44 protein-coding genes and 2 pseudogenes (1 of these 46 running past the window's edge) are annotated in these 57671 nt (G+C 72.1%); 28 read left to right on the plus strand and 18 right to left on the minus strand.

Translation table 11 applies throughout. The features are described 5' to 3' along the window. Positions 1–135: 135 nt before the first annotated feature. Positions 136–1164: a DUF916 domain-containing protein gene (locus tag AB0O21_RS15800; RefSeq protein WP_365171374.1), complete on the plus strand. Its 1029-nt coding sequence runs from the start codon at positions 136–138 to the stop codon at positions 1162–1164. Positions 1165–1226: 62 nt separating this feature from the next. Continuing rightward, a complete protein-coding gene (locus tag AB0O21_RS15805; RefSeq protein ID WP_365171376.1) occupies positions 1227–2483 on the plus strand; it encodes a hypothetical protein in 1257 nt (418 codons plus the stop codon). 79 nt (positions 2484–2562) lie between these two features. On the opposite strand, the gene AB0O21_RS15810 is transcribed toward AB0O21_RS15805, so the two are convergent. The 4 genes from AB0O21_RS15810 to iolC all read right to left on the minus strand — a co-directional run bounded on the left by AB0O21_RS15810 (position 2563) and on the right by iolC (position 7977). Continuing rightward, entirely contained in the window at positions 2563–4062 is a 1500-nt protein-coding gene (locus AB0O21_RS15810) for a CoA-acylating methylmalonate-semialdehyde dehydrogenase (RefSeq protein WP_365171378.1), read from the minus strand. 12 nt (positions 4063–4074) lie between these two features. Next, positions 4075–5949 (minus strand): 3D-(3,5/4)-trihydroxycyclohexane-1,2-dione acylhydrolase (decyclizing), encoded by a 1875-nt coding sequence (gene iolD, locus AB0O21_RS15815; protein WP_365171380.1) that lies wholly within the window; start codon positions 5947–5949, stop codon positions 4075–4077. After that, entirely contained in the window at positions 5946–6779 is an 834-nt protein-coding gene (gene iolB, locus AB0O21_RS15820; protein WP_365171681.1) for a 5-deoxy-glucuronate isomerase, read from the minus strand. Before iolB ends, iolD begins: the two co-directional genes overlap by 4 nt. A gap of 253 nt (positions 6780–7032) precedes the next feature. Next, positions 7033–7977: a 5-dehydro-2-deoxygluconokinase gene (gene iolC / locus AB0O21_RS15825; protein ID WP_365171683.1), complete on the minus strand. Its 945-nt coding sequence runs from the start codon at positions 7975–7977 to the stop codon at positions 7033–7035. Positions 7978–8038: 61 nt separating this feature from the next. Here iolC and AB0O21_RS15830 point away from each other — a divergent pair, with 61 nt between their 5' ends. Both AB0O21_RS15830 and AB0O21_RS15835 read left to right on the plus strand, forming a co-directional pair. Next, positions 8039–8953 carry a sugar phosphate isomerase/epimerase gene (locus tag AB0O21_RS15830; protein WP_365171382.1) on the plus strand — a complete coding sequence of 305 codons (915 nt, stop codon included), beginning with the start codon at positions 8039–8041 and terminating at the stop codon, positions 8951–8953. Positions 8954–8972: 19 nt separating this feature from the next. Next, positions 8973–9983, plus strand: coding sequence for a Gfo/Idh/MocA family oxidoreductase (locus AB0O21_RS15835; RefSeq protein ID WP_365171384.1), 1011 nt, complete (start codon positions 8973–8975; stop codon positions 9981–9983). A gap of 272 nt (positions 9984–10255) precedes the next feature. Here the strand turns inward: AB0O21_RS15835 and AB0O21_RS15840 are convergent. Continuing rightward, positions 10256–11101 (minus strand): annotated as a pseudogene (locus AB0O21_RS15840) (helix-turn-helix domain-containing protein). Positions 11102–11253: 152 nt separating this feature from the next. On the opposite strand from AB0O21_RS15840, the gene AB0O21_RS15845 reads away from it, so the two are divergent. Beyond that, positions 11254–11454 (plus strand): MerR family transcriptional regulator, encoded by a 201-nt coding sequence (locus tag AB0O21_RS15845; protein WP_365171386.1) that lies wholly within the window; start codon positions 11254–11256, stop codon positions 11452–11454. A 30-nt stretch (positions 11455–11484) separates the two neighbouring features. Here the strand turns inward: AB0O21_RS15845 and AB0O21_RS15850 are convergent, their stop codons facing one another. Beyond that, positions 11485–13734, minus strand: coding sequence for an MMPL family transporter (locus AB0O21_RS15850; protein WP_365171388.1), 2250 nt, complete (start codon positions 13732–13734; stop codon positions 11485–11487). A 131-nt stretch (positions 13735–13865) separates the two neighbouring features. Here AB0O21_RS15850 and AB0O21_RS15855 point away from each other — a divergent pair, with 131 nt between their 5' ends. Next, complete coding sequence (locus AB0O21_RS15855; RefSeq protein ID WP_365171390.1) at positions 13866–14540, plus strand: TetR/AcrR family transcriptional regulator; 675 nt, start codon at positions 13866–13868, stop codon at positions 14538–14540. Positions 14541–14594: 54 nt separating this feature from the next. Here AB0O21_RS15855 and AB0O21_RS15860 read toward each other — a convergent pair whose 3' ends face one another. Beyond that, the gene (locus AB0O21_RS15860; RefSeq protein WP_365171392.1) at positions 14595–15806 is read right to left on the minus strand and encodes a cation:proton antiporter; all 1212 of its coding nucleotides are present in this window, start codon (positions 15804–15806) and stop codon (positions 14595–14597) included. A 159-nt stretch (positions 15807–15965) separates the two neighbouring features. Here AB0O21_RS15860 and AB0O21_RS15865 point away from each other — a divergent pair, with 159 nt between their 5' ends. Together AB0O21_RS15865 and AB0O21_RS15870 are read left to right on the plus strand one after the other, a co-directional pair. After that, positions 15966–16199: a cation transporter gene (locus tag AB0O21_RS15865; RefSeq protein WP_365171394.1), complete on the plus strand. Its 234-nt coding sequence runs from the start codon at positions 15966–15968 to the stop codon at positions 16197–16199. 122 nt (positions 16200–16321) lie between these two features. Beyond that, positions 16322–18577, plus strand: coding sequence for a heavy metal translocating P-type ATPase (locus tag AB0O21_RS15870; protein ID WP_365171396.1), 2256 nt, complete (start codon positions 16322–16324; stop codon positions 18575–18577). Between the two features lie 311 nt (positions 18578–18888). Here the strand turns inward: AB0O21_RS15870 and AB0O21_RS15875 are convergent, their stop codons facing one another. After that, a complete protein-coding gene (locus AB0O21_RS15875) occupies positions 18889–20178 on the minus strand; it encodes a citrate synthase (protein WP_360902915.1) in 1290 nt (429 codons plus the stop codon). 182 nt (positions 20179–20360) lie between these two features. After that, positions 20361–22607, minus strand: coding sequence for an ATP-dependent RecD-like DNA helicase (locus AB0O21_RS15880; protein ID WP_365171399.1), 2247 nt, complete (start codon positions 22605–22607; stop codon positions 20361–20363). A 276-nt stretch (positions 22608–22883) separates the two neighbouring features. Between AB0O21_RS15880 and AB0O21_RS15885 the strand changes: the two genes are divergently transcribed. Both AB0O21_RS15885 and AB0O21_RS15890 read left to right on the plus strand, forming a co-directional pair. Continuing rightward, positions 22884–23393 carry a DUF937 domain-containing protein gene (locus AB0O21_RS15885; RefSeq protein ID WP_365171401.1) on the plus strand — a complete coding sequence of 170 codons (510 nt, stop codon included), beginning with the start codon at positions 22884–22886 and terminating at the stop codon, positions 23391–23393. A 56-nt stretch (positions 23394–23449) separates the two neighbouring features. Further along, positions 23450–23950 (plus strand): annotated as a pseudogene (locus AB0O21_RS15890) (GNAT family N-acetyltransferase); the annotation flags it as partial. Here AB0O21_RS15890 and AB0O21_RS15895 read toward each other — a convergent pair. Next, positions 23862–24806 (minus strand): EamA family transporter, encoded by a 945-nt coding sequence (locus AB0O21_RS15895; protein WP_365171403.1) that lies wholly within the window; start codon positions 24804–24806, stop codon positions 23862–23864. The pseudogene AB0O21_RS15890 and the gene AB0O21_RS15895 overlap by 89 nt on opposite strands. Positions 24807–24888: 82 nt before the next feature. Here AB0O21_RS15895 and AB0O21_RS15900 point away from each other — a divergent pair, with 82 nt between their 5' ends. Next, positions 24889–25788, plus strand: coding sequence for a LysR family transcriptional regulator (locus AB0O21_RS15900; RefSeq protein WP_365171405.1), 900 nt, complete (start codon positions 24889–24891; stop codon positions 25786–25788). 188 nt (positions 25789–25976) lie between these two features. Continuing rightward, positions 25977–27785 (plus strand): glycoside hydrolase family 3 N-terminal domain-containing protein, encoded by a 1809-nt coding sequence (locus tag AB0O21_RS15905; RefSeq protein ID WP_365171407.1) that lies wholly within the window; start codon positions 25977–25979, stop codon positions 27783–27785. Positions 27786–27812: 27 nt separating this feature from the next. On the opposite strand, the gene AB0O21_RS15910 is transcribed toward AB0O21_RS15905, so the two are convergent. Both AB0O21_RS15910 and AB0O21_RS15915 read right to left on the minus strand, forming a co-directional pair. Next, positions 27813–29252, minus strand: a complete 1440-nt coding sequence (locus tag AB0O21_RS15910; protein WP_365171409.1) for an aminopeptidase — start codon at positions 29250–29252, stop codon at positions 27813–27815. Between the two features lie 84 nt (positions 29253–29336). Beyond that, on the minus strand, positions 29337–29750 hold the full coding sequence (locus AB0O21_RS15915) for a hypothetical protein (RefSeq protein WP_365171411.1): 414 nt from the start codon (positions 29748–29750) through the stop codon (positions 29337–29339). A 198-nt stretch (positions 29751–29948) separates the two neighbouring features. Between AB0O21_RS15915 and AB0O21_RS15920 the strand changes: the two genes are divergently transcribed. Next, entirely contained in the window at positions 29949–30503 is a 555-nt protein-coding gene (locus tag AB0O21_RS15920; RefSeq protein ID WP_365171413.1) for an EF-hand domain-containing protein, read from the plus strand. Between the two features lie 13 nt (positions 30504–30516). Here AB0O21_RS15920 and AB0O21_RS15925 read toward each other — a convergent pair whose 3' ends face one another. After that, positions 30517–34371, minus strand: a complete 3855-nt coding sequence (locus tag AB0O21_RS15925) for an ABC transporter ATP-binding protein (RefSeq protein WP_365171415.1) — start codon at positions 34369–34371, stop codon at positions 30517–30519. Positions 34372–34431: 60 nt separating this feature from the next. On the opposite strand from AB0O21_RS15925, the gene AB0O21_RS15930 reads away from it, so the two are divergent. Continuing rightward, on the plus strand, positions 34432–34755 hold the full coding sequence (locus AB0O21_RS15930) for a DUF1801 domain-containing protein (RefSeq protein ID WP_365171685.1): 324 nt from the start codon (positions 34432–34434) through the stop codon (positions 34753–34755). 26 nt (positions 34756–34781) lie between these two features. Here AB0O21_RS15930 and AB0O21_RS15935 read toward each other — a convergent pair whose 3' ends face one another. Continuing rightward, complete coding sequence (locus AB0O21_RS15935; RefSeq protein ID WP_365171417.1) at positions 34782–36464, minus strand: thiamine pyrophosphate-binding protein; 1683 nt, start codon at positions 36462–36464, stop codon at positions 34782–34784. Between the two features lie 27 nt (positions 36465–36491). Further along, positions 36492–37454 (minus strand): agmatinase, encoded by a 963-nt coding sequence (speB, locus tag AB0O21_RS15940; RefSeq protein ID WP_365171419.1) that lies wholly within the window; start codon positions 37452–37454, stop codon positions 36492–36494. A gap of 116 nt (positions 37455–37570) precedes the next feature. Between speB and AB0O21_RS15945 the strand changes: the two genes are divergently transcribed. The 5 genes from AB0O21_RS15945 to AB0O21_RS15965 all read left to right on the plus strand — a co-directional run bounded on the left by AB0O21_RS15945 (position 37571) and on the right by AB0O21_RS15965 (position 43231). Next, entirely contained in the window at positions 37571–39349 is a 1779-nt protein-coding gene (locus AB0O21_RS15945; RefSeq protein ID WP_365171421.1) for a helix-turn-helix domain-containing protein, read from the plus strand. A 125-nt stretch (positions 39350–39474) separates the two neighbouring features. Beyond that, a complete protein-coding gene (locus AB0O21_RS15950) occupies positions 39475–40275 on the plus strand; it encodes an alpha/beta hydrolase (RefSeq protein ID WP_365171423.1) in 801 nt (266 codons plus the stop codon). 153 nt (positions 40276–40428) lie between these two features. Beyond that, on the plus strand, positions 40429–41586 hold the full coding sequence (locus AB0O21_RS15955; RefSeq protein ID WP_365171425.1) for an acyl-CoA dehydrogenase family protein: 1158 nt from the start codon (positions 40429–40431) through the stop codon (positions 41584–41586). A 36-nt stretch (positions 41587–41622) separates the two neighbouring features. Then, positions 41623–42498, plus strand: a complete 876-nt coding sequence (locus tag AB0O21_RS15960; RefSeq protein ID WP_365171427.1) for an acyl-CoA thioesterase II — start codon at positions 41623–41625, stop codon at positions 42496–42498. A gap of 22 nt (positions 42499–42520) precedes the next feature. Then, positions 42521–43231 (plus strand): cation transporter, encoded by a 711-nt coding sequence (locus AB0O21_RS15965; RefSeq protein ID WP_365171429.1) that lies wholly within the window; start codon positions 42521–42523, stop codon positions 43229–43231. Positions 43232–43238: 7 nt separating this feature from the next. Here AB0O21_RS15965 and AB0O21_RS15970 read toward each other — a convergent pair whose 3' ends face one another. The 3 genes from AB0O21_RS15970 to AB0O21_RS15980 all read right to left on the minus strand — a co-directional run bounded on the left by AB0O21_RS15970 (position 43239) and on the right by AB0O21_RS15980 (position 45593). Then, the gene (locus AB0O21_RS15970; RefSeq protein ID WP_365171431.1) at positions 43239–44054 is read right to left on the minus strand and encodes a DUF4253 domain-containing protein; all 816 of its coding nucleotides are present in this window, start codon (positions 44052–44054) and stop codon (positions 43239–43241) included. A gap of 113 nt (positions 44055–44167) precedes the next feature. After that, positions 44168–44980, minus strand: coding sequence for a phosphatase (locus tag AB0O21_RS15975; RefSeq protein ID WP_365171433.1), 813 nt, complete (start codon positions 44978–44980; stop codon positions 44168–44170). Between the two features lie 34 nt (positions 44981–45014). Further along, positions 45015–45593, minus strand: a complete 579-nt coding sequence (locus AB0O21_RS15980; RefSeq protein WP_365171435.1) for a TetR/AcrR family transcriptional regulator — start codon at positions 45591–45593, stop codon at positions 45015–45017. Between the two features lie 108 nt (positions 45594–45701). Between AB0O21_RS15980 and AB0O21_RS15985 the strand changes: the two genes are divergently transcribed. The 9 genes from AB0O21_RS15985 to AB0O21_RS16025 form a co-directional block, all read left to right on the plus strand. After that, positions 45702–47318: a carboxyl transferase domain-containing protein gene (locus tag AB0O21_RS15985; protein ID WP_365171437.1), complete on the plus strand. Its 1617-nt coding sequence runs from the start codon at positions 45702–45704 to the stop codon at positions 47316–47318. A 5-nt stretch (positions 47319–47323) separates the two neighbouring features. Further along, complete coding sequence (locus AB0O21_RS15990) at positions 47324–49483, plus strand: acetyl-CoA carboxylase biotin carboxylase subunit (protein ID WP_365171439.1); 2160 nt, start codon at positions 47324–47326, stop codon at positions 49481–49483. After that, the gene (locus AB0O21_RS15995) at positions 49480–50424 is read left to right on the plus strand and encodes a hydroxymethylglutaryl-CoA lyase (RefSeq protein WP_365171441.1); all 945 of its coding nucleotides are present in this window, start codon (positions 49480–49482) and stop codon (positions 50422–50424) included. The genes AB0O21_RS15990 and AB0O21_RS15995 overlap by 4 nt, the downstream gene beginning before the upstream one ends. A gap of 7 nt (positions 50425–50431) precedes the next feature. Then, positions 50432–51592 (plus strand): acyl-CoA dehydrogenase family protein, encoded by a 1161-nt coding sequence (locus AB0O21_RS16000; protein ID WP_365171443.1) that lies wholly within the window; start codon positions 50432–50434, stop codon positions 51590–51592. 222 nt (positions 51593–51814) lie between these two features. Beyond that, positions 51815–53767 (plus strand): hypothetical protein, encoded by a 1953-nt coding sequence (locus AB0O21_RS16005; RefSeq protein WP_365171445.1) that lies wholly within the window; start codon positions 51815–51817, stop codon positions 53765–53767. Between the two features lie 190 nt (positions 53768–53957). Then, a complete protein-coding gene (locus AB0O21_RS16010) occupies positions 53958–54995 on the plus strand; it encodes an ABC transporter substrate-binding protein (protein ID WP_365171447.1) in 1038 nt (345 codons plus the stop codon). 68 nt (positions 54996–55063) lie between these two features. Further along, the gene (locus AB0O21_RS16015) at positions 55064–55954 is read left to right on the plus strand and encodes a siderophore-interacting protein (RefSeq protein WP_365171449.1); all 891 of its coding nucleotides are present in this window, start codon (positions 55064–55066) and stop codon (positions 55952–55954) included. A gap of 143 nt (positions 55955–56097) precedes the next feature. Then, positions 56098–57588 (plus strand): aspartate aminotransferase family protein, encoded by a 1491-nt coding sequence (locus AB0O21_RS16020; RefSeq protein ID WP_365171451.1) that lies wholly within the window; start codon positions 56098–56100, stop codon positions 57586–57588. Next, positions 57572–57671: the 5' portion of a SidA/IucD/PvdA family monooxygenase gene (locus AB0O21_RS16025; protein WP_365171453.1), read on the plus strand. 1202 nt of this gene lie beyond the right edge of the window; the window shows 100 of its 1302 coding nt (coding positions 1–100); its start codon is at positions 57572–57574; its stop codon lies beyond the right edge, outside the window. Before AB0O21_RS16020 ends, AB0O21_RS16025 begins: the two co-directional genes overlap by 17 nt.

Consider the following 57671-nt stretch of genomic DNA (forward strand, 5'->3'; position numbering starts at 1 on the left):
AACTTACCCGACAAGGAATTTCGCTACCTTAGGATGGTTATAGTTACCACCGCCGTTTACTGGCGCTTAAGTTCTCAGCTTCGCAACCCCGAAAGCCACCCCTTCCCCGTCTCCGCGCCGACTGGAGAACCTCCCATGCGCACCCGCACCTCCCTCTACGGTCTGCTCGTCGGCCTGCTGCTGGGGGTGGGCCTGCTCCCCGCCACCGCCGCGACCGCGGCGGACAACGGCACCTGGGGGGTCTTCCCCACGCCCGCGCCCGGTGCGGCGATGACCGACCGCGCCTACTTCTTCCACCAGGGCCCGGCCGGGACCTCCATCGGCGACAGCGTCACGATCCTGAACTCCTCCGACAAGGAGCTGACGTTCCAGGTCTTCGCGACCGATGCCGTGAACACCCCCTCGGGCGGCGCCTTCGCGCTGCTGCCCGTGGAGACGAAGCCCAAGGACATCGGCACGTGGATCGCCCTGCCGCCCGAGACCGCGTCCACCGTCACCGTGCCCGCCAAGGGCCGCAAGGACATCCCGTTCACCGTGAAGATCCCGGCGGACGCGACGCCCGGCGACCACGTCGGCGGGATCGTCGCCCTCAACACCGCCGTGGAGGGCATCCAGCAGGAGGGCAAGGTCCAGGTCGGGGTGAAGCGTTCGGTGGGCACCCGGCTGTACTTCCGGGTGCCGGGGCCGCTGACGCCCGGACTGAGCGTGGAGGACGTGAAGGTCGACCGGTCGGCGCCGCTGCTGCCCTGGGTCAAGGACGCCCGCGCCACCATCACCTACACGCTGGTCAACCGGGGCAACGTGGTCGTCGACCCCAAGGTGACGGTCTCCGCCGAGGGCCTGTTCGGGCGCGAGGTGCTGGACCGGCCGGCCCGGGAGCTGAAGCTGGCGCTGCTTCCCGGCCAGCGGATCGAGCTGACCGAACCGTGGCCCGACGCCCCCCAGTCGGACTGGGTCACCGTGAAGATCACCGCCGGCGCGGCGGCCCACCCCGATCTGCTCTCCGAGTCCGAGACGGACTTCATCGCCGTCCCGTGGCCCGCCCTGGGGCTGTTCCTGGTGCTCATCGGCGCCCTGACGGCCGTCCTGGTCCTGCGGCGCCGCCGCCGGCAGGCCGACACGGAACAGCCGGAATCCGAACGGGACTTGGCTCAGGCGCATTGACCGGCAAGGGTGTCCCCAGGTGACGGTATCCGGCCATCACCGACCAGGGGGAGGCACGACCGATGGACCAAGACCACAGCGACACCCGCCCCGGCCCCGGCCGGCGGGCCGTCCTCGCCGGCGGGCTGGCCGGCGCCGCGGCCCTGACCCTCGGCGCTGCGGGTCCCGCCACCGCCGCCAAGGGCACCGGGCTGCTGAGCCGCATCGAGCGGGCACTGGGCACCGGCACCGCCGCCTACCTGCCCGGCGACGGCTGGATACGCCTCACCCTCCCGCTGGACGACGGCGGCCCGGCCCCCGTCACGGTGGACGTGCTCGCCGACACGGCCCGGCCCCCGCACGGGATCGCGTACCTCCTGCCCGGCGGTGGCCTGAACTTCGCGGCGGACTTCTTCACCCCCGGCGGCCCCGGGGACCCGGGCCTCGCCCACGAGCTGCGCCGCCAGGGCCTGCTCGTCGTCGGCGTCACCCCCCGCGAGGACGCCGCCGCACCCGGGGACATCACCGCCGAGTGGGGGCTCGCGGCGCACCGCCGGGACCTGGCCCGAGTGGTGGGCGCGCTGGACTCCGTACTGCGCCTGCCGTACCAGTACGTCGGCCACTCCGCCGGGGCCGCCCTCGCGCTGGACGCGGCCTCGCACGACGACTCGCCGCGGCTGCGCCGGGTGGTCGTCCTGGACACCACCGGGCCCTACACGGGCGAGCTCGCGGTGCGGGCGGCCGCGACCCGGGACGCGTACGCCGCCCAGCTCGCGCAGGGCACGTACGCGGTCGATCCGGGGCTCGCGGGCCTCGTAGCCCGCGCGGTGACGGACCCGGCGGGCGCCTCCCCGGCCCCCTGGCCGCCGCACCCCTCGCTCCGCTTCACTCACGCGGGCCTCGCCCACTTCGCGCTGATCCACACCGCCCTCCTCCCCGGCGCGGCCAACTGGATCTACCGGCAGGGCCACAGCGCCGGCAGCTACGCCTTCGGCGCCACCCCGGCCGAGGACCGGTTCACGCTGACGCACACCCCCCTGGCCACCTGGCACGCGGCGACCTCCGCCCTCGGCAGCGGACTGCTGCCGACCGCGCTGATGCGGGACCTCGCCGCGGTCTGGGCGGGCGACGAGGCCACGTACCGGATCGGCTGGGACCGCATCCGCGCCGAGGTGGTCTGGGTCAACACCGCGCTGGGCCGCGGCGACCACCCGCGCGGCGCGGAGCTGATCCGCGCCGCGGGCAACGACCGGGTGTCGTTCACGGTCGTCCCCGGCTACGGGCACGGCGACGCGGTGTGGAGCACGACGGCCGCGCAGGACGTCTGGTCGCTCCTCTGAAGGGAAGGAAACGGACTCGCCCCCCGCGGTGAGGGTTGCGGGGGGCGAGCGGTCCTACGGGGCCCGGGGGGCCGGTCGGTCAGTGGTTGCGGGGGAAGCCCAGGTCCACGCCGGCCGGGGCGTCGGCCGGGTCCGGCCAGCGGGTCGTGACGACCTTGCCGCGGGTGTAGAAGTGGATGCCGTCGTTGCCGTAGATGTGGTGGTCGCCGAAGAGGGAGTCCTTCCAGCCGCCGAAGGAGTGGTAGCCCACCGGCACCGGGATCGGCACGTTGACGCCGACCATGCCCGCCTCGATCTCCAGCTGGAAGCGGCGGGCGGCGCCGCCGTCGCGGGTGAAGATCGCGGTGCCGTTGCCGAACGGCGAGGCGTTGATGAGGGCCACGCCCTCCTCGTAGGTCTCCGTGCGCAGCACGCACAGCACCGGGCCGAAGATCTCGTCGCGGTAGGCGTCGGAGTCGGTCTTGACGTTGTCGAGCAGCGAGAGGCCGATCCAGTGGCCGTTCTCGTTGCCCTCCACCGTGTAGCCGGTGCCGTCCAGGACCACGTCGGCGCCCTGGGCGGCCGCGCCCTTCACGTACGAGGCGACCTTGTCGCGGTGGGCGGCCGTGATCAGCGGGCCCATCTCCGAGGTCGGGTCGTTGCCGGGACCGATCTTGATCTTCTCGGCGCGCTCGCGGATCTTCTCGACAAGCTCGTCGGCGATGGAGCCGACGGCCACGACGGCGGAGATCGCCATGCAGCGCTCACCGGCCGAGCCGTAGGCCGCGGAGACCGCCGCGTCGGCGGCCGCGTCCAGGTCGGCGTCCGGCAGCACCAGCATGTGGTTCTTGGCGCCGCCCAGCGCCTGGACGCGCTTGCCGTTGGCGGAGGCGGTGGTGTGGATGTGGCGGGCGATCGGGGTCGAGCCCACGAAGGAGACGGCCGCGATGCCGGGGTGCGCGAGCAGCGCGTCGACGGCGACCTTGTCACCGTGGACGACGTTCAGCACGCCGGCCGGCAGCCCGGCCTCCGTCGCCAGCTCGGCCAGCTTGTTGGCGGCCGACGGGTCCTTCTCGCTCGGCTTGAGGATGAAGGTGTTTCCGCAGGCCACGGCCAGCGGGAACATCCACATCGGGACCATCGCCGGGAAGTTGAACGGGGTGATGCCCGCGACGACGCCCAGCGGCTGGCGGATCGCGGAGACGTCCACCCGGTTGGACACGGACGTCGACAGCTCGCCCTTGAGCTGCGTGGTGATCCCGCAGGCCAGCTCGACGATCTCCAGACCGCGGGCGACCTCGCCCAGCGCGTCCGAGTGCACCTTGCCGTGCTCGGCGACGATCAGCTCGGCGATCGCGTCGCGGTTGGCGTCCAGCAGGGCGCGGTAGGCGAAGAGCACCTTGGTGCGGGCGGCCAGCGAGGACTGCCCCCAGCTCAGGAACGCCTCCTTGGCGACCTTCACCGCCGCGTCGACCTCTTCGGCCGAGGCGAGCGCGACCTGCGTGGTGACCTCGCCGGTGGCCGGGTCGGTGACCGGGCCGTAGTTGCCCGACGCGCCCTCGACGGTCTTGCCACCGATCCAGTGGTTGACGGTCTTCATTGCCTTGCTCCTTCACAGATGGCGACGTCGCTGCGCGGCTTGCCGGTCGTACTCTTCACGGGCCTGGGCCGCCGCTGTGCGGTTCGCGGTCTCGGCCACAGGAACATCCCACCACGCCTGTGCGGGGGGCGGGCCCGACACAGTGTCGGGCGTTCGGGTCTGTACGTAGACACATGTGGGACATGTTGCCGAGCGTGCCTGGGCCAGTGCTTCCCGCAGGTCACGCACGGTACGGGCGCGTATCACGGCCATCCCGAGGGAGCCCGCGTTCGCCGCGAGGTCCACCGGAAGGGGGTCGCCGGTGTACGAGCCGTCGGGCGCCCGGAAGCGGTACCCGGTGGCGAACCCCTCGCCGCCCACGGCCCCCGACAGCCCGCCGATCGACGCGTACCCGTGGTTGTCGAGGACGACCACCTTGATCGGAATCCGCTCCTGCACGGCCGTGACGATCTCGGTCGGGTTCATCAGGTACGTGCCGTCGCCGACCAGCGCCCACACCGGGCGGCCGGGCGCGGCCAGGGCCACCCCGATCGCGGCCGGGATCTCGTAGCCCATGCAGGAGTACCCGTACTCCAGGTGGTACTGGTCGACGGACCGGGCCCGCCACAGCTTGTGCAGGTCCCCGGGGAGCGAGCCGGCAGCATTGACGAGCACGTCACTGGCATCGACGAGCCCGTCGAGCAGCCCGAGCACCTGCGCCTGCGTCGGCGGCAGCTCCTCGTCCCCCTCACCTGCGCTCCAGGCGGCATCGACCCGCCGCTCCCAGTCCCGCTTCCCCTCCGCGTACGAGGCCGCGTACGCGGGATCCACCCGGTACCCGGCGACCGCCCCGCCCAGTTCCCCGAGCCCCTCGCGGGCGTCGGCGACCAGCGGGAGGGCGGCGAGCTTGTGGGCGTCGTACGGGTCGAGGTTGAGGCCGAGGAACCGGACGGCCGGGTTCTGGAAGAGGGTCGCGGAGGCGGTGGTGAAGTCCGTCAGCCGGGTCCCGGCGGCGATCACCAGGTCGGCCTCCCGGGCGAGCCCGTTGGCGGTGGCCGTGCCCGTGTGCCCGATCCCGCCGACCTCGGCCGGGTGGTCGTACGGGAGCACGCCCTTGCCCGCCTGCGTCGTGGCCACCGGGATCCCGGTGGCCTCGGCGAACTCCGCCAGCGCGGCCCCCGCCCCGCTGTGCCGGATCCCGCCGCCCGCAACGATCAGGGGCCGCGCGGAGCCCCGTACGGCGGCTGCGGCGGCGGCGAGCTCGGCACGGTCGGGCCGGGGACGGCGTACGCCCCACACCCGCTCGGCGAAGAACTCCTCGGGCCAGTCGTACGCCTCGGCCTGCACGTCCTGCGGCAGCGCGAGGGTGACGGCGCCGGTCCGGACGGGGTCGGTGAGCACCCGCATGGCCTGCAGGGCGGCCGGGACCAGCGCCTCGGGGCGGGTGATCCGGTCGAAGTAGCGGGAGACCGGCCGCAGGGTGTCGTTGACGGACACGTCCCCCGCCTCCTGGACCTCCAACTGCTGCAGCACGGGATCGGCGGGCCGGGTCGCGAAGGTGTCCCCCGGCAGCAGGAGCACCGGAATCCGGTTGATGGTCGCGCCGGCCGCCCCGGTCACCAGGTTCGTGGCGCCGGGCCCGATCGAGGTGGTCACGGCATGGGCGGACAGCCGCCCGCTCTGCCGCGCGTACCCGACGGCGGCGTGCACCATGGCCTGCTCGTTGCGCCCCTGGAAGAAGGGCATGGCGTCCGGCCCCGCCTCCAGCAGCGCCTGCCCGATCCCCGCGACGTTCCCGTGCCCGAAGATCCCCCAGGTGGCGGCGACCAGCCGGTGCCGGCGCCCGTCGCGCTCGGCGTACTGCACGCTCAGGAACCGTACGAGCGCCTGCGCCACGGTCAGCCTCATCGCTCCGCCTCCTCTGCTCCGGGGAACGGCAGCCGGGGGTCGATCTCCTGCCCGTCCCAGCTGCCGCGGATCCAGGCGTGCTCGGGGTGGTCCCTGATCAGCCACTCCCGCGGCTCGCCCGGGGGCCCGGCCATCACGTTCAGGTAGTACATGTCGTGGCCCGGCGCGGCGATGGACGGCCCGTGCCAGCCGTCGGGAATCAGCACGGCGTCCCCGCTCCTGACCTCCGCCAGGATGTCGGTCTTCCCCGCGGGAGACGGCGTGACGCGCTGGTAGCCGACCCCGGGGGTGTCCCCGTGCGGGGCGATCTCGAAGTAGTAGATCTCCTCCAGGCGGGACTCCTCGCCGGGGGTGCGCGTGTCGTGCTTGTGGGGCGGGTACGAGGACCAGTTCCCCCCGGGGGTGAGCACCTCGACGGCGATGAGCCGGTCCGCGGGGAACACGTGGGCCGCGCCGAAGTTGTTGACCTGCCGCGAGCACGCGCCGGCGCCGCGCAGCTCGACGGGCACGCCGCCTGCGGGCCCGTACCGCGCGGGCAGCCGCGTCCCGCACCGCGCCCCGGCGAGCGCGAACCGCCCGCCGGCGGCCGACTCGATCTCCGCGTGCGCGTCCCTTGGCAGGTAGGCGAAGTCGGTCGTCCCCGCGAACACCCCTGACCGCCCGTGCAGTTGGAACGTGACCGGTGGGGTTTCGGGCCCTGCGGGGCTTCCCCCACCCCGCCCCTTCCCGAAACTGTGGGCTCCGCCCCCAGACCCCCGCGCCTCAAACGCCGGCGAGGCTGATTTCGGCCACGGCGCGGCGGAATCCGGTCCCGCCGGCGGAACATCCAGCCCCGCCGGCGTTTGAGGCGCGGGGTCCGGGGCGGAGCCCCGATCCTTGAGCCCCGCCGGCGTTTGAGGCGCGGGGTCCGGGGCGGAGCCCCGGGGAACGGGGGAAGGGCGAGTAGGGGACGGCTCCGCGCAGCGGACCTCGCACCCACCCGACAACGGCAGCACGATCCACTCGCACTCCCCCGCCTCGAACCGGTACACCTCCCCCGGCTCCAGCGCCAGCACCCGCAGCCGCGTCCATTCCATCCCCCACTCAGACACCACCGGCACGCCCCAGCACCCCCTCCACCTCGTACGCGAACGGCATCGCGCTCGAACACGCCAGCCGCGAAGCGACAATGGCCCCGGCCGCGTTCGCGTACCGCAGTACCTCCGCCAGCGGCCACCCCGCCAGCAGCCCGTGGACCAGCGCGCCCCCGAACGCGTCCCCCGCGCCCAGCCCGTTCACCACCTCCACCGGCACCGGCGGCACCTCCGCCACCGTCCCGTCGCGGTGGACCGCCAGCACGCCCTCCGGCCCCCGCTTGACCACCGCCAGCTCCACGCCGGAGGCGATCAGCGCCCGCGCCGCCTCCCACGGCTCCGACCGCCCGGTGGCGATCTCGCACTCCTCCAGGTTCCCTACGGCCACCGTCGCCCCGGAGAGGGCCCGTTCGTAGTACGGTCCCGGTTTCTCCCGCCACAGCGTCGGCCGCCAGTCCAGGTCGAACACCGTGGTCCCCACCCGGCCGCGCGCGGCCAGCGCCGCCAGCGTCGCCGCCCGTGAGGGCTCCTCGCTCAGCCCCGTCCCCGTCATCCAGAACACCCGTGCGGCCCGTACCGCCGCCAGGTCCACCTCCTCCGCCCCGATCTCCAGGTCGGGGGCCTTCGGCTGCCGGTAGAAGTAGAGCGGAAAGGAATCCGGCGGGTAGATCTCGCAGAAGGTGATCGGCGTGGGGAGCCCGGCGACCTCCCCCACCCACCGGTCGTCCACCCCGAACCCCCGCAGCTCCGCCCGCAGATACCCGCCGAAGGGGTCGGCTCCGGTGCGGCTGATCACCGCCGTGCGCCGCCCCAGCCGGGCCGCCGCGACGGCGACGTTGGCCGGGGAGCCGCCCAGGAACTTGCCGAAGGTCTCCGCCTCGGCCAGTGATACGCCGGTCGTCAACGGGTAGAGATCCACCCCGATCCGCCCCATCGTGATCAGGTCGAACTCCATCGGATCCCCGGTCCCGGTCACTGTCAGCCCTCTCACTCGTCCTCCACCCAAGGTGGCAGCTATGACGTCCTCCCCGCCCGCGTTGACCCGTATCCGTGTCGGTTCGGCTCCGGACTCCTGGGGTGTCTGGTTTCCCGACGACCCCGTACAGACCCCCTGGGAGCGCTTCCTCGACGAGGTCGCGGACGCCGGCTACGAGTGGATCGAGCTCGGCCCGTACGGCTATCTGCCCACCGATCCCGCCCGCCTCGCCGAGGAGACCGCCAAGCGCGGGCTGCGGGTCTCGGCCGGCACCGTCTTCACCGGACTCCATCACGGGCCCGCCGTGTGGGAGGACACCTGGGCGCACGTGTCGCGGATCGCGGCGCTCACGCAGGCGATGGGCGCGGCGCACCTCGTGGTCATCCCTTCCTTCTGGCGGGACGACAAGACCGGCGAGGTGTTGGAGGACCGCACCCTGACCCCGGACCAATGGCGCGAACTGGCCTCCCAGACCGAGCGCCTGGGCCGGGAGGTCCGGGAGCGGTACGGGCTGCGGATCGTCGTCCATCCGCACGCGGACACCCACATCGACACCCCTTCGAGCGTGGCCCGCTTCCTGGACGCCACCGACCCGGACCTCGTCTCGCTCTGCCTGGACACCGGGCACTACGCGTACTGCGGCGGCGACAGCGTCCAGGCGATCGAGACCTTCGCGGAGCGGATCGGCTACCTCCACCTCAAGCAGGTGGACCCGCGGATCCTCGCCGAAGTCGTGGCCGAGGAGCTGCCGTTCGGGCCCGCCGTGGGCCGCGGGGTGATGTGCGAACCGCCCTCGGGGGTGCCCGCGCTGGAACCGGTCCTCGCCGCCGCCCAGCGGCTCGGCGTGGACCTGTTCGCCATCGTCGAGCAGGACATGTACCCCTGCCAGCCCGACCGGCCGCTGCCCATCGCCCGCCGTACCCGCGACTACCTTCGCTCCTGTGGCGCCCGCTGACCCTTCGGAGGAGAGAAACATGAGCACGCTCGGCATCGCCGTCATCGGTACGGGCAGGATGGGCGCCGACCACGTCCGCCGGATCGGGCGGACCGTGGGCGGGGCCCGGGTGGTGGCCGTGGCAGATCCGGACGGGGACCGGGTCAAGGAGGTCGCGGGCGCCCTGGACGGGGCGAGCGCGCACACCGACCCGGCGGCCGCCATAGCAGCGCCCGGGGTCCAGGCCGTGTTGATCGCCTCCCCCGGACCCGCCCACGAGGAAGCGATCCTGCACGCCCTGGAGCGGGAGCTGCCGGTGCTGTGCGAGAAGCCGCTGACCCCGGACCCGGCGGGCGCGCTGCGCGTGATGGAGGCCGAGCAGCGGCTGGGGCGGCGGCTGGTGCAGGTGGGTTTCATGCGGCGGTTCGACGCCGAGTACGAGCGGCTGAAGGAGCTGCTGGACGCGGGCGGGATCGGGCGGCCGCTGTTCCTGCACTGCCGGCACCGCAACGCCGCCTCGCCGTCCTTCTTCACCAGCGACATGCTGATCAGCGACTCCGTGGTGCACGAGGTGGACGCGGCCCGCTGGCTGCTGGGGCAGGAGGTCACGGCCGTCACCGTGCTCTCCCCGAGGCCGACGGCGGCCGCCCCGGAGGGGCTGCGCGATCCCCGGCTGGTGCTGCTGGAGACCTCCGGCGGGGCCGTGGTCGACGTGGAGATCTTCGTGAACTGCGGTTTCGGCTACCAGGTGCAGTGCGAGGCGGTGGGCGAGTCGGGCAGCGCCCGGATCGGGGACGGCCACGCGATGGTGGTGCAGTCGGCGGGCCGCTGGGGCGGGGAGATCGACCAGGACTTCACGGTGCGCTTCGCCGACGCCTACGACCGCCAGCTGCGCCGCTGGGTGGCCGCGGCCGCGCGCGGCCGGATCGCGGGTCCCGACGCCTGGGACGGGTACGCGGCGGCGGCGGTCTCGCAGGCGGGTCTCGCGGCTGCCCGAACCGGCGTACGGACCCCGGTGGAGCTGGCGGAACGGCCGCCCCTGTACCGCTGAGCCCTCTGCACCGCTGAGCCCCTTGCGCACCCCTGTGCCGTATCTGTCACAGGGGTCCCCTGCGTGTCACGCATATCCGCATTACGCGGGTCTTCCGTCACAGGCGTTCCACAGCCCCTCTCCTGGCCTCACCTCGCGTCGTTCCCCGGGCACAACACGAGTGATCGTCAGTGTCCACGCGCCGGCTCCCCCGACGGCCTCCCGGCCGGCCCCGCGGTGTGGACAAGGAGGTGTCTGGCTTGGCTTCTCCCCCTCCTGAAGAAGGGCGATTCTCACGACTCGCGCCGCGAGGGTTTCTGCTTCGTCGCCGACCGCCTGCCCGGAGTTCTCCGTTGAGGTCTTACACCGGCTCCACAGACTGTCACCGCCAGCCCGGCGGCCTTCAGGTTGCGTGCCGCGTTCACGTCCCGGTCGTGGGTCGTGCCGCAGTTGGAACACAGCTTGGAGGAAGGGAACCAGCACACTTGTACTCCAGCATGGTGCGCATGTCGCGCCACCCGGCGTCCGAGATGCCCCGGGCCAGGGTGTGGTTTTTGACCATGTTACGCACGGTCAGGTCCTCGATCACGAGCGTTTGGTTTTCACGCACGAGTCGAGTCGTCAGCTTGTGCAGGTGGTCCAGGCCGGCGTCGATCCCGATTGCCGTGTCTATGACGGGGAGGGGCTTTACGGCCGGGTCCTCGCACAGCAGGGAGACGAACCACCGGCCCGCACTGTCCTGGGACACGGTCACCGTGGACGGCCGCGCACCCTCAGGCAGGGGCCTCGACCACACGATTTCCAACGGCTCGGACATCTTCGCCAGTGTGAGCTTCCCGTCCCGGAACCGGAACCCGGAGGTGGTGTACTCGGCGGACTTACGCGACTTCTTCCTCGACTTGAAACGCGGGCACTTCGCCCGCTTTCCGAAGCTCCTCGGTCTTCTTCCACACCGTCAGCATTGCCGAAGTGGCGTTGTAGTTGACCCGCTCCTTCCGGGTCCACGCCTCGGTACGGGCCGCAAGCGCCAGGTTGTGGACCTTCCGCACGCACCCGAACGTGCGCGACAGCTCGGCTGCCTGCGCATCAGTCGGATACCAGCGGTATTTGAACGCCCGCTTCACATAGATCCCGGTCACGCTCACAAACCAGCAATGTAACTGGTGAGCATCAAACCTGCGGGCCAGAGCATTGCGATCCATCCAAAGGGCGAATCCGAGCCCGTTGCCCTGCGCCGCAGGAGTCCGTTTCCTCCCCACCTAAGGGTGGGGGAATCCACGGAGGAATCCATATGAGCGACCGACAGCTGTGGTCGTACAAGGAGATCGCCGCCCACATCCGGGTCCAGCCGGACACGGTGCGCTCCTACCGCAAGCACGGCCTCCTCCCGCCGCCCGACCACGTGGAGGGCGGCAAGCCGTACTGGTACGCCGACACCGTCCGCGCCTGGGTGGCCCGGCGCCCCGGCAACCGGGGCCGCGGCGGGGACTGACCCGTACGCGGCCTCCGGGCCTACCCGGGATCAGGCCGTCCCGACGGGCACCTTCTCCTCTTCCGGCCGGGCCTGCGGCTGCACGGCCTCGGCAGCCTCCCCTTCGCTCAGTCCGAACCTGTCGTGCAGCCTCCGCAGCGGGCCCGGGGCCCACCAGGTGGCCTTCCCGGTCAGCTTCATGACCGCCGGGACCAGGAGGCTGCGCACGACCATGGCGTCCATCAGCACCGCCAGCGCGATCCCCAGGCCCAGCATCTTGGTGTTGGTCACCCGCGAGGTGCCGATGGCCACCATCACCACCGCCAGGATCAGGGCCGCTGCGGTGATCAGCCCGCCGGTGCGGGCCAGGCCGGTGCGCACGGCCCCCTCGTGGTCGCCGGTCCGGTCGTACTCCTCCTTGATCCGGGATATGAGGAACACCCCGTAGTCCATGGACAGTCCGAAGGCGATGCAGAACATCAGGACCGGCAGCGAGGTCTCGATGTCCCCGGTGGAGGTGAAGGACAGCAGTCCGGAGAGGTGGCCCTCCTGGAAGACCCACACCACCGCTCCGAACATCGCGGTCAGGCTGAGGGCATTGAGCAGTACCGCTTGGAGCGGTATCAGCAGGCTTCCGGTGAGCAGGAAGACCAGCAGCAGGGTGGCCAGCACCACCAGGGCCAGTGCGGTGGGCAGTTCGTCGGTGATGGCCTTCTGGGAGTCGACCAGCACCGCCGCCTGGCCCGTCACGGAGGCGGGGAAGCCGGCCGCCACCTTCCGCACCTCGCCGACCAGGTCCTGGGCCTGCTGCCCCACGGCCTCGCCCTCGGAGACCACGGAGAGGTAGGTGTACGCGCCCCCGCCGCCCTGGCCGACCGGGCCGTCGACCCGGACCACCCCCGGGAGCCGGGCCAGCCGGTCCCGGTACGCGCTCAGGTCCGCCGGGGTGGCCCCGCCCTCGGTGAGGACGGTCAGCCCGCCGTCGGGGCTGCCCGGGAAGCCGTCCCGGATCTGCTGCTGGACCACATGCGACTCGGCGGTCTTCGGCAGCTGCCGGTCGTCCACGGTGCCGAACTTCACTCCGAGGAAGGGCAGTCCGAGGAGCAGCAGCCCGGCGGTGGTGGCCACGGCGAACAGCGGGGCCCTGCGCATCACCAGGGCGGCGGCCCGCCCCCAGCCCCGCCCGGGCTCACCCGGGCTCCCGCCTGCCTCGGCCGGGCGCCGCCGCTGCCATATGCGCCGCAGGTCCAGGGAGTTGACCCGGTCGCCGAGCAGTATCAGGGCCGCCGGCAGCAGGATCAGCGCGGCCGCAGCCGCGATCAGGACGACCGCGACGCCTGCGTAGGCGAAGGAACGCAGGAAGTACATGGGGAAGAAGAGCATCGCCGAGAGGGCGACCGCGACGGTCAGTGCCGAGAAGAGGACCGTGCGCCCCGCGGTGCGCAGGGTGGCCCCCACGGCCGCGGCCGGATCCCGCCCGGCGGCGAGCTCCTCGCGGAACCTGCGGACGATGAACAGGGCGTAGTCGATGGCGAGTCCGAGACCGAGCGCGGTGGTCAGGTTCTGGGCGAACACGGAGACGTCGGTGAACTCGGTGAGGCCGCGCAGCACCGCATTGGTGCCGACGATGGCCACGATGCCGACGCCCAGCGGCAGCAGGGCCGCGATGGCGCTGCCGAAGACGAGGACGAGCAGGACCAGGGTCACGGGCAGGGCGATCAGTTCGGCGCGGAGCAGGTCCTCCTGGATGGTCCTGTTCACCTCCCGCTGGACCGCGGCGGGTCCGCCGAGGGAGACGCGCGCCGGGCCGTGCTCGCCCCGGTAGCGCGGGGCGATCCGCTCCAGCACCTCGGTGGCGGTCTTCTCGTCGCCGAGGACCCGGGCGGTGATGAGGGCCTGCCGGCCGTCCTCGGAGCGCAGCGCGGGCAGTCCTGTGCGCCAGTACGAGCCGACGCCGACGACCCCCCGTTCCGCGGCGAGCTGCGCGGTCAGCCGCTCCGCCTCGGCCGCGACGGCGGGATCGTCCACCCCGGCCGCCCCCGGCGCGGCGTCGACCAGCAGCAGCAGATTGGGCTGGGAGTCCGGGAACTCCCGCTCCAGCGCCCTGGCGGCGAGCGTGGACTGGGCGCCCGGGTCCTCGAAGCCGCCGCTGCCCATCCGGTCGGCGACGCCGCCGCCGGCGAACACGGCCAGCGCCGTGACCACCAGGACGAGCAGGAGCGTGAGCCGCGGCCGGGCCGTGACGAACCTCGTCCACCTGCCGCTCTCCCCGGACGACGGCGGTTTTTTGACTTCGGTCATGGCTCGGTGTCCCCTTCACCGTGATTGCCAGGCCGAATAGACTGGCAAACACGAGCAGTCGCTCGCGTTTCTCCAGAATGCGAGCGATCTCTCGCGTTTGTCAATCGCCCGTGAGGAGCAAGGGATTGGACATGCCGGGAACCGCCAGGGACAAATCCGTCGCAACCGGTGAAGACGGTGACCTCGCCGCGGCCGCCCCGCGCCGCCGCCAGGCGCGCGGCGAGCGCCGGATCAGCCAGCTCCTGGCCGCCGCCGCCGGGGTGTTCTGCCGCACCGGCTACGCCGCCGCCAGCACGAACGCCATCGCGCGCGAGGCCGGCGTGTCGCCGGGCACGCTCTACCAGTACTTCCCGAACAAGGAGGCCATCGCGATCCAGCTCGGCAGCCAGCTGCTCCAGCACGCCCGGGAGACGCACGGCCAGGCCTTCCTCCCGGAGAACGTGCACCTGCCGCTGCCCGAGGCGCTGGACGCCATCCTGGACCCGCTGATCGCCTTCAACTGCGAGAACCCGGCCTTCTGGGCGCTGATGCACGGATCCGGCATCCCCGGCGCCATGGACACGGAGCACGAAGAGCTCCACACGAGCATGACCGCACAGGTCCAGGGCGCCCTGCGGACCCTCACCACCGACTTCACGCCGGCCGAGCTCGACCACGTCTCACACATGATCCTGGGCATCTTCAAGGCGTCCCTCGACCTGATCCTGGCCCACGAGGGAGCCGAACGCGACGCGTACGTCGCGGAGCTGAAGACCGTCCTCCTGCGCTACCTGGAGCCGATGGTCACCACGCCCCGGCCCCGCTGACCCGCCACCGGCCGGCCGCCGACGCCCGCGCCCCGCCCCCGGCCCCGGCCCCGCTCACCAGGACTCGTCGCCGCCGATCCGGCCCCCCTCCCGGGCCCGTACGCGGTCCCGCAGCCGCAGTCCCACCAGCGGGAACACCAGCACCGACAGCATTCCGGCCCCCACGAGCGCGGCGGCCTCCCCCGGGTCCACCTTCCCGTCCTCCACCCCGAGCGTGGTGATCGCCACCACCAGCGGCAGCGCCGTGGAGCCGAACAGCACCAGCGCGGACCGGTCCCGCCGGCCCAGGTCCCTGGGGGCCAGCAGCCAGATCGGCAGCCCGCGCACCACCAGGAACAGCAGCAGGAACAGCGGCAGCAGCAGGAGCTCCCGCCCGCCCGAGAGCAGCGCCTCCAGGTCGAACTCGACGCCGGTGACCACGAAGAACAGCGGCACCAGGAAGCCGAAGCCCATGGCCTCCACCTTCGACAGCACGGTCTCACTGGCCTCCGGCGCGGCCCCGTGCAGCACGAGCCGGGTGATGAGCCCGGCGGCGAAGGCCCCGAGCAGGATGTCCAGCCCGAGCACCTGGGCCAGCGCCAGCATCGACACCAGCAGCAGGACCACCAGCCGCACCGCGAACTGCCCGCTGCTGTGCAGGGTCTTGGCGATGACGTTGGAGAACCACGGCGGCTTGGGGCGCAGCGCCCACAGCACCGCCACCGCCGTCAGCACCGCGAAGGCGGCCAGCAGCGCCGCCGACTGCCCCGGGGCCCGCCCGCTGAGCAGCAGGGCCATGGCGATGATCGGCCCGAACTCGCCGAGCGCGCCCATCGCCATCACCACCGAGCCGAACCTGCTCCCCAGGTCTCCGGCGTCCCTGAGCACGGGCAGGATCGCCCCGAGCGCGGTACTGGTGAGCGCGGTGCCGACGTAGACGCCCTTTTCGAAACCGCCGCCGTGGGCGAGCAGGGTCCCGATGCCGAGGCCCAGCGCGAGGGCGATCAGCCAGGCCCACACCGACCTCTTGAGGGTGTCCCCCCTGACCCGGTCGAATTCGAGCTCGTAGCCGGCCAGGAAGATCAGCATCGCGAGGCCGAGGTTGCTCAGTACGTCGACGACCTCGGCGGTGTGCACCCAGCCGAGGACGTCGGGGCCGAGCAGGATCCCCAGCAGGATCTCGAAGATCACCAGCGGCACGGCCAGCCAGCGGGAGATCCCGTACGCGAGCAGGGGCGCGAGCACAGCGGCGGCCATGATCAGGACGAGACTTCCCGAGTGATCCATAACGGCTATTTACTTACAGTTCCGACATACCGGCCAGTTTTGGCAACACAAGCTCGCTTTCATACCCCCCAGGGGTATAGTCTGTGAGTGTCGGGGGGACGGTGGAGGAATCCATCGCCCCCGGCGACCGGACAGGTACGCCCCGAAGAGGAGAACGACATGACCGCCGAGACGGACACCCAGACCACCACCGTCTACCGCGTGACCGGCATGAGCTGCGGGCACTGCGAGGGCTCGGTGACCAAGGAGCTCAGCGCCCTGGCCGGCGTCAGCTCGGTCAAGGCCGTCGCCGCGACCGGCGAGGTCACCGTGGTCTCCGCCGCCCCGCTCGCCGAAGCGGACGTCCGCGCCGCCGTCGACGAGGCCGGCTACGAGCTCGCGGGCCAGGCCTGAGACCTCGCGCGGCACCCGGCAGCACCGGCGGCACCCCGCACCACCCAGCAGCATCCCGCCGGGCCGTACCGGCCAGCTCATACTGGTTCCGTACGGCCCGGCCATTCCCCTGGAGCCGGAAGATGAGCAGCACAGTGCACGACGGGCCCATAGCGGCGGTGGAACTCTCGATCGGCGGGATGACGTGCGCCTCCTGCGCGGCCCGCATCGAGAAGAAGCTCAACCGGATGGACGGGGTCGAGGCCACGGTGAACTTCGCCACCGAGAAGGCGAAGGTCTCCTACAGCGGTGACGTCCAGGTCGCCGACCTGATCGCGACCGTCGTGAAGACCGGGTACACCGCCGAGGAGCCCCCGCCGCCGCAGCCCGAGCCCACCGCGGAACCGGAAGGCGCCGAAGCCCCCCGCGACCCCGAACTCGCCGCGCTGCGCCACCGGCTGATCGTGTCGGCCGCCCTCGCGCTGCCCGTCGTCCTGCTCGCGATGGTCCCGTCCCTCCAGTTCGACAACTGGCAGTGGCTCTCGCTGACCCTCGCCGCCCCCGTCGTGGTCTGGGGTGCCTACCCCTTCCACAAGGCCGCCTGGACCAACGCCCGGCACGGCGCCGCCACCATGGACACCCTGGTCTCGGTCGGCACCCTGGCCGCCTTCGCCTGGTCGCTGTGGGCCCTGTTCTTCGGCCACGCGGGCATGCCCGGCATGCGGCACGGCTTCGACCTGACCATTTCCCGTACGGACGGCTCCTCGGCCATCTACCTGGAGGTCGCGGCCGGGGTCGTCTCCTTCATCCTGCTCGGCCGCTACCTGGAGGCCCGCTCCAAGCGGAAGGCCGGCGCGGCCCTCAAGGCACTGCTCGAACTCGGCGCCAAGGACGTGGCCGTGCTGCGCGGCGGCACCGAGGTACGGATCCCCGTGGCGCAGCTCGCGGTCGGCGACCGCTTCGTCGTCCGGCCCGGCGAGAAGATCGCCACCGACGGCACGGTCGTCGAGGGCAGCTCCGCCGTGGACGCCTCCATGCTGACCGGCGAGTCGGTGCCCGTGGAAGTCGCCGTCGGGGACGCGGTCACCGGCGCCACCGTCAACGCCTCCGGGCGCCTGGTCGTCGAGGCCACCCGGATCGGCGCCGACACCCAGCTCGCCCGGATGGCCAGGCTCGTCGAGGACGCGCAGAACGGCAAGGCCGAGGTGCAGCGCCTCGCCGACCGGATCTCCGGGATCTTCGTGCCGATCGTGCTCGTCCTGGCGCTGGGCACCTGGGCCACCTGGCTCCTGATCACCGGCGACGCCACCGCCGCCTTCACCGCCGCCGTGGCCGTCCTGATCATCGCCTGCCCCTGCGCCCTGGGCCTGGCCACCCCGACCGCGCTCATGGTCGGCACCGGCCGCGGCGCACAGCTCGGCATCCTGATCAAGGGACCCGAGGTCCTGGAGTCCACCCGCAAGGTCGACACCGTCGTCCTGGACAAGACCGGCACCGTCACCACCGGCCGGATGACCCTGGCCGGCGTGCACACCGCCGAGGGCGTGGACGAGAAGGAACTGCTGCGCCTCGCCGGCTCCCTGGAGCACGCCTCCGAGCACCCGATCGCCCGGGCCATCGCGACCGGCGCCGTCGAGCGGGCGGGCACCCTGCCGGTCCCCGAGGGCTTCGAGAACCTCGCCGGCCTCGGCGTCCAGGGCGTGGTCGACGGGCACGCGGTCCTGGTGGGCCGCGAGCGGCTCCTCGCCGACTGGGCGATCACCCTCCCGGAGGGGCTCGCCGGGGCCAAGGCGGCCGCCGAGGCGGCGGGCAGCACCGCCGTGCTGGTGGCCTGGGACGGGGCGGCGCGCGGGGTCCTGACCGTGGCCGACGCCGTCAAGGAGAGCAGCGCGGAGGCGGTCTCCCGGCTGCGGGCGCTGGGCCTGACCCCGGTCCTGCTGACCGGCGACAACAAGGCCGTCGCCGAAACGGTGGCCCGCGAGGTGGGCATCGACGAGGTGATCGCCGAGGTGCTCCCGCAGGACAAGGTGGACGTCGTACGCCGCCTCCAGGCCGAGGGCCGTACGGTCGCCATGGTCGGGGACGGGGTCAACGACGCGGCCGCCCTGGCCCAGGCGGACCTGGGGCTGGCCATGGGCACCGGCACGGACGCGGCGATCGAGGCCGGCGACCTGACCCTCGTACGGGGGGACCTGCGGGTGGCGGCGGACGCGATCCGGCTGTCCCGCAAGACCCTGGGCACCATCAAGGGCAACCTGTTCTGGGCCTTCGGCTACAACGTGGCGGCCCTGCCGCTGGCGGCCGCCGGACTGCTCAACCCGATGATCGCGGGGGCCGCGATGGCCTTCTCCTCGGTCTTCGTGGTGACCAACAGCCTGCGGCTGCGTTCCTTCCGGTAGTGGCCCCCCCTCCCCACGGCCCACACAGTTCCTTCACGGGAGACGCAGATCACAGTGACGGCAACGTAACCATCCGGGGTCGTCGCGGGTCTAATGGGGCGATGCCAGGAACGTCTTGGGGGACGTCCGGGGGTATCGGCCGGCCGGGATTCGTGCGCGGGAAGCCTTGAGCGGCCGTCCCGACCCGAAACGGGTCCCGGCACCACCGACGCCCCGGCTCGGGTCCCGTGGGGGGAATCCGTACCGGGGAAAAGGAAAGCGCCCCGACCGTCGACCCGTGGGGGGATCGACGGCGGGGCGCTTTTCGTACGTCAGCGGGCCTCTACGGGGACGAAGTCGCGCAGGACCTCGCCGGTGTAGATCTGGCGCGGGCGGCCGATGCGGGAACCCGGCTCCTTGATCATCTCGTGCCACTGGGCGATCCAGCCGGGAAGCCGGCCGAGCGCGAAGAGCACGGTGAACATCTCGGTCGGGAAGCCCATGGCCCGGTAGATCAGGCCGGTGTAGAAGTCCACGTTCGGGTAGAGGTTGCGCGAGACGAAGTACTCGTCGGCCAGCGCGTGCTCTTCCAGCTTCAGCGCGATGTCGAGCAGCTCGTCGCTCTTGCCGAGCGAGGAGAGGACGTCGTGCGCCGCCGCCTTGATGATCTTCGCCCGGGGGTCGAAGCTCTTGTAGACGCGGTGTCCGAAGCCCATGAGGCGGACGCCGTCTTCCTTGTTCTTCACCTTGCGGATGAAGGCGTCGACGTCGCCGCCGTCGTTCTTGATGCCTTCCAGCATCTCCAGCACCGACTGGTTGGCGCCGCCGTGCAGCGGGCCCCACAGCGCGGAGATGCCGGCCGAGATCGAGGCGAACATGTTCGCCTGCGAGGAGCCGACGAGGCGCACGGTGGAGGTCGAGCAGTTCTGCTCGTGGTCCGCGTGCAGGATCAGCAGCTTGTCGAGGGCGGCGACCACGACCGGGTCCAGGTCGTACTCCTGGGCCGGCACGGAGAAGGTCATGCGCAGGAAGTTCTCGACGTAGCCGAGGTCGTTGCGCGGGTAGACCACCGGGTGGCCGACCGACTTCTTGTACGCGTACGCGGCGATCGTCGGGAGCTTGGCCAGCAGCCGGATCGTCGAGAGGTTGCGCTGCGTCTCGTCGAACGGGTTGTGGCTGTCCTGGTAGAAGGTGGACAGCGCGCTGACGACGGAGGACAGCATCGCCATCGGGTGCGCGTCGCGCGGGAAGCCGTCGTAGAAGCGCTTGACGTCCTCGTGCAGCAGCGTGTGCTGGGTGATCTCGTTGCGGAACGACGCGAGCTGGTCGACGGTCGGCAGCTCACCGTTGATCAGCAGGTAGGCGACCTCGATGAAGGTCGAGCGCTCCGCCAGCTGCTCGATCGGGTAGCCGCGGTAGCGCAGGATGCCCTGCTCACCGTCGAGGTAGGTGATCGCGGACTTGTAGGCCGCGGTGTTGCCGTAGCCGCTGTCCAGCGTGACGAGCCCGGTCTGGGCCCGCAGCTTCGAGATGTCGAAGCCCTGGTCGCCGACGGTGCTCTCGACCACCGGGTAGGTGTATTCACCGTCCGCGTACCGGAGTACTACAGAGTTGTCGCTCACGTCATCCCTCACCGACGTAGTGCCTCTTCTTCGAGGTGCCCTGACTGCCTCTACCTTCCCCCATTTGGCGCAGGAGAGTGCACTCGGGGTCGGCCTTTGGTGCTTCCGACGGCACTCAGTGCCGTCAAGCTGCTCATCCTGCCCCCTCCGCACCAGCGGCGGAACCCCAAATGATCGATCATCTAGGTGATGTTTCCCACCGGTATGCGGCCGGACAGCCTCGGCGCCACGGCTGTGTACCTCCTGCCTGCGGAAACGGTACGCACCGCCTGGGCGAGGGCCTTGCGGGACCCGACGAGGACGACCAGTTTCTTCGCCCTGGTGACCGCCGTGTAGAGCAGATTTCGCTGGAGCATCATCCAGGCCCCGGTGGTGACCGGGATCACCACCGCCGGATATTCACTCCCCTGGGAACGGTGGATGGTGACGGCGTACGCGTGGGCCAGCTCGTCGAGCTCGGCGAACTCGTACGCGATCTCCTCGTCCTCCTCCGTCCGCACCGTCAGGCGCTGTTCGTCGAGGTCCAGGCCGGTGACGACGCCGACCGTGCCGTTGAAGACCCCGTTCGCGCCCTTGTCGTAGTTGTTTCGGATCTGGGTCACCTTGTCCCCCACCCGGAACACCCGTCCGCCGAACCGCTTCTCGGGCAGGTTCGGCCGGGCCGGCGTCATGGCCTGCTGGAGCAGGCCGTTGAGGTTTCCGGCGCCGGCCGGGCCGCGGTGCATGGGGGCGAGGACCTGGACGTCCCGGCGCGGGTCGAGCCCGAATCTGGCCGGAACCCTTCGGGCCGCCACGTCGACGGCGAGCACGCCCGCCGCCTCGGTGTCCTCCTCGGGGAAGAGGAAGAAGTCCGGCAGCCCGTCGGTGATCGGCGGCAGACCGGTGTTGATCCGGTGGGCGTTGGTGACCACCCCCGACTGCTGGGCCTGCCGGAAGATCCGGGTGAGCCGGACCGCGGGCACCGGGCCGCCCTCGGCCAGCAGGTCCCGCAGCACCTCCCCGGCGCCCACGGACGGCAATTGGTCCACGTCCCCGACCAGCAGCAGGTGCGCACCCGGCGCCACGGCCTTGACCAGCTTGTTGGCGAGCAGCAGGTCCAGCATCGAGGCCTCGTCCACCACGACCAGGTCCGCGTCCAGCGGCCGGTCCCGGTCGTAGGCCGCGTCCCCGCCCGGTTTGAGCTCCAGCAGCCGGTGCACCGTGGAGGCCTCCGCCCCGGTGAGCTCGGCCAGCCGCTTCGCCGCCCGGCCGGTGGGCGCGGCCAGCACCACCTTCGCCTTCTTGGCCCGGGCCAGCTCGACGATCGAGCGCACGGTGAAGGACTTCCCGCAGCCCGGCCCGCCCGTGAGGACGGCGACCCGCCGGGTCAGCGCCAGCTTGACGGCGTCCCGCTGCTCGGGCGCCAGGTCCGCCCCCGTCCGCCCCGCGAGCCAGCGCAGCGCCCTGTCCCAGTCCACGTCCCGGAAGGCCGGCATCCGGTCCTCCTCGGCGTGCAGCAGCCGGCGCACCTGCCCGGCCAGCGACAGCTCGGCCCGGTGGAAGGGCACCAGGTACACGGCGGTCAGCGGATCGGGCCCGCCCTGCGGATCGGGCACGGACTCCCGTACGACACCTTCCGGATCGGCCGCGAGCTCGGCCAGGCACTCGATCACCAGCCCCGTGTCCACCTGGAGCAGCTTGACCCCGTCGGCGATCAGCCTCTCCTGCGGCAGGAAGCAGTGCCCCTGGTCGGCCGACTGGGACAGGGCGTACTGCAGCCCGGCCTTGACCCGCTCGGGGCTGTCGTGCGGGATGCCGACGGCCTGGGCGATGCGGTCGGCGGTCAGGAAGCCGATGCCCCACACGTCGGCCGCGAGCCGGTAGGGCTGGTTCTTCACCACGGAGATGGAGCCGTCCCCGTACTTCTTGTAGATGCGCACGGCGATGGAGGTGGAGACGCCGACCCCCTGGAGGAAGACCATGACCTCCTTGATCGCCTTCTGCTCTTCCCAGGCCGCCCCGATCAGCTTCGTCCGCTTGGGGCCGAGCCCGGGCACCTCGATCAGCCGCTTCGGCTCCTCCTCGATCACATCGAGGGTGTCGGTGCCGAAGTGCTCCACGATCCGGTCGGCGATCTTCGGCCCGATGCCCTTGATCAGGCCCGATCCCAGATACCGGCGGATGCCCTGGATGGTCGCGGGCAGCACGGTCCGGTAGTTCTCCACGGTGAACTGCTTGCCGTACTGCGGATGGGAGCCCCAGCGCCCCTCCATGTGCAGCGATTCGCCCGGCTGCGCGCCCAGCAGCGAGCCGACGACGGTGAGCAGGTCCCCGCTGCCGCGGCCGGTGTCGACCCGGGCGACCGTGTACCCGCTCTCCTCGTTGGCGTAGGTGATGCGCTCGAGCACCCCCTCGACCACCGCCAGTTGCACCGCTCCGTTCGCTGCCATACCCCGAAGCTACCGCCCGGCGCCGACAGCGCGTCAGGCCTGTGGACAACGCGGAGACAGCGCGAAGGGGGTCCCGCCTGCCGGCCGGACCCCCTCACGGTTACCCCTCCCTCGTCGGACTTCCCGATCCCCCCAGATCCCTCCCCGGAAGTCCCGACGCAACATACGACCCACGGTGCGCCCGCACGGTTGCATCCGGAATCACAGCTTTATGAATCCGTTACTCGCCGCTCACCCGACATGCCGCCAAACCCTCACAGAAGTAGCGTTCCCAGCATGAGCGAATCTTCATTCCAGGACGACGTACTGGGCGAACTCGGCGACGACCGGCTGAACGAGATCGCCGGACTGCTCGGTACGGACGCCACCGGCGCGCGCGAGACCATCGCCACCACGGTCGGCGCGATGACGGGCGACCTCCAGCAGAAGGCCGACGCCGACGACGACGAGGTCCGCCAGGCCTTCGCCGAGGTGGCCGAACCCCCGCTGCAGGGCGTGTCCACGCTCGGCGGCGGCCTCGGCGGCATGCTCAGCGGCGGGATGATGGCCGGGGTCCTGGCCAAGGTGAGCAAGCCCGTGGCCAACGCCGTCTCGAAGAAGACGGGCATCCCCGCCCCCACCATCAGCCGGGTCATCGAGCTGCTGATCCCGGTCCTGCTGGCGGTCTTCGCCAAGCGCGCCGCCTCCGGCAAGGCGGGCGCCCCGGCGCCGGCCGGCGCGGCCCCCGCGGCGGGCGGCGGCCTCGGCGACCTCCTGGGCCAGATCCTGGGCGGCGGCAAGAAGTAGGAACTCACCCGTTCGGGCGTCCGCGGCCATAAAGTTGGGCCATGGCTGACAACGGCAACGTGCGGCTGCGGAACCCGGAACCGGGAGAACTGGGCTGGATCGTGCAGCGCCACGGCGCGCTGTACGCCGCCGAGTACGGCTGGAACGCCGACTTCGAGGGCATGGTGGCCCGGGTCGTCGCGGACTTCGCCCAGGACCACGACCCGTACCTGGAGCAGATCTGGATCGCGGAACTGGACGGCCGCCCGGTCGGCTCGGTGATGTGCGTACGGGACGACTCCGCGCCCGGCACCGCCCGGCTGCGCCTGCTCCTCGTCGACCCGGAGAACCGCGGCCGCGGAATCGGCACCCGACTGGTCGACGCGGTCGTGGACTTCGCCCGCTCGGTCGGCTACCGCGAGCTGACCCTCTGGACCAATGACGTACTGGCGGACGCCCGCGAGCTCTACCTTCGGGCCGGCTTCACCCTCACCGCCGAGCGAGCGCACCGCTCGTACGGCGTGAGCCTGACGGGGCAGGACTGGCGGCTACCGCTCCAGGAGACCCGCCCCCACTGACCCGCGCGGGCACGAGCGAGGTGAGCGCGACCCCGCCCACCAGCAGCACCGCCGCCACCCACCGCAGCCCCGACACGGACTCCCCCAGCACCAGAGCCGCCGAGGACATCCCGAAGACCGGCACCAGCAGCGAGAACGGCGCCACGGCGGAAGCCGGATACCGCCGCAGCAGATAGCTCCAGGCCCCGAACCCGAAAACGGTGGACACCCACGCCACGAACGCGATGACGCCGGCTCCGGACCAGTCCAGCCCCCGCAACGCCGCCAAGTCCCGCTCGCCGCCCTCGAACACCAGCGACAACAGGAACAAGGGCAACACCGGCACCACGCACACCCACACCATGAAGTTCAGCGCGTCAGGTGGCGAGGCCTTCCGGGTCAGCACATTGGACACCCCCCAGGCCGCGGCGGCCGCCACGACCAGCACGAACCCCAGCAACGGCCCACTGGAACCCTGGTCCACGGCGGCAACGGCAATCCCCCCGAACGCCACCCCCATCCCGACGACCCGAACCCGCCCCGGCCGCTCCCGCAGTACGACAGCGGCCAGCGCAACGGTGAAGACGGCCTGGATCTGGAGCACGAGCGAGGACAGCCCGGCCGGCATCCCGGCGTCCATCCCGACGAACAGCAGGCCGAACTTGGCGCCCCCCAGTGCCAACCCCACCCCGATGATCCACTTCCAGGCCACCTTGGGCGCCCCCACGAAGAACACCGCAGGCAAAGCGGCGACGAGGAACCTCAAGGCGGACAACAACAGCGGCGGAAAGTGATCCAGCCCGATCTCGATCACAACGAAGTTGAAGCCCCAAATAGCAGCGACGAGCACGGCGAGTGCGGTGTGTAGAGGACGCATGCCTCAAGCCTCAACGCCCCGACCCTGAAGCACCAGCGCGAATCTCTACCCCGACCGATGAAGCAATGCTTACGATTGCCCCATGCTCGACCTCGCCCGGCTCCGCGCCCTGCACGCCATCTCCGTCCACGGCTCGGTCGCCGGCGCGGCGGCCGCCCTCGGGTACACCCCGTCCGCCGTCTCCCAGCAGATCGCCAAGCTGGAACGAGAGACCCGCACCACCCTCCTGGAGCGCCGCGGCCGTGGTGTCGCGCTCACCGAAGAGGCGCACCATCTCGCCTCGACCGCCCGGGAGTTGCTGGCGATCGTGGAGCGCGCCGAAACCACCCTGGAGGAGCGCCGCGGCCACCCGAGCGGACTCCTCACGGTGGCCGCCTTCCCCTCGGCGGCCCGCGGCCTGCTCCCGGCCGTACTGGCCGAACTGACAACCCGGCACCCATCACTCGACGTCCGCCTCACGGAGGTCGACCCCCACCTCTCGGTGGACCTGGTGGCCCGGGGCGTCACCGATCTCGCAGTCGCCCACGACTGGGACATCGCCCCGCTCCCGGCCCCCGAAGGCGTCGAACAGGCGGTCATCGGCGACGACCCCTGCGACCTCATCGTGCCCTCCACCCACCCGTTCACCACCCGCCCCACGATCCACCGCAGCGACCTGAACGGCCAGCGCTGGATCTGCCAGCCGCCGGGCCGGGTCTGCCACGACTGGCTGGTCCGCACCATGCGCACGGCCGGCTTCGAGCCCGACATCGCGCACGTGGCCGAGGAGAACCACACCATCGTCGCCCTGGTCGCGGCCGGCCTGGGCGTGGCCGTGGTCCCCCGCCTGGGCACCGGCGCCCTCCCCCCGGGCGCCGTGGCCGTCCCCCTCGAACCGGGCCCCGTACGCCACCTCTACGCCCTCTGGCGCACCGGCGCGGCCCGCCGCCCCGCCATCACCGAAGCCGTCCGCACCCTCCAGCGCCACTGGCCGCCCGCCTAGGCTGCGCCGCCGGGGCCGGGTGTGCGGTGGGGTGCCCCCGCAGGGCGTCGAACGTTCCCCCACCCCGCCCCTTCCCGAAACCGGGGCTCCGCCCCAGACCCCGGTCCTCAAACGCCGGACGGGCTGAAAGGTGCGGCCCGGCCCGACACGCCCCCCGACACGCCCGGCCCGTCCCGCGCGGCGGCGGTATGGTCCGGCGCGTGCCGTACCTCGCCTCCCGCCGGAACCTGCTCGCCGCGGCCGCCATGGTCGCCGTCACGGCCGCCGGCGCCGGCTCCGCCGCCATCGGCGCCCACCGCTCCCCGGACGACCCGCGCCCCGGCGCGGCCCGCCCCGACCGGGCGCGGCTGCGCCGCATGCTGGACGGCATGAGCCTCGCCGAGAAGGTCGGCCAGCTCTTCGTCTCCCGCGCGTACGGCCACTCGGCCACCGACCCCGACCCCGCCGACGCCGACCAGAACCAGGCCCTCTTCGGCGTCCGCACGGCCGCCGAGCTGGTTTCCCGCTACCACCTCGGCGGGGTCGTCTACTTCGCCTGGGCCCACAACACCCGCACCCCGCACCAGATCGCCGAACTCTCGGCCGGCCTCCAGCAGTCGGCCCGCTCCACCGGCGCCCGGATCCCGCTGCTGCTCTCCACCGACCAGGAGCACGGCATCATCGCCCGCATCGGCAAGCCCGCGACCCTCCTCCCGGGGGCGATGGCCCTCGGCGCGGCCGCCTCCCCCACCGCCGCCGAACGCTCGGCCCGCATCGCCGGCGCCGAACTCGCGGCGATGGGAATCCGCCAGGACTACGCCCCGGTCGCCGACGTGAACGTGAACCCGGCCAACCCGGTGATCGGCGTGCGCTCCTTCGGCTCCGACCCGCAGGCCGTGGCGGACCTCGTCGCCGCCCAGGTCCGCAGCTACCAGGGCGCCGGGGTGGCCGCCACGGCGAAGCACTTCCCGGGGCACGGGGACACCGAGACCGACAGCCACGTGGGCCTCCCCGTGATGCGGCACACCCGCGCGCAGTGGGAGGAGCTGGACGAGCCGCCGTTCCGCGCCGCGGTGGAGGCCGGCGTGGACGCGATCATGACGGCGCACATCGTCTTCCCCGCGCTCGACCCCTCGGGCGACCCGGCGACGCTCTCCCGTCCCATCGTCACCGGCATCCTGCGCGAACGCCTGGGCTTCCGGGGGGTGGTGGTGACCGACGCCCTCGACATGGCGGGGGTCCGCCAGAAGTACGGGAACGACCGCATCCCGGTCCTCGCGCTCCTGGCCGGCTGCGACCAGCTGCTGAACCCGCCGGACCTGGGGCTCGCGCAGCGCAGCGTGCTGGCGGCGGTCGAGAACGGCGAACTGGCCGAATCGCGCATCGACGAATCCGTACTGCGCATCCTGGAACTCAAGGCGCGCCGGGGTCTGTTCGGCGACGCGCTCGCCTCCACGGACCGGGTCGACGCCACGGTCGGCATCCCCGAGCACCTCACCACGGCCGACGCGATCGCGGCGGGCACGACGACCCTGCTCGCGAATCCGGCCGGCCTCCTGCCCTTCGACGCGGGCGAGGCCCCCGAACTGCTCGTCACGGGAACGGACCCGGTCTCCCCCACGGGCACCACGGGCCCGCCCACGGACGTCCTGGCGCGGGCGCTGACCGCCCTGGGCTGCCGGGCGACGGCGGCGCCGCCCGCCCGCGCGGTGGCCGCCGCGGCCGGGAAGTCGGCGGTGCTCGTGTGCACGTACAACGTCCCGGAGGGGGACAGCCCGCAGCGCACCCTGATCGAGGACCTCCGGGCCACCGGCGTACCGGTGGTCCTGCTGGCGGTCCGCAACCCGTACGACGCGGCCCGCCTGCCGGTCTGTTCGGCGGAACTCGCGACGTACTCCTGGACGGACGTGGAGATGCGGGCGGCGGCCCGGGTGCTCACCGGGGCGGCGCGGCCCTCCGGCCGCCTGCCGGTCCCGGTGCCGGGCCGCTACCCGCTGGGCCACGGGCTGACGTACTAGACGCCGGCCCGCGGCCCACGGGCTGAACTAACGCCGCAGCTGCGCGTCGCGGCGCGTCTCCGGCTGGTCGAGCACCGCGTCCGGAGCCGCCAGGCTGCCCGCCGACCGGCCCTCGGCGGTGAGCGTCGCGGCGGCCGGAGCCACCCCGGCCCACTGGAGGATCTTCTGGGTGGCCAGCGTGCGCTCGCCGTCCAGGAGTCCGGCGACCTTCGCGCCGTGGTTGGCGCCCGGCGCCGTCATCACGTAGCTGTCGCGGGCCCCGTACCCGAGGTGGAACGGCTCGGCGCCCCACGGGTCGTTCTGCCCGTACACGAACAGCATCTGGTGGGCGTTCTTGCGGACCCAGTTGTCCACGTCCCGCATGGCGGCCGGCTCGAAGGACATGGGGATGTCGCGGGGCACGAAGTTGCGCGGCGGCTGGTAGCCGTAGCGGCTCAGGCCGGCCAGGTGCGACTGCTTGATGTCCGGGGAGCCGAGCTGGGTGCCCGCCTGGTAGTAGTACGGCGTGTACGTCTCCAGGCCCTGGTCGGCGTAGGCCGAGAAGCCGGAGATCGCGTCGACGGTGTCCCAGATCTCCTGGTCGCCCGCGGTGGCGGCGGCGGGGATCGTGGCGCAGTCGGCGAGCAGGCTGTACTGCCAGAAGGCCCACACGTAGTCGAGCACGACGGCCTCGTAGGCCTTGTCGAGGCTGCCGACGGTGTTGAAGGTCCAGCCGTTCTCGGCGGCGGCGGCCGCGTACTTGGCCTCCAGCGGCTCACGGCGTACGAGCGCCTCGCGCTGCACCGCGTTCAGCTTGTCGCGGCACTCCTTGGTGCCGACGCCCGCGAAGAACCGGTCGTAGGCCGAGTCCTCCTTGTTGACGACGTCGTTGGGCGCGACGTAGGCGACGACGCCGTCCATGTCGCGCGGGTAGAAGCGCTCGTAGTACGTCGCCGTCATGCCGCCCTTGCTGCCGCCCGTGGCGAGCCAGTTCTTCTTGTAGATCTTCTTCAGGGCGGTGAAGAGGCGGTGCTGGTCGCTGGCGGCCTGCCAGATGGTCAGGTCTCCCCAGTTGGCCGGGTCGGGCCGCGACGGGGTGAAGAATCGATACTCCAGCGACACCTGGTTGCCGTCGACTATGGTCGTCGGCTCGCTGCGGCGCGGGTTGGTGTTGACGTTGTAGCCGGAGGTGAAGAACACCGTCGGGCGCGACACGTCCTTGTGCAGCAGGGTCAGACGCTGCTTGAAGGTGCCCTTCCACGGCTGCCGGTGGTCGACCGGCTGCTCGTAGTTCAGTACGAAGAAGCGGTAGCCGGGGTACGGCTTCTCCTCGATCAGAGTCATCCCGGGAATGCCGAGGACCTGGTCCTTGATGTCCGCGGCGGCGGCCGGCTCCGCGGCTGTGGCCGCTTGTGCCGTGAAGCCGGCCGCGCCCATGGTGCCGATCAGCACCACGAGCGACAGCAGCCATCCGAGCGTCTTGCGCATTCACCCTCCCCTTGAGTTCACTACGGTCGCCGTGAACCTAGCGGGGTCAACACGCCGCTGACCAGACCTTGTTGGGCCGGTCCGTCAGCACAGGATCCAGCCGGAATCGGCTCCTCCGGCCCCCACACTCCCCCTTACATACACACAGCGGTTGATCGCGCCCACCGTGACGGGCCCGGCGTACCGCGTGAAACTCCCGGCATCGCGTACCGGAACTCCGCCACGCGGCTGAATGCTCACCGTCATCCGGCGCCGCTCGCCCGGGACCCGTGCCACCGTCACCGCGCAGGCCTGCGTGCGGGTCTTGTACACGCGCACCTCGCCCGTCCCGAACGGCAGCGTGTGCACGAGCCGGCCCCCGCAGAGCCCGCTCCCGGCCTCCGCGGCCGCGTGGGCGGGCACGCCCGCGAACAGCCCGCCGACACCGAGCCAGAGGGCCGCCGTGAAAACCCCCAGCGACGCGGCCCGGCCGCCGCGCCCCCACCACCCCTTCGACACCCAGTCCCCCCTCGGTCTTACGTACAACGTGCGTACGCACGTACGACGCCGGGGTCCCCCGGAAGGTTGCGGCGGGCCGCCCATCGCTCGTACGGGTGCATCCGCGCCCCCCGGCCGGAGAACGGGAATCGGCGACCGGAGGGGCGATTACGCTGGGTGATCCCAGATCCGCCCTCCGTAGCCGTGAAAGGCACGCACGTGACGAACGACCTGCTCGACCGCAAGCTGGAGCGCTCCTTCAACCGCCTCGACTGGGACGGGAGCGGCGTGATCGACGCGACCGACATCATCGCGCTCGGGTCCCGGCTGCTGAACGCCCTGGACGAGCCCGCCGACTCGCCCAAGGCGGACGCGGTGATGAACGGGATCGCCAACTTCTGGCAGGACCTGTTCACCGAGCTCGACATCGACCGGGACGGCAAGGTCACGCCCGAGGAGTACAAGGTGGGCATGGCGCGGCTGTACGGCCAGGGCGGCCCCGCCTACGACCGCTCGTTCCGGCCGATGATGCAGGCGATCCTCACGGTCGTCGACACCGACGGCGACGGCCGCATCAGCCCGGAGGAGTTCCACAGGGCCCAGGAGGCCTTCGACACGGAGCTGAGCCCCGCCGACGCCGAGGCCCTGTTCCAGCGGATCGACGCCAACGGGGACGGCACCCTGACCGTGGACGAACTCCTCGACGCCGTACGCGACTACTACACCGGCACCGACGAGGACGCCCCGGGCAACCTGTTCTTCGGCGAACTCTGACCCCGTCGGGTGATCAGGCCGCGGCCCGCTCGTCCTCCCCGACGAAGGTCCGCCACAGCTCGGCGTACCGGCCGCCGCGCGCCAGCAGTTCGGTGTGGGTGCCGTCCTCCACGACCCGGCCGCGGTCCATGACCACCACCCGGTCGGCGCGGGCCGCCGTGGTCAGCCGGTGGGCCACCACCAGGGTCGTGCGCTTGCCGGCGAGGCGGTCGGTGGCCTGGTTGACCTGGGCCTCGGTGGCCAGGTCGAGGGCCGCGGTGGCCTCGTCGAGCAGCAGCACGTCCGGGTCGACGAGCTCGGCGCGGGCCAGCGCGATCAGCTGGCGCTGCCCCGCGGAGAGGTTGCGTCCGCGCTCGGCGACGGTGTGCAGGTAGCCGCCGTCGAGGGTGGCGATCATGTCGTGGGCGCCGACCGCGCGGGCGGCGGCCTCCACCTCGGCATCGCCGGCCTCCGGCCGCCCGTAGGCGATGGCGTCGCGCACCGTCCCCGGGAAGAGGTACGACTCCTGGGGGACGACCCCGAGCCGGTGGCGGTACGCCGTCAGGTCGAGCTCGCGCAGGTCGGCGCCGTCGGCGGTGACCCGGCCCGAGGTGGGGTCGTAGAACCGGGCCACCATCTTGACCAGCGTGGACTTGCCCGCCCCGGTCTCGCCGACGAAGGCGACGGTCTGCCCGGCGGGTATCCGCAGGCTGATTCCGGCCAGCGCCTCCCCCTTCTCGCCCCGCTCCTCGGCCGTCCCGTACTGGAAGCGGACGTCCTCGAAGACGATCTCCCCGCGCAGCGCCTCCAGGGCTCGCGGGTCCTCGGGGCGCGGGGTGGTGGTCGGCTCGCGCAGCAGTTGCTGGATGCGGCCGAGGGAGACGGTGGCCTGCTGGTAGCCGTCGAAGACCTGGGAGAGCTGCTGCACCGGGGCGAAGAACAGGTCGATGTAGAGCAGGTACGCGACCAGCGCGCCGGTGGTCAGCGTGCCGGCCTCCACCCGCCCCGCGCCGACGATCAGCACGGCCGCGGCCGCGCCGGAGGACAGCAGCTGCACGAAGGGGAAGTAGACGGATATCAGCCACTGCCCGCGGACCCGGGCCTGGCGGTAGGAGTCGCTGCGCTCGGCGAACCGGCCGGCGCCGGCGTGCTCGCGGCGGAAGGCCTGGACGATGCGGAGCCCGGAGACGGACTCCTGGAGGTCGGCGTTGACGAGGCTGACCCGGTCGCGGGCGAGCTCGTAGGCGGCGACGGACTTGCGCCGGAACACGATCGTGCCGAGGACCAGGACCGGGAGGGTCGCGAAGACGATCAGCGCGAGCTCGACGTCGAGGACGAGCAGGGCGACCAGGATCCCGAAGAAGGTGAAGACGGAGACGACGGCGGTGACCAGGCCGGTCTGCAGGAAGCTGGAGAGCGAGTCCACGTCGGTGGTCATCCGGGTCATGATCTTGCCGGTCAGCTCGCGCTCGTAGTAGTCGAGCCCGAGGCGCTGGAGCTGGGCGAAGATCTTGACGCGCAGCGCGTACAGCACGCGCTCGCCGGTCCGGCCGGTCATCCGGGTCTCGGCGAACTGCGCGGCCCACTGCGCGACGACGACGGCCAGCGCGAGGCCCGCGGCCACCCAGACGGCGCCGAGGGCGACCTGTTCCACGCCCTTGTCGATGCCGTGCCGGATCAGGATCGGCAGCAGCAGCCCGGCGCCCGCGTCGAGGGCGACGAGGCCGAGGCTGATGGCGAGCGGCGCCCAGAAGCCGTGCAGCAGGCGGCGCAGGCCGTAGCTCTCCTCGGCGGCCGCGGCCCGGGTCTCGTCCACGTCGGGCTCGTCGTCGGCGGGCGGCAGCGCGGCCACCTGCGCGAGCAGCTCGGGGGTGGCGGGCATCCCGGCGACGGCCCCGGCCATGGAATGCCCGGCTCCGGGTGCTCCGGTCCCGGCGGCGGGCGCCCCGGTCCCGGCGGCGGGCGCGGTGCTGGTCTTGGCGTCCTCCTGCCGCCGCCAGAGCTCGGGGGTCACCCCGTCCACGACGCGGCGCTTGGCGTTGACGGGCTCGGAGTCGATCTCGGCTTCGAGCTCCAGGTCCCGCTCCAGGTCCCGTTCGAACTCGGTCATCTCGGGCGCGTCCGGAGTGCGCGGGGAGGCCGCGCCCAGGGCGTCGGGGTCGGTGAGCAGCCGCCGGTACAGCGGGGACCTGCCCTCCAGCTCCTCGTGCGTACCGATGTCGGCGAGCCGCCCGTGTTCCAGTACGGCTATCCGGTCGGCCAGCGCGAGCGTGGAGCGGCGGTGGGCGATCAGCAGGGTGGTGCGGCCGGCCATGACGGCGCGCAGGGCCTCGTGGATCTCGTGCTCGACGCGGGCGTCGACGGCGGAGGTGGCGTCGTCGAGGAGCAGCAGCCGGGGGTCGGTGAGGATCGCGCGGGCCAGCGCGATCCGCTGCCGCTGGCCGCCGGACAGGGTGAGCCCCTGCTCGCCGACCTTGGTGTCGTACCCGGCGGGGAGCTCCTCGATGAACCCCTCGGCCTGCGCGGCGCGCGCGGCGGCCCGGATCTGCTCCTCGCCGGCTTCCGGGTGCCCGTAGGCGATGTTCGCCCGGATGGTGTCCGAGAAGAGGAACGAATCTTCGGGCACGAGTCCGATCGCCCCGCGCAGGGACGCGTAGGTCAGCTCGCGGACGTCGTGCCCGCCGACGCGGACGGCGCCCCGGTCGGCGTCGTAGAACCGGGGCAGCAGCAGCGAAACGGTGGACTTCCCGCTGCCCGAGGCCCCCACGACGGCGACGGTCTCGCCCTCCGCCACCGACAGCGAGAACCCGTCGAGGACGGGCCGCTCGGGGTCGTAGCCGAACCGGACGTCCTCGAACTCCACGGTGGCGGGCGCGTCGGCGGGCAGTTCGCGCGCACCCTCCCGGATCGCGGGCTCGGTGTCGATCAGCTCGAAGACCCGCTCCACGCCCGCGCGTGCCTGCTGTCCCACGGTCAGCACCATGGCGAGCATGCGGACGGGCCCGACGAGCTGGGCGAGGTAGGTGGAGAAGGCGACGAAGGTGCCCAGCGTCACCTGCCCGTTGGTGGCCATCCAGCCGCCGAGGGCCAGCATCGCGACCTGCCCGAGGGCGGGTACGGCCTGGAGGGCGGGGGTGTAGCGCGAGTTCAGCCGGATGGCCCGCAGCCGCCCGGCGAACAGCCTGCGGCCGGCCGCGCGCAGCTTCCCGGTCTCCTGCTCCTCCTGCCCGAAGCCCTTGACCACCCGTACGCCGGTCACGGCCCCGTCGACGACGGTCGCGACGGCGGCGGCCTGGCCCTGGGCGTACCAGGTGGCCGGGAAGAGCTTCTTGCGGCTGCGCTTGGCGATGAACCAGAGCGCGGGGGCCATGAGCAGGGCGACCAGCGTCAGCAGCGGGGACAGCCACAGCATGATCCCGAGGGATATCCCGAAGAGCAGGAAGTTCCCGATGGTCATGGGCAGCATGAAGAGCAGCCCTTGGATCAGCTGCAGGTCGCTGGTGGCCCGCCCGACGACCTGCCCGGTGGACAGCTCGTCCTGGCGCCGCCCGTCGAGGCGGGCGATGGTGTCGTACATGTCGGTGCGCAGGTCGTGCTGCACGTCGAGGGCGAGCCGCCCGCCGTAGTACCTGCGTATGTAGGTCAGTACGTAGACGAGCACGGCCGCGCCTATGAGCATCCCGGCCCACGGGCCCATGGGCTTGCTCCGGTCCCCGATGACGTCGTCGATGATCACCTTGGTGACCAGGGGCACGAGTGCCATGACCGCCATGCCGGCGAGCGAGGAGCCGAGCGCGAGCAGCACGTTGGCCTTGTAGCGCCAGGTGTAGGCGGCGAGCCGCCTTCCCCACCCCTGTTTGTCCCCTGTCGCCGTCTCTGCCGCCGCCACGTGGGCCTCCCCGTTCGTCCTGTCCTGCCGGAAGCGCCAACGTCCCGACCGGCTGATTTCATCCCGCCGCAACAATCGAACGGGGTCGTGACCAGGCTGCGGGAGCTGTGCCGGGCGGAGCTGGAGGGCTTCGAGGAGGTCATGGCGTACGGGATGCCGGTGTACGAACGGGACGGCGTCGGCGAGATCGCGTTCGCGAGCCAGAAGCAGTACGTCTCCTTCCACCTCATGCGCACGGACGTCCGGGACGCCTTCGCCGAGGCCCTGGCCGGCCATGACACGGGCAAGGGCTGCCTGCGCTTCCGCAAGCCGGAGTCCATCGACTTCGACCTGGTCCGCGACCTCCTGCGCGCGACGGCGGCCCGGCCGGGCCCGATCTGCTGACGGGCCCGCCCCGGCTCCGGCCGCTCCTAGAGGTGCGTCGGGGCGAACATCTTGAGGGTGGCCGGGAGGACGAGGACCGAGGGGCCGGGAGTACCGAGGGCCTTCTTCAGGTCGTCCTTCAGGGTTTCCGGGCTCGTCGTGGCGGCCGGGACGCCGAAGGACCCGGCCAGGGCCACGAAGTCGGGGCGGGTGAGTTCGGTGGCCGTGGCGCGGCCGAAGGAGTCCGTCATGTACTCGCGCAGGATGCCGTAGCCGCCGTCGTCCACGATCAGCCAGGTGACGTCCAGGTCGTGCTGGCGCGCGGTGGCCAGTTCGGAGACCGAGTACATCGCCCCACCGTCGCCCGAGACCGCCAGCACCGGGGTGTCCGGCTCCGCGAGGGCCGCGCCGAGCGCGGCCGGGAAGGCGTAGCCGAGGCCGCCCGCGCCCTGCGCCGAGTGCATGGTGTTGGGGTGCTTAGGGTCGAAGGCCGACCAGGCCCAGTACGACAGGATCGTCATGTCCCAGAAGGACGGGGAGCGGGGCGGCAGGGCCTGGCGGATGGAGGTCAGGAGCTGCTGCTCACGCGCCACGTCCTGGGTGGCGAGGCGGTCCGCGACGGCGGCGAGGAGCAGCTTCACGCGCTCGGGGGCGGTCGGGTCCTCGCGGACGGGCACCGTTTCCAGGAGGGCCTGGAGCGCGAGGCGGGCGTCCGCGTGGATGCCCAGGGCCGGGTGGTTGGACTCCAGCTTGCCGAGGTCGGCCTCGATCTGGACGACCCGGCCCGTGGGGAAGAACGTGTGGTAGTTCGAGGACAGTTCGCCCAGGCCGGAGCCCACGACGAGGAGGACGTCCGCGTCCTCCAGGAAGTCCGTCGTGTGGCGGTCCTCCAGCCAGGACTGGAGGGACAGCGGGTGCGTCCACGGGAAGGCGCCCTTGCCGCCGAAGGTGGTGACGACGGGGGCGTTCAGGCGTTCGGCGAGCTGCCGCAGCTTGCCGGAGGCGTCGGCGCGGACCACTCCGCCGCCCGCGATGATCACGGGGCGCTCCGCCTTCGCCAGCCAGTGGGCGGCCAGCGCGGTGAGCTCCGGGCGGGGGGCCAGTTCGTGCGGGGTCGCGTCCATGCCCGTGACCTGGGGGATCAGCGTTTCCGCACGCAGCACGTCCTCCGGGATCTCCACCCAGACGGGGCCGTGCGGGGCGGTCAGCGCCGACTCCCAGGCCTCCGCGATGACGGAGGGGATCTGGGAGGGGGTGCGGGCGAGGTGGACCGACTTCACCACCTCGCGGAAGGAGGCGGACTGGTCGCGCAGCTCGTGCAGGTGGCCGCGGCGCCCGCCGCCCAGGCCGGGGGTCGGGACCTGGGAGGAGACCGCCAGGACGGGGGCCGAGGCGGCCGCGGCCTCGGCGAGGGCCGGCAGGGCCATGAGGGCGCCGGGGCCGGTCGAGAGGAGCAGCGGGACCGCTTCGCCCGTGAGGCGGCCGTACGCGTCGGCGGCGAAGGCCGCGTTGTTCTCCGTACGGAGCCCGATGAGGCGGAGGTCGGAGCGGCCGACGGCGTCGAAGAGGCCGAGGGCGTGCTGGCCCGGCAGGCCGAACACGGTGGTCGCGCCGAGCGAGCGCAGCGTCTCCACGACCAGGTCCCCGCCCGTGCGGCCCGGTGGCGGCGCCAGGGCGGCGGCCGTCTGGGCTTCGGTGGGGCGGAGAACCAGGTCGTGGTCGTGCGTCACGGGTGCGTGGTGCCCTTCTTGCTGCGCTTACTTCGCCTTCGCCGCCGCGATCTGGCGGCTCATGATCGTGGTGAGCTCGTACGCGGTGTGCGAGGCCGCGACCGAGGTGATCTCCGCGTGATCGTACGCCGGGGCCACCTCGACCACATCCGCCGAAACCAGGTTGCAGGAGGACAGGCCCCGGATGATCTCCAGCAGCTCGCGGGAGGTCATGCCGCCCGCCTCCGGGGTGCCGGTGCCGGGCGCGTGGGCCGGGTCGAGCACGTCGATGTCGATGGAGATGTAGAGGGGGCGGTCGCCGATGCGCTGGCGCAGCTGGTCGGCGATCTCGTCGGCGCCGCGGCGGTAGACGTCGGCGGAGGTGACGATGCCGAAGCCCATCTTGGCGTCGTCGTCCAGGTCCTGCTTGCCGTAGAGCGGGCCGCGGGTGCCGACGTGGGACAGCGCCTCGGTGTCGAGGATGCCCTCCTCGACGGCGCGGCGGAACGGGGTGCCGTGGGTGTACTCGGCGCCGAAGTACGTGTCCCAGGTGTCGAGGTGCGCGTCGAAGTGGAGGAGCGCGACCGGGCCGTGCTTCTTCGCGACGGAGCGCAGGAGGGGGAGGGCGATGGTGTGGTCGCCGCCGAGGGTCATCAGGCGGGAGCCGGCGTTCAGCAGCTCGTCGGCGGCGGCCTCGACGGTCTCGACGGCCTCGTTGATGTTGAAGGGGTTCACGGCGATGTCGCCGGCGTCCGCGACCTGCGCGAGGGCGAAGGGGGAGGCGTCCTGCGCCGGGTTGTACGGGCGCAGCAGGCGCGAGGCCTCGCGGATCGCGTTGCCGCCGAAGCGGGCGCCGGGGCGGTAGGAGACGCCCGAGTCGAAGGGCACGCCGACGACGGCGACGTCGGCGGAGCCGACCTCGTCGAGGCGGGGCAGCCGGGCGAAGGTCGCCGGGCCCGCGTAGCGCGGGATGCGGGAGGAGTCGACGGGTCCGCGCGGCTGCGTGCTCATGAGGGGTGCCCTTCCGGATGGCTGATCGGTGCGGTCCTTCGAGCGTAAGCGGACACCTCGGGCGCGCGAAGTGTACGTTTCATCCACTACAGGCCACAGATGTGTACGGAGTATCCATGGAGCTGCCTCCTGCCGACGGCGCGGAGCGGGCGGGCGGGGGCCCGCGGCCCACGCCGCCGACCGAGCCGGTCCGGCTCGCCGCCCTGCTCGGCACGGACGGGCTGGGGCTGCGGCTGCTGGGGGGCGGCGCCGACGTCCGGGTCCACGGCGTCCACGCCTCGGAGATGGCGGACCCCTCCCCGTACCTCCTGGGCGGAGAACTCCTGCTGACGGCGGGCGCCGACCTCACGGGGGCCTCGCCGGCCGGGCAGGCGGGGGAGGCCGTCGCCGGGCTGGCGGGCAGCACCGGGCAGGCCGGCGGTGGCGGGGAGGCCGAGGAGTATGTGCGGCGGCTCGTGCGGGCCGGGGTGGCCGCGCTCGGGTTCGGGGTGACCCCCGTGCACGAGACGGTGCCGCGGACCCTCGTCGAGGCCTGCGAACGGCACGGCCTGCCGCTGCTGGAGGTCCCACCGGCGACCCCCTTCACGGCGGTCGCCCGCGCCGTCTGGCGGCTGATGGCCGAGGCCCGCACCCGCGAGCTGCGCCGGGTGACCGAGGCCCAGCAGTCCCTGGCCGCGGCCGCCGCCCGCCCCGATCCGGTCCCGGCGGTGCTTTCCCGCCTCGCGGCGAGCCTCGGCGGCCACGTCACGCTCTGGCCGGACGGCCGCTCGGCGGGCGCCCCGCCGCCCCCCGGGGCGGCAGCGGCCCTGCACGCGCTGCTGGCCCGGGCCGGGCGGCCGGGCGGCCCCTCGACGGCGACCGACCAGGCCGCGGGGTGGCACCTCGCGGCGTATGCCCTGGGCCGCCCAACGCCTGCGGCGGGCTCCGCCCCCGAAACCCCCGCGCCCCGGCCCGGCTCCGCGCCCGCCACCCCCGCGGCCCAGCCCGGCCCCGCCCCCGACAGCCTCCCGGCCACGGGCACAGTCCCCGCCACCGCGCCGGGCCGGCCCGCGCCCGGCCCCGGCACCTCCGCGAGCCGGGCCGGAGGCTCCGGGACCCCCGCGAACCAGCCCGGACCCAGCGCCCCCGCCGGCCTGCCGGAACCCGGCCCCGCCACCGCGCTCGGGGTCGCCGCCCCGGCGCGCTCCCCCGGGGACCACACCATCGCCTCGGTGGCGGCGGTGCTGCTGAGCCTGCTCACCACCCACCGCCCGGCCAGGGCAGAGGCCGCGGCCCTCACCCGGCTGCTCCTCGGCGGGTCCCCGGCCGACGCCCTCGCCCCCGGGCCCTGGTACGTCGTCCACGCCCGCGGCGCAGCCGACCCGCACGCCCTGGCGGCCGCGCTGGGCACCGTACTGCTGGACGCACAGGGGGATCGCGTACGCCTGCTCGCCGACCGGGAGCCCGCCGTGCAGCCGGGGTGGCGCCTGGGGGTGAGCGCCCCGGCCGGGCCGGCGGAGCTGGCGACGGCAGACGCCCAGGCCCGGCGCGCCCTGGAACGGGCGGAGGCGGCCCGCACCCCGCTCGGGCGGCCCGCCGACCCCGGCTTCGCGGGGCTGGTCGGCGAGGCCGAGGCCCGCGCCCACGCCGAGGCCCTGCTGGCCCCGCTGAACCCCGCGCTGCGCGAAACCCTGCGCGCCTGGCTGGCCCACCACGGCAGCTGGGACCGCACCGCCGCCGCGCTCGGCGTCCACCGCAACACGGTCCGCCAGCGGATCTCCCGGGCCGCCGCCCTCCTGGACCGCGACCTGGACGATCCGGACACCCGCATGGAGCTGTGGTTCGCCCTGCGCTGGGAGGCCACTCCCCCCGCAGCGCGTCCCGCACCGCCTCCGGAAGCCGGGCCCCACGCCTGAGGGCGACCCGGTGCACGGCGCGGAGCGAATCGCCGAGAATTTCGTCGCCGCGGCCGATGAGTTCGGCGTGCCCCGGCAGTCAACCCTCTCGAACGAGCGAGTGATCTTTCGAGAAGGGTGAGTCGATGAGCTACGCCGAGGTGAACGGCCTGTCGTTGTACTTCGAGGAGCACGGCCCGGCCGCGGACGGTGACGGCGGCGACCCGCTGGTGCTGCTGCACGGCGGGCTGGGGAGTGGTGAGATGTTCGCGCCGCTGCTGCCCGCACTCGCCGAGCGGCGCCGGGTCCTCGTCGTCGACCTCCAGGCCCACGGCCGCACGGCGGACATCGACCGCCCGCTGCAGGCGGAGCTGATGGCCGACGACGTCGCCGCCCTGCTCAAGGAGGTCGGCGCGGAGCGGGCTGACCTGCTCGGCTACTCCCTGGGCGCCGAAGTCGCCCTGCGCACCGCCATCCAGCACCCGGGCCTCGTGCGCCGCTTGGTCGTGGTCTCCGCTCCCGCCCGGCGGGACGGCTGGTTTCCCGAGGTCAGGGCCCAGATGGACCAGATGAGCGCGGCGGCCGCCGAGCCGATGAAGCAGTCCCCGGTCTACGACGCGTACGCCCGCCTCGCGCCCCGGGCGGAGGACTGGCCGGTCCTCGTCGGCAAGGTGGCCGAGCTGGTGCAGCAGGACTACGACTGGACGTCCGAGATCACCGGGATCACTGCGCCCACCCTGCTGGTGTTCGGTGACGCCGACGCGGTGCCGCCCGCCCACATGGCCGAGTTCTTCGGCCTGCTCGGCGGGGGCCGGAAGGACCCGGGCTGGGACGGATCGGGCCGTCCGGCATCCCGGCTGGCCGTCCTGCCGGGCGCCACGCACTATGACCTCTTCGCCTCCCCGCTCCTGCCGGCGGCCGTGGTCCCCTTCCTCGACGAGGCCTGACTCACGTCCCGGACTCTGGACAGGGAGGACAACTCGCGGGTAACTTAACCTGAGCAAGCGCTTAGGTATCAGCCATCATTCGAGGGACCACGACGGCGCACAACCACCTCCGCGAGAGCGGCGGTGGTTCAGCCGCAAAGAGGGGAGTCGGCCGTGCGCCGTACGGTGTTCAACGAGGACCACGAGGCATTCCGCGAGACCATCCGCGCCTTCATCGAGGCCGAGGTCGTCCCCGTCTACGACGAGTGGTTCGCCGCGGGCCAGGCTCCGCGCGACTTCTACTACAAGCTCGGCGAGCTGGGCCTGTTCGGCATCAACGTCCCCGAGGAGTTCGGCGGCGCGGGCCTGGACACCCACAAGTTCGAAGCCGTGCTCTACGAAGAGACCTCGCGCGCGGGCGTCCAGTTCGGCGGCTCGGGCGTGCACGTGCTGCTGGCGCTCCCCTACATCAAGATGCTCGCCAACGACGAGCAGAAGAAGCGTTACCTCGAGAAGTTCGTCACCGGCGAGGAGATGTGGGCCCTCGCGATGACCGAGCCGGGCACCGGTTCCGACGTCGCGGGCATGAAGACCACCGCCAAGCTCTCCGAGGACGGCACGCACTACGTCCTCAACGGCGCCAAGACCTTCATCACCGGTGGCGTCCACGCCGACCGCGTGATCGTCTGCGCCCGCACCTCCGCCCCGACGGCCGAGGACCGCCGCTCCGGCATCTCGCTGTTCGCCGTGGACACCAAGTCCGAGGGCTACTCCATCGGCCGCAAGCTGGACAAGCTCGGCCTGCGCACCTCCGACACCGCCGAGCTGGCGTTCGTCGACGTGAAGGTGCCGGTCGAGGACCTGCTCGGCGAGGAGGGCAAGGGCTTCTACTACCTCGGCCACAACCTGGCGTCCGAGCGCTGGGGCATCGCCTTCGGCGCGTACGCGCAGGCCGCCGCGGCCGTCCGGTTCGCCCAGCAGTACGTCACGGACCGCACCGTCTTCGGCAAGCCGGTCGCGCACTTCCAGAACACCAAGTTCGAACTGGCCTCCTGCCAGGCCGAGGTGGACGCGGCCCAGGCCGTCGCCGACCGCGCCCTGGAGGCCCTGGACGCGGGCGAGCTGACCCCGGCCGAGGCCGCCAGCGCCAAGCTGTTCTGCACCGAGGTCGCGCACCGCGTGATCGACAAGTGCCTCCAGCTGCACGGCGGTTACGGCTACATGAACGAGTACCCGATCGCCCGTCTGTACGCCGACAACCGCGTCAACCGCATCTACGGCGGTACCAGCGAGATCATGAAGTCCATCATCGCCAAGTCCATGGGTCTTTAAGGCTCGTAAGTCCGTCAAGGCACTTACGCTTCCCCCATGAACGAGGCACTGACGACGCTCCTCGATCTGCTCGACCTCGAGCAGATCGAGGAGAACATCTTCCGCGGTACCAGCCGTCCTTCGCTGGTGCCGCGCGTCTTCGGCGGCCAGGTCGCGGCCCAGGCGCTGGTCGCGGCCGGCCGGACCGTGCCCGAGGACCGCACCGCGCACTCGCTGCACTCGTACTTCCTGCGCGCCGGGGACGCGGGCGCGCCCATCGTCTACTCGGTGGACCGGATCCGCGACGGGCGCTCCTTCACCACCCGCCGGGTGGTCGCCGTCCAGCACGGCCAGCCGATCTTCCACCTCTCCGCGTCGTTCCAGACGTACGAGGAAGGGCTCGACCACCAGGCCGCCATGCCCGCCGCCCCGGACCCGGAGTCCCTGCCGACGGCGGAGCAGTCCCTGCCCGCCTACCGGGACGTCTTCCGCGACCCGGGCGTGGTGGAGCGGCTGATCGACGCGCGCGGCGCGGTGGACCTGCGGTACGCGACGACCCCGCCGTGGGGCAGCGTCGGCGAGCCGATCGAACCCCACACGCAGGTGTGGTTCCGTACGGCCGACAAGCTGGAGAGCGACGACCCGCTGCTGCACACCTGCCTGGCCACGTACGTCTCCGACATGACCCTGCTCGACTCGGTGCTGCTCGCGCACGGCCGGGGCGGCTGGGCCGTCGGCGACGTGGTCGGCGCCTCCCTCGACCACGCGATGTGGTTCCACCGGCCGTTCCGCGCGGACGAATGGCTGCTGTACGACCAGGAGTCGCCGTCGGCGGCCGCCGGGCGGGGCCTGGGCCAGGCCCGGATCTGGACCCAGGACGGGCGGCTGGCCGTGACGGTCATCCAGGAGGGTGTCGTACGCGTTCCGCGCTGATCATCGGACAAAACGTCGGTCCATGACATCCGAAGCGGGAGCGGAAGCGGAATCCGAGAGCGTCGGCACCGTGATCGTCGCCGCTCTGACCAACCTGGGGATCGCCGCCGCGAAGGCGTTCGGCGGGATCGTCAGCGGATCGAGCGCGATGCTGTCGGAGGCCGCGCACTCGGTGGCCGACACGGTGACCGAAGTACTGCTCCTGACCTCCCTCAAGCGCAGCGCGAAGCCCGCGGACGAGGCGCACCCTCTGGGCTACGGGCCCGAGCGGTACATCTGGGCGCTGCTCGCCTCGATCGCGACCTTCGTCGGCGGCGCGGTGTTCGCGATGTACGACGGCATCCACACGCTCGTGCACGGCGAGGGGGCGCAGCTCACCGGCTCGGGCGCGTACGACGGGGTGGCCTCGCTGCTGATCGAGCTGCTGCTGGTGTGGGTGGCGTGGGAGCTGGGCCGCTCCAACGCGCAGTACCTGATCGGGCGGCCGCTGCCGGCGCCGATGCGGGGCGAGGTCCGGGAGGTGCTGCTGGGCGTGCCGCACGTGGCGGCGGTCCTCGAACTCACCACGCTGGTGCAGGGCCCGGCGGAGGTGCTGATCGCGGCGAAGGTCGACTTCCACGACCTGGCCACCGCCGGGCAGGTGGAGGCGGCGTGCGAGGACGCGGAGTCCCGCCTGCGCGACCGCTTCCCGGCGATCCGCCGGGTGTACCTGGACCCGACGCCGGCCCCGTGACCCGCCCTCAGTCCCACCAGAACGACCAGTGCGCCGAGCCGACAATCGCCTCCTCGGCGTAGTCGCGCACGGTGCCGGAGCCCTGCCAGACGTTGTCCGGGCAGAAGGCGAAGTGCTCGGCGGCCACAGGCAGGGCCTGGGCGAGGGTGCGGGGCGGTGCCGGGACGTACAGGTCGAGGCTCGCGAAGCCGAGCGCCAGGACGCGGGCGCCGAAGCGGTCCTCCCAGGAGCGCAGCACGGCGGCGATCCTGGCCATGTCGTTCTCGTGGTTGACCGGGCCGGACCAGCCGATGGCGGCGGGCACGTCGGCGCCCCGCCGGGCCGGGACCAGGGCCAGGCGGGGGCGCCCCAGCACGCCGTCCCGGATGAGCTCGCGGGCGAGTGCGCCGGCCCCCGCGGCCGGGTCCCCGACCGCCGCCCCCGCCATGGCGAGGCCCGGCCAGTCCCGCCCGAAGGGCGCGATCAGGTCCTCCCCCTCCGCCCCTTCCTCGGGGTCGGGCACCACCGCGTCCCAGAAGTCCCGCAGCACCGGCTGGACGTGGTGGTCGTCCGGGTCGGAGGTCAGGTGCGGATCCAGGTAGTCCTCGTCGTCCCACCACTCCTGGGGCCCATGCCGGTCGTGCAGCAGCACGGCCTGGAGCCCGGCGGGCGCGGGATACGCGGAGGCCGGGGCGTCGACCGGCTCGTCGGAGAGCCACAGCAACGTCTCCGACCGAGCCCGCCGCAGCCGGCTCCGCCGGACGGGCCGACTGACAAGCCGGCCCGCGGGCAGACCGGGGGGCGCGGATCCGAGCGCCGACAGCGGGTTCACGGACTTGTCCATGCCCCGAACGTAAGGGCCCGCACTGACAACCCCGGGGGATCCGGCGAAACCCAGCCCCGCCGGCGTTTGAGGCGCGGGGTACGGGGCGGAGCCCCGGGGGGCGGCCCGCCGGGCTACTCCTCCAGAAGGCCCGCCGCGGCGAGGAGGTAGGCCACCATCGGGTCGTAGAAGCGCGGGTCGCGGACGTGGTCGTCCAGGGGGACCGCCACCTGGAGGGTGCCCTCCGCCTCGCCGAGGAACAGCGCGGGGTCGTTGCAGTCCGCGTAGCCCACCGCGTCCAGGCCGCGCTGCGCCGCGCAGCCCGCCCAGCCGTGGTCGGCGACGACCAGGCCCGGCTGCGGGCGGTTCGAAGCCGCCAGCCCGTCCAGGATCGCGGCCATCGGCTCCGGCGAGTGCGTGTGCCACAGCGTCGCGCCCCGCTCCAGGACCGCGACGTCCGCGAACTGCCACACCGAGCCCTCGTCCGCGACCAGGCCGGAGGGGATGACCACGATCTCGCAGCCCGCCGCCCGCAGCGCCGCGGCCGTCGCCCGGTGGACGTCCAGCAGCCCGCCCGGGTGCCCCGTGGCGAACAGCACGCTCTGCCGGTCCAGGGCCGCCTTCCGCAGCCGCGCGGCCATCCGGTCCAGGCCGGCCACGGTCAGCTCGGGGTCGATGGTGTCCTGGCCCACGCGGAACGCCGGGTCGTCCACGACGCCGACGCGCTCGGCCATGACCGCCAGTACGTCCTGCTCGTCGGTCCAGCGGTCGCCCAGCTCCAGGCCGAGCCAGTAGTGCCGGTCGCCGTTGGCGAGCTTCCTGTAGTGGGAGAGGTTGTTCTCGCGCGGGGTCGCGACCTGCCCCGCGATCCGCGTGCGGACCAGGTGGTCGATGAGCTCGGCTCGGCTGGGGACTGGCGTCTCTATCGGCTTCGGCATACGGGCCATTCTGCCGCCGCCCGGCCGGAGGCGCCGCGTCCGCTCAGTCCGACAGGGCCGCGAACGCCCCGTGCGCCAGCCGCCGCAGCAGCGACTCCGTGGCCTCCCGGCCGAGCGCCGCCAGGTGCGGGGTGGAGTTCAGCAGGCCGAAGACCGCGTGCACGGAGACCCGTACCTCGGCCTCGCCGACCTCGGGGTGCAGCCGGCGTACGACGTCCACCCACAGCTCCACGTACTGGCGCTGCAGCTGCCGTACGAGCTTGCGGTCGGCCTCCCGCAGCCGGTCGAGCTCCCGGTCGTGCAGGGTGATCAGCGCCCGGTCGTCGAGGGCGAAGTCGATGTGGCCGTCGATGAGGGAGGACAGCAGGGCCGCCGGATCCCCGCCGGCTTCCTCCACGCGCCGGCGCCCGCCGGTCAGCAGCCGCTCGCTGATCCCGACGAGCAGCTCGGCGAGCATGGCGTCCTTGCCCGCGAAGTGCCGGTACAGGCCGGGGCCGCTGATGCCCACCGCGGCCCCTATCTCGTCGACGCCGACCCCGTGGAACCCGCGTGCGGCGAAGAGGCGGGCGGCCTCACTGAGGATCTGCTCGCGTCGGGTCGGGGCGGCCGCTCTGGTGCTCATGGGAATCCATTCTAGACAGGGCGGTTAGCGCTCGTTAACCTAAGGCGCATACACGTTAACGACCATTAACAGTGTGCACAGTGTGGACCGAGCAAGGGAGCTCGACCGATGCAGCAGGCACCAGTGCTGACGACCGCCGCGGACCCGGCGTCCGAGGCCTGGCGGACCAACGAGGCCGCCCACCGCGAGCTCGCCGAGGGCCTGCGCGCCCGGCTCGACGCGGCCCGCCTCGGTGGCGGCGAGAAGGCCCGCGCCCGCCACACCGCCCGCGGGAAGCTCCTCCCCCGCGACCGCGTGGACACCCTCCTCGACCCCGGGTCCCCCTTCCTGGAGCTGGCCCCGCTGGCCGCCGAGGGCATGTACGGGGGCGCGGCGCCCGCCGCCGGGGTCATCGCGGGCATCGGCCGGGTCAGCGGCCGCGAGTGCGTCATCGTCGCGAACGACGCCACCGTCAAGGGCGGCACGTACTACCCGATGACGGTGAAGAAGCACCTGCGGGCGCAGGAGGTGGCGCTGGAGAACCGGCTCCCCTGCCTGTACCTCGTGGACTCCGGCGGCGCCTTCCTGCCCATGCAGGACGAGGTCTTCCCCGACCGGGAGCACTTCGGCCGCATCTTCTACAACCAGGCCCGCATGTCGGGCGCCGGCATCCCGCAGATCGCGGCCGTCCTCGGCTCCTGCACGGCGGGCGGGGCGTACGTCCCGGCGATGAGCGACGAGGCCGTCATCGTCCGCGGCCAGGGCACGATCTTCCTGGGCGGCCCGCCGCTGGTGAAGGCCGCCACCGGCGAGGTGGTCACGGCCGAGGAGCTCGGCGGCGGCGAGGTCCACTCCCGGATCTCGGGCGTGACGGACCACCTGGCGGAGGACGACGCGCACGCGCTGCGGATCGTACGGAACATCGTGGCGACCCTGCCCGAGCGCGGGGCCCTGCCCTGGTCGGTCGAGGCGCCGGAAGAACCGAAGGTGGACCCGTACGGGCTGTACGGCGCGGTCCCCGTCGACTCCCGCACCCCCTACGACGCCCGCGAGATCATCGCGCGGATCGTGGACGGCTCCCGCTTCCAGGAGTTCAAGTCCGAGTTCGGCCAGACCCTGGTCACCGGCTTCGCCCGGATCCACGGCCACCCGGTCGGCATCATCGCCAACAACGGCATCCTGTTCGCCGAATCCGCCCAGAAGGGCGCCCACTTCATCGAGCTGTGCGACCAGCGCGGCATCCCGCTCCTCTTCCTCCAGAACATCTCCGGCTTCATGGTCGGCAAGGACTACGAGGCCGGCGGCATCGCCAAGCACGGCGCCAAGATGGTCACGGCCGTGGCCTGCGCCCGGGTCCCGAAGCTGACCGTGGTGGTCGGCGGCTCCTACGGCGCGGGCAACTACTCGATGTGCGGCCGGGCGTACTCGCCGCGCTTCCTGTGGATGTGGCCCAACGCCAAGATCTCCGTGATGGGCGGGGAGCAGGCGGCCTCCGTCCTGGCCACGGTCAAGCGCGACCAGATCGAGGGCGCGGGCCAGGAGTGGCCCGCCGAGGACGAGGAGGCCTTCAAGGCCCCGGTCCGCGCGCAGTACGAGGAGCAGGGCAACGCCTACTACGCCACGGCGCGGCTGTGGGACGACGGGGTCATCGACCCGATGGAGACCCGGCAGGTGCTGGGACTGGCCCTGACCGCGTGCGCGAACGCCCCGCTGGGCGAGCCGCGCTTCGGCATCTTCCGGATGTGAGGACCATGTTTACGACTGTTCTGGTCGCCAACCGCGGCGAGATCGCGGTACGCGTCATCCGCACCCTGCGCGAACTGGGCGTGCGGTCGGTGGCCGTCTTCAGCGACGCGGACGCCGACGCGCGCCACGTACGGGAGGCCGACACGGCCGTCCGGATCGGCCCGGCGGCCGCCGCCGAGAGCTACCTCTCGGTGGAGCGGCTGCTCGACGCCGCCCGGCGGACGGGCGCCGAGGCGATCCACCCGGGCTACGGCTTCCTCGCGGAGAACGCGGCCTTCGCGGCCGCGTGCGCGGAGGCCGGGCTGACCTTCATCGGCCCGCCCGCCTCCGCGATCTCCCTGATGGGCGACAAGATCCGGGCCAAGGAGACCGTGCGCGCCGCCGGTGTCCCGGTGGTCCCGGGCTCCTCCGGCAGCGGCCTGTCGGACGCCGAACTGGTCGCCGCCGCCGAGGAGATCGGCATGCCGGTGCTGCTGAAGCCCTCGGCGGGCGGCGGCGGCAAGGGCATGAGGCTGGTGCGGGACGCGGCCGTACTGGGCGAGGAGATCGCGGCGGCCCGCCGCGAGGCCCGCTCCTCCTTCGGCGACGACACCCTGCTGGTGGAGCGCTGGGTGGACCGGCCCCGGCACATCGAGATCCAGGTGCTCGCCGACTCCTTCGGGAACGTGGTGCACCTGGGCGAGCGCGAGTGCTCGCTGCAGCGCCGCCACCAGAAGGTGATCGAGGAGGCGCCGTCGGTCCTGCTGGACGAGAAGACGCGCGCGGCGATGGGCGCGGCGGCGGTGGACGCGGCCCGCTCGTGCGGGTACGTCGGCGCGGGCACGGTGGAGTTCATCGTCCCGGGCGGGGACCCGTCCTCGTACTACTTCATGGAAATGAACACCCGCCTCCAGGTCGAGCACCCGGTGACGGAGCTGATCACGGGCCTGGACCTGGTGGAGCAGCAGCTGCGCGTCGCCTCCGGCGCGGCCCTGCCCGTCACCCAGGACGAGATCCGGCTGACCGGCCACGCGATCGAGGCCCGCGTCTGCGCGGAGGACCCGGCACGGGGGTTCCTGCCGTCCGGCGGTACGGTCCTGGCGCTGTCCGAGCCGTCGGGCGGGGCGGTCCGTACGGACTCCGGGCTGACGGCGGGCGTGCCGGTGGGGTCGACGTACGACCCGATGCTGTCGAAGGTGATCGTCCACGGGCCGGACAGGGCGGCAGCCCTGCGCATGCTGCGGGCTGCTCTGGCCGACACGGTGATCCTGGGTGTCCAGACGAATGCGGGGTTCCTGCGTCGTCTGCTGGCCCACCCGGATGTGGTGTCGGGCGACCTGGATACCGGGCTGGTCGAGCGGGACCTCCCCACCCTGCTGCCGGAGGGCGTCCCGGCCGAGGTGTACGCGGCGGCGGCGCTGCTGAAGGGCTCTTTCCCCCACCCCGCCCCTTCCCGTAACTGGGGCTCCGCCCCAGACCCCGCGCCTCAAACGCCGGCGGGGCTGGGGGTGGCTGCGCCTGGCCACGGCGGCGGCTCTGCCGGGTGGGTCGACCCGTTCGACTCTGCCAACGGCTGGCGCCTCGGCGGCACCCCTGCCTGGACGGTGCACCACTTCCGGCTTCCCGGCCAGGACCCGGTCGAGGTCCGCACCCGGACCTCGGGCTCCGGAACCGAGCTCGTACTGACCGACTCCGGTACCGATCCAGCCTCGCCGGCGTTTGAGGCGCGGGGTCTGGGGCAGAGCCCCAGCGCACCGGCCCACGGCCGCATCGTCAACCGAACCACCGGCCACCTCACCATCGAGCTGGACGGCATCACGCACACCTTCAGCCACGCCACCTCCCCGGAGGGGACCTGGCTCGGCCGCGACGCCGACTCCTGGCACGTGCAGACCTACGACCCCGTGATGGCGAACCTCACCGGCGCGGGCCGGGCCGGCGCAGACACCCTGGCCGCCCCCATGCCCGGCACCGTCACCGTCGTCAAGGTGGCCGTCGGGGACAAGGTGACCGCCGGTCAGAGCCTGCTCGTCGTGGAGGCGATGAAGATGGAGCACGTCATCTCCGCCCCGCACTCCGGCACCGTCACCGAGCTCGACGTGACCCCTGGAAGCACGGTCGCCATGGACCAGGTCCTGGCCGTCGTCACCCCGGAAGCGGAAGCGGAAGCGGAGGCGGGCGCATGAGCGTCGGGCTTCCCATGACCGTTCCGGCGCCCGGGCTCCCGGCCCGGGTCCGCATCCACGAGGTCGGCGCCCGCGACGGGCTGCAGAACGAGAAGACGGCCGTACCCACGGAGGTGAAGGCGGAGTTCATCCGCCGCCTCGCCGCCGCCGGGCTGACCACGATCGAGGCCACCAGCTTCGTGCACCCCAAGTGGGTGCCGCAGCTGGCCGACGCCGAGCAGCTGTTCCCGCTGCTCGCAGACGTGGGGGCGGCCGGCGCCGCGCTCCCGGTCCTCGTGCCCAACGAGCGCGGCCTGGACCGCGCGCTGGCCCTGGGGGCCACCCGTATCGCCGTCTTCGGCTCGGCCACCGAGACCTTCGCGTCCCGGAACCTGAACCGGACCGTCGCCGAGTCCCTCGCCATGTTCGAGCCCGTCGTGGCCCGGGCCAAGGACGGCGGGGCGCATGTCCGCGGCTACCTCTCCATGTGCTTCGGCGACCCTTGGGAGGGCGCGGTCCCCGTCCACCAGGTGGTCTCCGTCGCCAAGGCCCTGCTGGACCTCGGCTGTGACGAGCTGAGTCTCGGCGACACCATCGGCGTCGCCACCCCGGGGCACGTCCAGGCCCTCCTCACCGGCCTCAACGCGGCCGGCGTCGGCACCGACCGCATCGGCGTGCACTTCCACGACACCTACGGCCAGGCCCTGTCCAACACCCTCGCCGCGCTCCAGCACGGCGTGACCACCGTCGACGCCTCCGCGGGCGGCCTCGGCGGATGCCCGTACGCGAAGAGCGCCACCGGCAACCTCGCGACCGAGGACCTGGTGTGGATGCTCGACGGCCTCGGCATCGAGACCGGGGTCGATCTGGCCGCCCTCACCGCCACGAGCGTGTGGATGGCCGAACAGCTGGGGCGTCCCAGCCCCTCCCGTACCGTCCGCGCCCTCTCCCACAAGGAGTAACGAGAACATGTCCCTCGACCACCGGCTCACCCCCGAGCACGAGGAACTCCGCCGCACCGTCGAGGCGTTCGCGCACGACGTGATCGCCCCGAAGATCGGCGACCTGTACGAGCGGCACGAGTTCCCGTACGAGATCGTCGCCGAGATGGGCCGCATGGGCCTGTTCGGCCTGCCCTTCCCGGAGGAGTACGGCGGCATGGGCGGCGACTACCTCGCCCTCGGCATCGCCCTGGAGGAGCTGGCCCGGGTCGACTCCTCGGTCGCCATCACCCTGGAGGCGGGGGTCTCCCTCGGCGCCATGCCGATCTACCTCTTCGGCTCCGAGGAGCAGAAGAGGCAGTGGCTGCCGAAGATGTGCTCCGGCGAGATCCTCGGCGCCTTCGGCCTGACCGAGCCCGGCGCGGGCTCGGACGCCGGCGGCACCCGCACCACCGCCGTCCGGGACGGCGACGAGTGGGTCATCAACGGCTCGAAGTGCTTCATCACCAACTCCGGTACGGACATCACCGGCCTGGTCACCGTCACCGCCGTGACGGGCCGCAAGGCGGACGGCCGCCCGGAGATCTCCTCGATCATCGTCCCGTCCGGCACGCCCGGCTTCACGGTGGCCGCCCCGTACTCCAAGGTCGGCTGGAACTCCTCGGACACGCGTGAGCTGTCCTTCGACGACGTGCGGGTCCCGCTCGCGAACCTCGTCGGCGAGGAGGGCCGCGGCTACGCGCAGTTCCTGCGCATCCTGGACGAGGGCCGGATCGCCATCTCGGCGCTGGCCACCGGCCTCGCGCAGGGCTGTGTGGACGAGTCCGTGAAGTACGCGAAGGAGCGGCACGCCTTCGGCAAGGCCATCGGCGACAACCAGGCCATCCAGTTCAAGCTGGCCGACATGGAGATGCGCGCCCACATGGCCCGCATCGGCTGGCGCGACGCGGCCTCGCGCCTCGTCGCGGGCGAGCCGTTCAAGAAGGAGGCGGCGATCGCGAAGCTGTACTCCTCGACGGTCGCCGTCGACAACGCCCGTGAGGCGACGCAGATCCACGGCGGCTACGGATTCATGAACGAGTACCCGGTGGCGCGCATGTGGCGGGACTCGAAGATCCTGGAGATCGGCGAGGGCACGAGCGAGGTCCAGCGCATGCTGATCGCCCGTGAGCTGGGCTTCAACGGCTGATCCCTGCCCTTTTCGAAGCGGCCCGCGATTCTTCGCGGGCCGCTTTTCGCATCTTGCATGACTAATCATGAGATCGAGGCATTTCTGAGTGTTGCCGCGTATGCGCGATTTGCCGGTGTTACGTTCCTGGCCGCGCGTCGCGCCGCAGTCTCCGCAGCAGCGGGAGAACCGGCGTGTTGGTGAAGGCGCGCTCCGGCCTCGAACCAATGAGGAGAAACCCTCGTGATCAGTTCCGTGCAGCCGCCCGGGCCTCAGAGCAGGCGCCGAGTCAGGGCCGCGCTCGTCACAGCCACGCTCGCCGCCTCGCTCACAGTGCCCGCGGCACTGAACGCTCAGGCGCTGGCGGCCGTCCAACTGTGTGGGACGACGGCGACCTCGCTCAACAACAGCCGCTTCGAGATCGACCTCAGCGCAAACCTGGTCGTCAACGGCGGAGCCGGCTGCATCGACTGGCTCACCGGCGGCACGGGCACCGAATTCCGCCCCGGCGTGCTGCCGAAGTACGACAAGCCGAGCGGATCCGGCGACGACTCCTTCGGCCAGGGCACGGCGGAGAACAACCCGAACCCGACCATCGTCACCGGCTCGATCCCGCCGGGCAAGGACGACCTGAAGGCCTTCGGCGTCTTCACGGAGACGACCACGACGCCGAAGTTCCTCGAACTGTTCTGGACCCGCGTGCAGAGTCCGCAGGGCACGGCGACGGTGGACTTCGAGCTGAACCAGAAGTTCTGCGACACGTCGGCGCTTCCGACGAACTGCGCCATGAACGGGCCCACCGAGACGGCGACTCCCGTCCGCACCCCGGGCGACAAGCTGATCACGTACGACCTCTCCGGGAACCAAACCAAGGTCGTCTCCATCTCCATCCGCGAATGGAACGCCGCCGGCACGGCCTGGGGTCCGTCCACGACCATCAGTGGCGGCGCGAACCCGCTGGCGCTCGGTTCGATCAACACCATCGCCATCCCGCAGAACCAGGCCGGCGGCCCGCCCCCGCCTCCCGCCACCAACGACGGCCTCGGCCCGCTGGACCCGTTCACGTTCGGCGAGGCGGCGATCTCGTACACCGCGCTCTTCCCGAACGGCGGTGGGTGCAGGTCGTTCGGCTCGGCCTACGCGAAGAGCCGCGCCTCGAACTCGTTCAACGCCGAGGTGAAGGACTTCATCGCTCCTGAGCGGGTGCAGATCACCAACTGCACGTCCCTCATCACCCAGGTGACGGAAACCCCGGTGACGGTCGGCGACCCGATCAGCGACACCGCCACCCTGGGCGGCGCCACCGACGACGCGACCGGCACGATCACCTTCCACCTCTTCAACGAGCAGGGCTGCCCGGCCGACAGCGAGATCGAGACCGACCTCGTCCCCGTCACGGTGGACGGCCCCGGCGACTACTTCTCCGGGGAGGTCACCCCCACCGAAGTCGGCACCTACTACTGGACCGCCGAGTACGTGAGCGGTGACAACAACAACGCCAACAGCGCCACCGCCTGCGGTGACTCCGGCGAAACGGTCGTGATCGACAAGAGGCAGCCGACGATCGCGACCCTCCTCGACCGCGACACGATCAACGTCGGCGAGTCGACCTTCGACACGGCGACGCTGAGCGGCGGAAGCATGGCGCCGGTGGCGCTCCCGAGCGGCACGGTCACTTACACCGTGTACTCGAACAACACCTGCACGGCCGGGGCGCGGGATGCCGGCACGAAGAACGTCACGAACGGGGTGGTCGACCCCTCGGATTCCCTGACATTCGACACGCTCGGCACCTTCTACTGGCAGGCCTCCTACAGCGGTGACGCCAACAATGAGGCCGCCATCAGCGCGTGCACGTCCGAGCCGCTGGTCGTGACCACGGCGGCATCGCGGATCTCGACCACGCAGTCGTTCTTCCCGAACGACTCGGCCACCGTCTCCTCCGACTTCGGGACTCCGACCGGGACCGTCAAGTTCCGCCTGTACAACAACGCCACGTGCACGGGCACCCCCATCCACGACTCGGGGGACGTGCCCCTCGTCAACGGGTCGGCCTCGACGAACAACACCACCGACCGGGTATCCACCACCGGCACCTACCGGTGGCTGGTCGAGTACTCCGGCGATGCCTCCCACGACCCCGTCACCAGCGAGTGCGGTACGGAGAACACCGCCCTCACCGTCAACAACGGCTGACCCCGTAGCAGCGGTGGAACAGGGCCGGTTCTAGGCCCGGATGCACCCCGAGCGGCCCGCGTACCCACGCGGGCCGCTTCGGCGTTCCCGAAGAAAGTTAGGTCCCCCTTACCAACTTCAGCCAAGGTTAGGCTAACCTTCCCTCCGAACGGCCCAGTGGCCACCGGCACGCACGAAATCGGACATCGACATGCCCAAGTCCCGCACCTCCTCCTTCACCCGCCGCGGAATCATCGCGGCCGGCGGCGCCCTCGGCCTCGTCGCGGCGCTCGCCGCGTGCGGCGGCACCGACAAGGCCAAGGACGGTGCGGGCGACAAGAGCTCCGCGGCCTCGGGCACCTGGACCTTCATGGACGACGCCTCCAAGAAGGAGGTCAGCACCAAGTCGAAGCCGAAGAACATCGTCGCCTTCACCGGTACCGCGGCCGCGCTCTACGACTACGGCATCCCGGTCAAGGGCGTCTTCGGCCCGACCAAGACCGCCGACGGCAAGCCCGACGTCCAGGCCGGCTCGATGGACATCTCGAAGGTGGAGATCCTCGGCAACGTCTACGACGAGTTCAACGTCGAGAAGTACGCGGCCCTCCAGCCCGACCTGCTCGTCACGAACACCTGGGACGGCACGTACTGGTACGTCCCGGAGGCCTCCAAGGACAAGATCCTGAAGCTGGCCCCGGCCGCCGCCATCTCCGTGGGCGGCGACGCCACCCTCGACAAGGCCCTGGAGCGCACCGCCGACCTCGCCAAGTCCCTCGGCGCCGACATGAACGCCAAGAACACCGTCGACGCCAAGGCCCGCTTCGAGGCCGCCGCCGCGAAGCTGCGCGAGGCCACCAAGGCCAACCCGGGCGTCAAGGTGCTCGTCGGCTCCGGCTCCGCCGACCTGTTCTACGTCTCCACCCCGGACACCTCGGCAGACCTGAAGTACTTCAAGTCCCTCGGCGTCGAGTTCGTCACCCCGGAGAAGCTCGAAGAGGGCGGCTTCTTCGAGAGCCTCAGCTGGGAGAACGCCGGCAAGTACAAGGCCGACGTCGTCCTGCTCGACAACCGCACCGGCACCCTGCAGCCGGAGGAGCTGAAGGCGAAGGCCACCTGGGCCGAGCTGCCCGCCGTCAAGGCCGGCCAGATCACCCCGCGCGTGACCGAGCCGATCTACTCGTACGCCAAGTGCGCGCAGATCCTGGAGGACCTCGCGAAGTCCATCCAGAACGCCAAGAAGGTCAGCTGACCAGCAGCCAGTACCGGGCCCGGCGCGCCCCCGCGCGCCGGGCCCCTTTCATCGGGGGGACCCACCGCATGACCACCGCACCGGAAGCGGCCCACTTCCGCTTCTTCGAGCTCGAAGTGCTCCGCACCCGCCGCCTCGGCCACTCGTTCCTGCGCGTCACGTTCGGGGTTACGTCCCCCGCGGGCTTCCGCTCGGGCGGTTTCGACCAGAGCCTCTCGCTCTTCCTGCCGCCCGACGGCCGGGAGCACACCGTGCTCCCGTCCACGGACGAGGACACCTGGTTCGGCGCCTGGCGCGGGATGCCGGACGAGGAGCGTCCGGTGATGCGGTCCTACACGGTGCGCGAACAGCGCCGGACGCCCGAGGGCGCCGACGAGGTCGACATCGACTTCGTACTCCACGGGGATGCGTCGCCGGCCTCCCGCTGGGCCGGACGGGCGGCGACCGGCCGCCGGATCCTGGCGATCGGGCCGGCCGTCGCCGAGAACAAGTCCGTACGCTTCCAGCCCCCGGCGACCGCCGACGCGATCTGGATGTACGCGGACGAGACCGCGCTGCCGGCCGCGGCCGCGATCCTGGAGCGGCTGCCGTCCGGGACGGCGGTCCGGGCCTGGTTCGAAGTACCGCACGAGGACGACCGGCTCGCGCTGTCGACGCCCGCCCGGGCCGACATCACCTGGATCGTGCGCGGCGCGGCCATCGGCCCCGAGCGCACGGAGCGGGTACTGAGCGCGCTGCGCTCGGCGGAACCCGGCGCCGCCGAAGCCCCGTACGTCTGGCTGGCGGGCGAGGCGGGCACGGTGCGCGCGACGCGCCGCCACTTCGTGCAGGAACGATCCGTCGACCGCCGCTCGGTGCGGTTCACCGGCTACTGGCGGCTCGGCGCGAGCGAGGAGCAGCTCCTCGCCGAGGCGTACGCGGGCCAGTCCCCCAGCGAGGAGCCGACCTCCGAGCTGTAGTCAATTCCCGTACTGCACAAGGCATTTGAGAGATGGGCCCCGGCTTCCGGCCGGGGCCCATCTCTCTTTGTCATTGAGGTTAGGTTAGGCTAACCTAACTTCATCACCCCCCGCCCCCCGCTTCCCTGCCCGGAGGAAAGTTGATGCGCTCGCATCTGCTGAATGAGACGACCGCGGACCTCTACCGGCGTTCCGTCACCGAGGGAGTCGAACGCGTCGCCGCCAAACTCGCGGGCACGCGGCGTCCTCACACCGGCATCTCCGTCGACGAACTCGCCCCGGTCATCAACCGGATCGACCTGGACAAGCCGCTCGAAGACCCGGCCGCCGTCCTCGACGAGCTGGAGGACGTGTACCTGCGCGACGCGGTGTACTTCCACCACCCGCGCTACCTCGGCCACCTCAACTGCCCGGTCGTCATCCCGGCCGTGCTCGGCGAGGCCGTCCTCTCAGCCGTCAACTCCTCCCTCGACACCTGGGACCAGTCCATCGGCGGCACGCTCATCGAGCGCCGCCTCATCGACTGGGCCGCCCAGCGCATCGGCCTCGGCCCCGCCGCCGACGGCATCTTCACCTCCGGCGGCAGCCAGTCGAACTTCCACGCGCTGCTGCTCGCCCGCGACGAGGCCTGCCGCATCGTCATGAAGCGGGAGATGGAGCGGGGCCGCGAGCTCACCAAGGCCGAACTGCTCCCGAAGCTGCGCATCTTCACGTCCGAGGCCAGCCACTTCAGCGTGAAGAAGTCGGCCGCCATGCTCGGGCTCGGCTACGAGGCCGTCATCGCCGTCCCGGTGGACCGCAATCGCCGCATGGACACCTCCGTCCTCGCCCTGGAGCTGGAGGCCTGCGCCGCCGAGGGCCTCTTCCCGATGGCCGTCGTCGCCACCGCCGGCACCACCGACTTCGGGTCCATCGACCCGCTCCCCGAGATCGCCCAGCTGGCCGCCGAGCACTCCGCGTGGATGCACGTGGACGCCGCGTACGGCTGCGGACTGCTGGTCTCCCCCACCCGCCGGCACCTCCTCGACGGCATAGAGCACGCCGACTCGGTGACGGTCGACTACCACAAGTCCTTCTTCCAGCCGGTCAGCTCCAGCGCCGTGCTGGTCCGCGACCGCGACACGATGAAGCACGCCACGTACCACGCGGACTACCTCAACCCGCGCCGGATGGCCGAGGAGCTCATCCCCAACCAGGTCGACAAGTCCATCCAGACAACGCGCCGCTTCGACGCCCTCAAGCTCTGGATGACCCTGCGCGTCATGGGCGCCGACGGCGTCGGCTCGCTCTTCGACGAGGTCGTCGACCTGGCCGCCGCGGGGTACGAGGTCATCGCCGCCGACCCGCGCTTCGAGGTCGTCGTCCGCCCGCAGATCTCCACCCTGGTCTTCCGCTACGTGCCGGGGGGCGACATCCGCCCGGACCTGGTCGACGAAGCGAACCTGCACGCCCGCAAGGCCCTGTTCGCCTCCGGTGAGGCCGTCGTCGCCGGCACCAAGGTGGACGGGAACCAGTACCTGAAGTTCACCCTGCTCAACCCGCAGACCACGGCGGCCGACATCACGGCCGTACTCGACCTCCTCGCCACCCACGCCGCGCAGTTCCTGGGAGACTCCCTTGCCGTCCACCGTTAAGCCCCACGACTTCATCGGAATCGGCCTCGGTCCCTTCAACCTGGGACTCGCCTGCCTGACCGCCCCGATCGGCGAACTCGACG

Origin of the sequence: Streptomyces sp. NPDC091371 (genome assembly GCF_040684275.1) — a bacterium.
Taxonomy (GTDB): domain Bacteria; phylum Actinomycetota; class Actinomycetes; order Streptomycetales; family Streptomycetaceae; genus Streptomyces.

Coding starts and splice junctions, on each gene's coding strand:
- AB0O21_RS15895 (WP_365171403.1), bottom strand. CDS start 24,806: ATGCGTCCTCTACACACCGCACTCGCCGTGCTCGTCGCTGCTATTTGG.
- AB0O21_RS15860 (WP_365171392.1), bottom strand. CDS start 15,806: ATGGATCACTCGGGAAGTCTCGTCCTGATCATGGCCGCCGCTGTGCTC.
- AB0O21_RS15855 (WP_365171390.1), top strand. CDS start 13,866: ATGCCGGGAACCGCCAGGGACAAATCCGTCGCAACCGGTGAAGACGGT.
- AB0O21_RS15950 (WP_365171423.1), top strand. CDS start 39,475: ATGAGCTACGCCGAGGTGAACGGCCTGTCGTTGTACTTCGAGGAGCAC.
- AB0O21_RS15805 (WP_365171376.1), top strand. CDS start 1,227: ATGGACCAAGACCACAGCGACACCCGCCCCGGCCCCGGCCGGCGGGCC.
- AB0O21_RS16010 (WP_365171447.1), top strand. CDS start 53,958: ATGCCCAAGTCCCGCACCTCCTCCTTCACCCGCCGCGGAATCATCGCG.
- AB0O21_RS15965 (WP_365171429.1), top strand. CDS start 42,521: ATGACATCCGAAGCGGGAGCGGAAGCGGAATCCGAGAGCGTCGGCACC.
- AB0O21_RS15880 (WP_365171399.1), bottom strand. CDS start 22,607: ATGGCAGCGAACGGAGCGGTGCAACTGGCGGTGGTCGAGGGGGTGCTC.
- iolC (WP_365171683.1), bottom strand. CDS start 7,977: ATGGAGTTCGACCTGATCACGATGGGGCGGATCGGGGTGGATCTCTAC.
- AB0O21_RS15975 (WP_365171433.1), bottom strand. CDS start 44,980: ATGGCCCGTATGCCGAAGCCGATAGAGACGCCAGTCCCCAGCCGAGCC.
- AB0O21_RS16015 (WP_365171449.1), top strand. CDS start 55,064: ATGACCACCGCACCGGAAGCGGCCCACTTCCGCTTCTTCGAGCTCGAA.
- AB0O21_RS15830 (WP_365171382.1), top strand. CDS start 8,039: ATGACGTCCTCCCCGCCCGCGTTGACCCGTATCCGTGTCGGTTCGGCT.
- AB0O21_RS15870 (WP_365171396.1), top strand. CDS start 16,322: ATGAGCAGCACAGTGCACGACGGGCCCATAGCGGCGGTGGAACTCTCG.
- AB0O21_RS15885 (WP_365171401.1), top strand. CDS start 22,884: ATGAGCGAATCTTCATTCCAGGACGACGTACTGGGCGAACTCGGCGAC.
- AB0O21_RS15850 (WP_365171388.1), bottom strand. CDS start 13,734: ATGACCGAAGTCAAAAAACCGCCGTCGTCCGGGGAGAGCGGCAGGTGG.
- AB0O21_RS15845 (WP_365171386.1), top strand. CDS start 11,254: ATGAGCGACCGACAGCTGTGGTCGTACAAGGAGATCGCCGCCCACATC.
- AB0O21_RS15910 (WP_365171409.1), bottom strand. CDS start 29,252: ATGCGCAAGACGCTCGGATGGCTGCTGTCGCTCGTGGTGCTGATCGGC.
- AB0O21_RS16020 (WP_365171451.1), top strand. CDS start 56,098: ATGCGCTCGCATCTGCTGAATGAGACGACCGCGGACCTCTACCGGCGT.
- AB0O21_RS15810 (WP_365171378.1), bottom strand. CDS start 4,062: ATGAAGACCGTCAACCACTGGATCGGTGGCAAGACCGTCGAGGGCGCG.
- AB0O21_RS15800 (WP_365171374.1), top strand. CDS start 136: ATGCGCACCCGCACCTCCCTCTACGGTCTGCTCGTCGGCCTGCTGCTG.
- AB0O21_RS15865 (WP_365171394.1), top strand. CDS start 15,966: ATGACCGCCGAGACGGACACCCAGACCACCACCGTCTACCGCGTGACC.
- AB0O21_RS15835 (WP_365171384.1), top strand. CDS start 8,973: ATGAGCACGCTCGGCATCGCCGTCATCGGTACGGGCAGGATGGGCGCC.
- AB0O21_RS15900 (WP_365171405.1), top strand. CDS start 24,889: ATGCTCGACCTCGCCCGGCTCCGCGCCCTGCACGCCATCTCCGTCCAC.
- AB0O21_RS15990 (WP_365171439.1), top strand. CDS start 47,324: ATGTTTACGACTGTTCTGGTCGCCAACCGCGGCGAGATCGCGGTACGC.
- AB0O21_RS15945 (WP_365171421.1), top strand. CDS start 37,571: ATGGAGCTGCCTCCTGCCGACGGCGCGGAGCGGGCGGGCGGGGGCCCG.
- AB0O21_RS15960 (WP_365171427.1), top strand. CDS start 41,623: ATGAACGAGGCACTGACGACGCTCCTCGATCTGCTCGACCTCGAGCAG.
- speB (WP_365171419.1), bottom strand. CDS start 37,454: ATGAGCACGCAGCCGCGCGGACCCGTCGACTCCTCCCGCATCCCGCGC.
- AB0O21_RS15905 (WP_365171407.1), top strand. CDS start 25,977: ATGGTCCGGCGCGTGCCGTACCTCGCCTCCCGCCGGAACCTGCTCGCC.
- AB0O21_RS15995 (WP_365171441.1), top strand. CDS start 49,480: ATGAGCGTCGGGCTTCCCATGACCGTTCCGGCGCCCGGGCTCCCGGCC.
- AB0O21_RS15980 (WP_365171435.1), bottom strand. CDS start 45,593: ATGAGCACCAGAGCGGCCGCCCCGACCCGACGCGAGCAGATCCTCAGT.
- iolD (WP_365171380.1), bottom strand. CDS start 5,949: ATGAGGCTGACCGTGGCGCAGGCGCTCGTACGGTTCCTGAGCGTGCAG.
- AB0O21_RS16000 (WP_365171443.1), top strand. CDS start 50,432: ATGTCCCTCGACCACCGGCTCACCCCCGAGCACGAGGAACTCCGCCGC.
- AB0O21_RS15970 (WP_365171431.1), bottom strand. CDS start 44,054: ATGGACAAGTCCGTGAACCCGCTGTCGGCGCTCGGATCCGCGCCCCCC.
- AB0O21_RS15985 (WP_365171437.1), top strand. CDS start 45,702: ATGCAGCAGGCACCAGTGCTGACGACCGCCGCGGACCCGGCGTCCGAG.